This window comes from Stenotrophomonas sp. G106K1 (assembly GCF_037969685.1).
Taxonomy (GTDB): domain Bacteria; phylum Pseudomonadota; class Gammaproteobacteria; order Xanthomonadales; family Xanthomonadaceae; genus Stenotrophomonas; species Stenotrophomonas lactitubi.
Window position 1 is genome coordinate 1 of sequence record NZ_JBBPFR010000019.1, and the last position, 55,579, is coordinate 55,579.

General features: G+C 65.4%; 55 protein-coding genes, 1 tRNA gene and 1 pseudogene (1 of these 57 cut by a window edge). 41 read left to right on the forward strand and 16 right to left on the reverse strand.

The window, feature by feature from the left end:
- A pseudogene (locus tag WKB25_RS15595) lies at positions 1-263 on the forward strand (type VI secretion system ATPase TssH); the annotation flags it as partial.
- Between the two features lie 85 nt (positions 264-348).
- Here the strand turns inward: WKB25_RS15595 and WKB25_RS15600 are convergent.
- The 3 genes from WKB25_RS15600 to WKB25_RS15610 form a co-directional block, all read right to left on the reverse strand.
- Entirely contained in the window at positions 349-1,149 is an 801-nt protein-coding gene (locus WKB25_RS15600) for a MipA/OmpV family protein (RefSeq protein ID WP_340571680.1), read from the reverse strand.
- A 141-nt stretch (positions 1,150-1,290) separates the two neighbouring features.
- Positions 1,291-2,580, reverse strand: coding sequence for an ATP-binding protein (locus tag WKB25_RS15605; RefSeq protein ID WP_340571681.1), 1,290 nt, complete (start codon positions 2,578-2,580; stop codon positions 1,291-1,293).
- Positions 2,577-3,311 (reverse strand): response regulator transcription factor, encoded by a 735-nt coding sequence (locus WKB25_RS15610; RefSeq protein WP_340571682.1) that lies wholly within the window; start codon positions 3,309-3,311, stop codon positions 2,577-2,579. Before WKB25_RS15610 ends, WKB25_RS15605 begins: the two co-directional genes overlap by 4 nt.
- Positions 3,312-3,491: 180 nt before the next feature.
- Here WKB25_RS15610 and WKB25_RS15615 point away from each other — a divergent pair, with 180 nt between their 5' ends.
- Complete coding sequence (locus WKB25_RS15615) at positions 3,492-4,778, forward strand: aminotransferase class V-fold PLP-dependent enzyme (RefSeq protein WP_340571683.1); 1,287 nt, start codon at positions 3,492-3,494, stop codon at positions 4,776-4,778.
- 517 nt (positions 4,779-5,295) lie between these two features.
- Here WKB25_RS15615 and ybaL read toward each other — a convergent pair.
- Positions 5,296-6,996: a YbaL family putative K(+) efflux transporter gene (gene ybaL, locus WKB25_RS15620; protein WP_340571684.1), complete on the reverse strand. Its 1,701-nt coding sequence runs from the start codon at positions 6,994-6,996 to the stop codon at positions 5,296-5,298.
- A 194-nt stretch (positions 6,997-7,190) separates the two neighbouring features.
- Positions 7,191-9,578, reverse strand: a complete 2,388-nt coding sequence (locus WKB25_RS15625; protein WP_340571685.1) for a TonB-dependent receptor — start codon at positions 9,576-9,578, stop codon at positions 7,191-7,193.
- A gap of 333 nt (positions 9,579-9,911) precedes the next feature.
- Between WKB25_RS15625 and WKB25_RS15630 the strand changes: the two genes are divergently transcribed.
- Positions 9,912-11,777, forward strand: a complete 1,866-nt coding sequence (locus WKB25_RS15630; protein ID WP_340571686.1) for an ABC-F family ATP-binding cassette domain-containing protein — start codon at positions 9,912-9,914, stop codon at positions 11,775-11,777.
- 91 nt (positions 11,778-11,868) lie between these two features.
- On the opposite strand, the gene ampR is transcribed toward WKB25_RS15630, so the two are convergent.
- Entirely contained in the window at positions 11,869-12,732 is an 864-nt protein-coding gene (ampR, locus tag WKB25_RS15635; protein ID WP_340571687.1) for a LysR family transcriptional regulator AmpR, read from the reverse strand.
- A 175-nt stretch (positions 12,733-12,907) separates the two neighbouring features.
- Here ampR and blaL2 point away from each other — a divergent pair, with 175 nt between their 5' ends.
- The 3 genes from blaL2 (at position 12,908) to WKB25_RS15650 (ending at position 15,849) form a co-directional block, all read left to right on the forward strand.
- Complete coding sequence (blaL2, locus tag WKB25_RS15640; protein ID WP_340571688.1) at positions 12,908-13,819, forward strand: L2 family extended-spectrum class A beta-lactamase; 912 nt, start codon at positions 12,908-12,910, stop codon at positions 13,817-13,819.
- A 117-nt stretch (positions 13,820-13,936) separates the two neighbouring features.
- Entirely contained in the window at positions 13,937-15,151 is a 1,215-nt protein-coding gene (locus WKB25_RS15645; protein ID WP_340571689.1) for a cation:proton antiporter, read from the forward strand.
- A gap of 56 nt (positions 15,152-15,207) precedes the next feature.
- Entirely contained in the window at positions 15,208-15,849 is a 642-nt protein-coding gene (locus WKB25_RS15650; protein WP_340571690.1) for a hypothetical protein, read from the forward strand.
- Between the two features lie 99 nt (positions 15,850-15,948).
- On the opposite strand, the gene WKB25_RS15655 is transcribed toward WKB25_RS15650, so the two are convergent.
- Positions 15,949-16,689: a DUF3011 domain-containing protein gene (locus tag WKB25_RS15655; protein ID WP_340571691.1), complete on the reverse strand. Its 741-nt coding sequence runs from the start codon at positions 16,687-16,689 to the stop codon at positions 15,949-15,951.
- Between the two features lie 159 nt (positions 16,690-16,848).
- Between WKB25_RS15655 and aspS the strand changes: the two genes are divergently transcribed.
- From aspS to queC, 18 genes are all read left to right on the forward strand, one after another.
- Complete coding sequence (aspS, locus tag WKB25_RS15660) at positions 16,849-18,600, forward strand: aspartate--tRNA ligase (protein ID WP_340571692.1); 1,752 nt, start codon at positions 16,849-16,851, stop codon at positions 18,598-18,600.
- 16 nt (positions 18,601-18,616) lie between these two features.
- The gene (locus WKB25_RS15665; protein ID WP_340571693.1) at positions 18,617-18,961 is read left to right on the forward strand and encodes a DNA primase; all 345 of its coding nucleotides are present in this window, start codon (positions 18,617-18,619) and stop codon (positions 18,959-18,961) included.
- A gap of 32 nt (positions 18,962-18,993) precedes the next feature.
- Positions 18,994-19,515, forward strand: coding sequence for a GNAT family N-acetyltransferase (locus tag WKB25_RS15670; protein ID WP_340571694.1), 522 nt, complete (start codon positions 18,994-18,996; stop codon positions 19,513-19,515).
- 77 nt (positions 19,516-19,592) lie between these two features.
- Positions 19,593-20,225: an alpha/beta fold hydrolase gene (locus tag WKB25_RS15675; protein WP_025874679.1), complete on the forward strand. Its 633-nt coding sequence runs from the start codon at positions 19,593-19,595 to the stop codon at positions 20,223-20,225.
- A gap of 200 nt (positions 20,226-20,425) precedes the next feature.
- Positions 20,426-21,157, forward strand: a complete 732-nt coding sequence (locus WKB25_RS15680; RefSeq protein ID WP_089236564.1) for a YebC/PmpR family DNA-binding transcriptional regulator — start codon at positions 20,426-20,428, stop codon at positions 21,155-21,157.
- A 129-nt stretch (positions 21,158-21,286) separates the two neighbouring features.
- A complete protein-coding gene (gene ruvC / locus WKB25_RS15685) occupies positions 21,287-21,808 on the forward strand; it encodes a crossover junction endodeoxyribonuclease RuvC (RefSeq protein ID WP_089236563.1) in 522 nt (173 codons plus the stop codon).
- Between the two features lie 13 nt (positions 21,809-21,821).
- Complete coding sequence (gene ruvA / locus WKB25_RS15690; RefSeq protein WP_099818801.1) at positions 21,822-22,415, forward strand: Holliday junction branch migration protein RuvA; 594 nt, start codon at positions 21,822-21,824, stop codon at positions 22,413-22,415.
- A 52-nt stretch (positions 22,416-22,467) separates the two neighbouring features.
- On the forward strand, positions 22,468-24,387 hold the full coding sequence (locus WKB25_RS15695) for a potassium transporter Kup (RefSeq protein ID WP_099818802.1): 1,920 nt from the start codon (positions 22,468-22,470) through the stop codon (positions 24,385-24,387).
- Positions 24,388-24,812: 425 nt separating this feature from the next.
- Entirely contained in the window at positions 24,813-25,853 is a 1,041-nt protein-coding gene (gene ruvB / locus WKB25_RS15700) for a Holliday junction branch migration DNA helicase RuvB (RefSeq protein ID WP_340571696.1), read from the forward strand.
- Positions 25,843-26,292: a tol-pal system-associated acyl-CoA thioesterase gene (ybgC, locus tag WKB25_RS15705; protein ID WP_340571697.1), complete on the forward strand. Its 450-nt coding sequence runs from the start codon at positions 25,843-25,845 to the stop codon at positions 26,290-26,292. Before ruvB ends, ybgC begins: the two co-directional genes overlap by 11 nt.
- A gap of 10 nt (positions 26,293-26,302) precedes the next feature.
- The gene (tolQ, locus tag WKB25_RS15710; RefSeq protein WP_025874672.1) at positions 26,303-27,082 is read left to right on the forward strand and encodes a protein TolQ; all 780 of its coding nucleotides are present in this window, start codon (positions 26,303-26,305) and stop codon (positions 27,080-27,082) included.
- A 24-nt stretch (positions 27,083-27,106) separates the two neighbouring features.
- Positions 27,107-27,535 (forward strand): protein TolR, encoded by a 429-nt coding sequence (gene tolR, locus WKB25_RS15715; RefSeq protein ID WP_025874671.1) that lies wholly within the window; start codon positions 27,107-27,109, stop codon positions 27,533-27,535.
- Positions 27,525-28,580 carry a cell envelope integrity protein TolA gene (tolA, locus tag WKB25_RS15720; RefSeq protein ID WP_340571698.1) on the forward strand — a complete coding sequence of 352 codons (1,056 nt, stop codon included), beginning with the start codon at positions 27,525-27,527 and terminating at the stop codon, positions 28,578-28,580. The genes tolR and tolA overlap by 11 nt, the downstream gene beginning before the upstream one ends.
- Positions 28,581-28,830: 250 nt before the next feature.
- Complete coding sequence (gene tolB / locus WKB25_RS15725; RefSeq protein ID WP_127564891.1) at positions 28,831-30,150, forward strand: Tol-Pal system beta propeller repeat protein TolB; 1,320 nt, start codon at positions 28,831-28,833, stop codon at positions 30,148-30,150.
- Positions 30,151-30,214: 64 nt separating this feature from the next.
- Positions 30,215-30,733, forward strand: coding sequence for a peptidoglycan-associated lipoprotein Pal (gene pal / locus WKB25_RS15730; protein WP_025874668.1), 519 nt, complete (start codon positions 30,215-30,217; stop codon positions 30,731-30,733).
- 3 nt (positions 30,734-30,736) lie between these two features.
- The gene (gene ybgF, locus WKB25_RS15735) at positions 30,737-31,555 is read left to right on the forward strand and encodes a tol-pal system protein YbgF (RefSeq protein ID WP_340571699.1); all 819 of its coding nucleotides are present in this window, start codon (positions 30,737-30,739) and stop codon (positions 31,553-31,555) included.
- 139 nt (positions 31,556-31,694) lie between these two features.
- Positions 31,695-32,396, forward strand: coding sequence for a 7-carboxy-7-deazaguanine synthase QueE (gene queE / locus WKB25_RS15740; protein ID WP_340571700.1), 702 nt, complete (start codon positions 31,695-31,697; stop codon positions 32,394-32,396).
- Between the two features lie 77 nt (positions 32,397-32,473).
- Complete coding sequence (gene queC / locus WKB25_RS15745; RefSeq protein ID WP_100553343.1) at positions 32,474-33,139, forward strand: 7-cyano-7-deazaguanine synthase QueC; 666 nt, start codon at positions 32,474-32,476, stop codon at positions 33,137-33,139.
- Between the two features lie 203 nt (positions 33,140-33,342).
- Here queC and WKB25_RS15750 read toward each other — a convergent pair whose 3' ends face one another.
- Positions 33,343-34,302, reverse strand: coding sequence for a DUF2268 domain-containing putative Zn-dependent protease (locus WKB25_RS15750; RefSeq protein ID WP_340571701.1), 960 nt, complete (start codon positions 34,300-34,302; stop codon positions 33,343-33,345).
- Positions 34,303-34,455: 153 nt separating this feature from the next.
- Here WKB25_RS15750 and WKB25_RS15755 point away from each other — a divergent pair.
- Positions 34,456-34,531 (forward strand) — tRNA-Lys (locus WKB25_RS15755).
- Positions 34,532-34,718: 187 nt separating this feature from the next.
- Positions 34,719-35,159, forward strand: a complete 441-nt coding sequence (locus WKB25_RS15760) for a Pycsar system effector family protein (RefSeq protein ID WP_340571702.1) — start codon at positions 34,719-34,721, stop codon at positions 35,157-35,159.
- Positions 35,160-35,912: 753 nt separating this feature from the next.
- Here WKB25_RS15760 and WKB25_RS15765 read toward each other — a convergent pair.
- The 8 genes from WKB25_RS15765 to WKB25_RS15800 all read right to left on the reverse strand — a co-directional run bounded on the left by WKB25_RS15765 (position 35,913) and on the right by WKB25_RS15800 (position 42,022).
- Entirely contained in the window at positions 35,913-37,064 is a 1,152-nt protein-coding gene (locus tag WKB25_RS15765; RefSeq protein WP_340571703.1) for an integrase, read from the reverse strand.
- A complete protein-coding gene (locus WKB25_RS15770) occupies positions 37,064-37,279 on the reverse strand; it encodes a hypothetical protein (protein ID WP_340571704.1) in 216 nt (71 codons plus the stop codon). Before WKB25_RS15770 ends, WKB25_RS15765 begins: the two co-directional genes overlap by 1 nt.
- Positions 37,276-38,040, reverse strand: coding sequence for a hypothetical protein (locus tag WKB25_RS15775; RefSeq protein ID WP_340571705.1), 765 nt, complete (start codon positions 38,038-38,040; stop codon positions 37,276-37,278). Before WKB25_RS15775 ends, WKB25_RS15770 begins: the two co-directional genes overlap by 4 nt.
- Positions 38,033-38,407 carry a hypothetical protein gene (locus tag WKB25_RS15780; protein WP_340571706.1) on the reverse strand — a complete coding sequence of 125 codons (375 nt, stop codon included), beginning with the start codon at positions 38,405-38,407 and terminating at the stop codon, positions 38,033-38,035. The genes WKB25_RS15775 and WKB25_RS15780 overlap by 8 nt, the downstream gene beginning before the upstream one ends.
- A complete protein-coding gene (locus WKB25_RS15785; protein ID WP_340571707.1) occupies positions 38,400-38,696 on the reverse strand; it encodes a hypothetical protein in 297 nt (98 codons plus the stop codon). The genes WKB25_RS15780 and WKB25_RS15785 overlap by 8 nt, the downstream gene beginning before the upstream one ends.
- Before the next feature lie 7 nt (positions 38,697-38,703).
- Positions 38,704-39,993 (reverse strand): hypothetical protein, encoded by a 1,290-nt coding sequence (locus WKB25_RS15790; RefSeq protein ID WP_340571708.1) that lies wholly within the window; start codon positions 39,991-39,993, stop codon positions 38,704-38,706.
- Between the two features lie 254 nt (positions 39,994-40,247).
- The gene (locus WKB25_RS15795) at positions 40,248-40,658 is read right to left on the reverse strand and encodes a hypothetical protein (protein WP_340571709.1); all 411 of its coding nucleotides are present in this window, start codon (positions 40,656-40,658) and stop codon (positions 40,248-40,250) included.
- The gene (locus WKB25_RS15800) at positions 40,655-42,022 is read right to left on the reverse strand and encodes a reverse transcriptase domain-containing protein (RefSeq protein ID WP_340571710.1); all 1,368 of its coding nucleotides are present in this window, start codon (positions 42,020-42,022) and stop codon (positions 40,655-40,657) included. Before WKB25_RS15800 ends, WKB25_RS15795 begins: the two co-directional genes overlap by 4 nt.
- 37 nt (positions 42,023-42,059) lie before the next feature.
- On the opposite strand from WKB25_RS15800, the gene WKB25_RS15805 reads away from it, so the two are divergent.
- The 15 genes from WKB25_RS15805 to WKB25_RS15875 all read left to right on the forward strand — a co-directional run.
- Complete coding sequence (locus WKB25_RS15805; RefSeq protein ID WP_340571711.1) at positions 42,060-42,512, forward strand: hypothetical protein; 453 nt, start codon at positions 42,060-42,062, stop codon at positions 42,510-42,512.
- 404 nt (positions 42,513-42,916) lie between these two features.
- A complete protein-coding gene (locus WKB25_RS15810; RefSeq protein ID WP_340571712.1) occupies positions 42,917-45,331 on the forward strand; it encodes a DUF5906 domain-containing protein in 2,415 nt (804 codons plus the stop codon).
- A 342-nt stretch (positions 45,332-45,673) separates the two neighbouring features.
- Entirely contained in the window at positions 45,674-46,327 is a 654-nt protein-coding gene (locus WKB25_RS15815) for a hypothetical protein (protein WP_340571713.1), read from the forward strand.
- Positions 46,324-48,240, forward strand: a complete 1,917-nt coding sequence (locus WKB25_RS15820; protein WP_340571714.1) for a phage terminase large subunit family protein — start codon at positions 46,324-46,326, stop codon at positions 48,238-48,240. The genes WKB25_RS15815 and WKB25_RS15820 overlap by 4 nt, the downstream gene beginning before the upstream one ends.
- Positions 48,240-48,572, forward strand: coding sequence for a helix-turn-helix domain-containing protein (locus tag WKB25_RS15825; protein WP_340571716.1), 333 nt, complete (start codon positions 48,240-48,242; stop codon positions 48,570-48,572). The genes WKB25_RS15820 and WKB25_RS15825 overlap by 1 nt, the downstream gene beginning before the upstream one ends.
- 92 nt (positions 48,573-48,664) lie before the next feature.
- Entirely contained in the window at positions 48,665-48,883 is a 219-nt protein-coding gene (locus tag WKB25_RS15830; RefSeq protein WP_340571717.1) for a DUF6148 family protein, read from the forward strand.
- Positions 48,883-50,415, forward strand: coding sequence for a phage portal protein (locus WKB25_RS15835; protein WP_340571718.1), 1,533 nt, complete (start codon positions 48,883-48,885; stop codon positions 50,413-50,415). The genes WKB25_RS15830 and WKB25_RS15835 overlap by 1 nt, the downstream gene beginning before the upstream one ends.
- 1 nt (position 50,416) lies before the next feature.
- On the forward strand, positions 50,417-52,642 hold the full coding sequence (locus WKB25_RS15840) for a ClpP-like prohead protease/major capsid protein fusion protein (RefSeq protein ID WP_340571719.1): 2,226 nt from the start codon (positions 50,417-50,419) through the stop codon (positions 52,640-52,642).
- A 68-nt stretch (positions 52,643-52,710) separates the two neighbouring features.
- Positions 52,711-53,064, forward strand: a complete 354-nt coding sequence (locus WKB25_RS15845) for a capsid cement protein (RefSeq protein ID WP_340571720.1) — start codon at positions 52,711-52,713, stop codon at positions 53,062-53,064.
- 79 nt (positions 53,065-53,143) lie between these two features.
- The gene (locus tag WKB25_RS15850) at positions 53,144-53,575 is read left to right on the forward strand and encodes a structural protein P5 (protein ID WP_340571721.1); all 432 of its coding nucleotides are present in this window, start codon (positions 53,144-53,146) and stop codon (positions 53,573-53,575) included.
- Positions 53,575-53,916, forward strand: coding sequence for a hypothetical protein (locus tag WKB25_RS15855; protein ID WP_340571722.1), 342 nt, complete (start codon positions 53,575-53,577; stop codon positions 53,914-53,916). The genes WKB25_RS15850 and WKB25_RS15855 overlap by 1 nt, the downstream gene beginning before the upstream one ends.
- Positions 53,913-54,404, forward strand: coding sequence for an endopeptidase (locus tag WKB25_RS15860; RefSeq protein WP_340571723.1), 492 nt, complete (start codon positions 53,913-53,915; stop codon positions 54,402-54,404). The genes WKB25_RS15855 and WKB25_RS15860 overlap by 4 nt, the downstream gene beginning before the upstream one ends.
- Positions 54,401-54,736: a hypothetical protein gene (locus tag WKB25_RS15865; RefSeq protein ID WP_340571725.1), complete on the forward strand. Its 336-nt coding sequence runs from the start codon at positions 54,401-54,403 to the stop codon at positions 54,734-54,736. Before WKB25_RS15860 ends, WKB25_RS15865 begins: the two co-directional genes overlap by 4 nt.
- Positions 54,729-55,211, forward strand: a complete 483-nt coding sequence (locus tag WKB25_RS15870; protein WP_049423654.1) for a hypothetical protein — start codon at positions 54,729-54,731, stop codon at positions 55,209-55,211. Before WKB25_RS15865 ends, WKB25_RS15870 begins: the two co-directional genes overlap by 8 nt.
- A 13-nt stretch (positions 55,212-55,224) precedes the next feature.
- A protein-coding gene (locus WKB25_RS15875) for a hypothetical protein (RefSeq protein ID WP_340571726.1) crosses the window boundary here: on the forward strand, positions 55,225-55,579 show its beginning. It continues 446 nt past the right edge of the window; 355 of the gene's 801 nt are visible here — the first part of the coding sequence; its start codon is at positions 55,225-55,227; its stop codon lies off the right edge, out of view.

Genomic DNA, 55,579 nt, shown 5'->3' on the forward strand with positions numbered 1-55,579 from the left:
AGCAGATCGCGCGCATCCAGATGCGCGGCCTGGAAAAGCGCCTGGCCGAGCGTGGCCTGAAGCTGGTGGTGTCCGATGCGGCGTTCGATCTGCTCGGCAACGTCGGCTTCGATCCGGTGTACGGTGCGCGTCCGCTGAAGCGTGCGATCCAGGCACAGCTGGAGAACCCGTTGGCGCAGAAGATCCTGTCCGGTGCGTTCGCCAATGGCGATACCATCGAAGTGGGCAACGACGGTGGGCATCTGGTGTTCGCCAAGGCCTGAGCCTGAGCCGAACGGGGCGCTGCACGATTGCAGCGCCCCGTTTCGGTTGTAGCGACCGGCCGCATCCGGCGCTTGCCGGCAAGTCTCAGAACCGGTGCGTATACCCGGTCATCAACCCGAACTGGTTGGCCTTCTGCACGATCGGGCTGTCTGCCGCATCGCCCAGCAGGCGGGTGCCTTCCACGGCGATGTACCAGTTGCCGTTGCGACCGGCGTGATGGCTCCATTTCATGCCCAGGCCTGCGCTGACCAGACCGGCCTTGGGCTTGTGCTGGGCGAAACCGGTGCGAGCGGCCTGGTCAGGGCTGACGCCATACCAGGTCTGCATGTAGCCGCGGTTGCCGTAGTCGGTGGAGACGCTGCCGCTGACCACGCCACCGGCCAGATCGAACAACGGCATCTCCAGGTTCAGGTGGATCTGCTGGGTGGCAAGGCCGTTGTCGCCCTTGTCATCGTCCTTCAGCGTGTACTGCCAGGAACCACTCAGCACCGCCTCACCCAGCGTATAGCCAGCCGCCAGGCCGACCAGGGGCCGGGTATCGATATCGCCCATGCCACGCAGGAAGTCCGAGCCGCCGAGGATCGAGTTCTTCTCGCGGCGGCTGCCGCTGCCACCGACGTAGGCACGCACGCGGGTGTGTTCGCCGATTGCCGTACCCCAACCCGCACCGCTGGTACCCAGAAACCAGCCGCCCGGCGAGGTCACGTCGAAGGACAGAGTGGGGGCGGCCTGGAATTCCTCGCTGCCGCTGTAACGCGGGGCGACACCGCCACCGGCAGCAAGCTCGAAGGTCCACTGGTCATCCTTGGCATGCGCTGCGGACGTTGCGAACAAGGGCAACAGGGCCAGGCCGAGCAGGGGGGGGAAACGGCGAAGGTGGGACATGGCAACTCTCTGCATTGGGAGGAAGTGCAGCGCGCGCATCCGGCGCGTGCTGCTGGGTCGCCAGCGTGGCGGGACGCCGGCGACCAATCCGTCCGCAGTTGTGCGGGAGTTGTAAGCAACTGTAAGCGCGGCCTGCGCCGTTCAGCTGGCAGCCATTGGCCAGTGCATTTCCAGGCGCGCGCCACCGAGGGTCGCGCGTGCCACGCGAAGTTCGCCGTGGTGACGAACCGCGATGCGCCCGGCGATGGCCAGGCCCAGGCCGAAGCCGCCGGTATCGCGGCTGCGGCTGTCATCCAGACGGGTGAACGGGCGCAGCACCTTCTCGCGATCACCTTCGGCGATGCCGGGGCCATCGTCATCCACGCGCAGACAAGCCTTGCCGGCCACGCTGACCAGTGACACCTCCACACGGGTGCGTGCATAACGCATCGCGTTGCCGACCAGGTTGCTCAGGGCCAGCTGCAGCAGGCGCGGCTCGGCGTCAACGCGTGGCAGCGCACTGGGCCACACCTGCAGCACCAGGCCCGCGCGCTCGGCATCGCGCCGTGCATCTTCCATGCAGGCCTGCAGCCAGTCGTTGGCCTCGATTCGCTGCATGGGCTCAGCGTCGTTGGGATGCTCCAGCCGCTCATAGGCCAGCAGTTCGCTGACCAACCGGTTGAGCTCGGCCAGATCGCCATGCAGGCCGGCAGCGAGGTGTGCCCGCCGCGCCGGATCGTTGCTGTCCTGCATCAGGTCCAGGCCGAAGGCCAGGCGTGCGATTGGCGTGCGCAGCTCGTGGGAAATGGCATGGGTCAGATCGCGCTGCCGTTGCACCAGTTCGGCCACGCGCGCTGCCATGCGGTTGGAATGCTCGACGATGACCCGGATCTGCGAACGCGGCGATACCTGCGCACGCGCCTGCAGGTCGCCGGCACCGATGCGGTCTGCATGACCCCGCAGCGCCTCCAGGTCGCGCCACAGCAGGCGTACCCACGCATAGAGGCAGGCGCCCACCAGCAGCAGGATGCACAGGTACGCGGCGGCGGTCATGTACAGGGTCATCTGCACTTCGCCGGGAAGGCGCAGCTGCAGCCAGCGTCCGTCAGCCCCCTCGATGGGCAGCAGCACCTGCTGGTAGCGCTCACGGACGATGAAGCCGTCCCCGCGCAGGGCACTGCGCTCTTCGTCATCGAGCACGGGCGGTGCATCCAGCAGTGACAGCGCAATGCCGTAATGCGGCTGCCACTGCAGCAGACGCTGCTGTTGCTGCTGGCGGTCCAGGCCGGCCAGTCCGCTGCGCAGCGCATACACCTGTCCGCGCACCTGTTCGACGAAGACACGTTCCTGCAGGGGTGTGTAGATGCGGTCCAGCAGATGGTTGAGGCTGAACACCGACACCAGCAGGCAGCCGCCGGTGACGAACCACAACCACAGGAACAGACGCTTCACGCCGACCAGGCCGACGGATTGAACTGGTAACCGCGGCCCCAGACGGTCTTGATCCGGCGAGGTTCGCGCGCGTCGTCGCCCAGCTTGCGGCGCAGCTTGCCGATGCAGACATCCACGCTGCGGTCCAGGCCATCGAAGCCGATGCCGCGCGCCGCCTGCAGAATCTGGTCGCGCGAGAGGATCTGCCCGGGCTGGCTGGCCAGCAGCCAGAGGATCTCGAATTCGGTGGTGCCCAGTTCCACCGGCTGCCCATGCAGGTGAACCTCGCGCTGCACGCGATCGATCAGCAGTTCGCCATGCATCAGCCGGCACGGCACGCCTGCAGGGCCGCTGCCATGGCGACGGCGCAGCAGCGCACGCAGGCGCGCCAGCAGCAGGCGCGGCTCGATCGGCTTGTGCACATAGTCATCGGCGCCGGACTCCAGGCCCAGTACCTCTTCGATATCGTCCTCGCACGCCGTCAGCATCAGGATCGGCACGTCGGAAAAACTGCGGATCTGCCGGCACACGTCGATGCCACCGAGGCCAGGCAGCATCAGGTCCAGCACCACCAGTTCCGGCGCGTGCTGGCGGCAGGCCGCGCTGGCCAGGTCGCCACGCGGCACGTGCTGCACGGCAAATCCATGTTCGCTCAGGTAGTCGCTGACCAGCTCGGCCAGGCGGCGGTCGTCCTCGACCAGCAGCACCTGGGTCGGGTTGCCGGCGGCGGGAGTCCACGGGGAGGGCTGCATCGGTAGGGCGTCCTTGTCCGGGGCGAAGGGCCCGGCGGCGAAGCCTAGCAATGGCCCATGACGTCTGCCTGAATCCCGGGCAACCTGATAACCGCCGGTACTGGCGTCATCGCCAGGGGCTCTCAATGGCGGTCGATGGCTGGCCTATGGTGGGCGTTTCCCCGGATGGAGCCTGGCGCAATGAGCGATCCGCAGTGGCAACTGGAAACCCTGGCCGTGCACGGCGGCTACCGCCCCGACCCGACCACCCGCGCGGTGGCGGTGCCGATCTACCAGACCGTGGCCTACGCTTTCGATGACACCCAGCACGGGGCGGACCTGTTCGACCTGAAGGTGCCGGGCAACATCTATACGCGCATCATGAATCCCACCACCGACGTGCTGGAGCAGCGCGTTGCGGCGCTGGAAGGGGGCATTGGCGCGTTGGCACTGGCCTCCGGGCAGGCCGCGATCACCTATGCGATCCAGACCATTGCCGAGGCCGGCGACAACATTGTCGCTGCCAGCGCGCTGTATGGCGGCAGCCTCAACCTGCTGGCCCACACGCTGCCGCAGTACGGCATCCAGACGCGTTTTGCCGATCCGGCTGACCCATCTGCGTTCGCAGCCCTGATCGACGAGCGCACCAAGGCGGTGTTCGTTGAATCGATCGGCAACCCGCGCGGCAACGTCACCGACATCGCCGCCATTGCCGAGGTCGCGCATGCGGCGGGCGTGCCGCTGATCGTCGACAACACCGTGGCCACGCCGTTCCTGCTGCGCCCGTTCGAACATGGCGCCGACATCGTGGTGCACTCGCTGACCAAGTACCTCGGTGGCCACGGCACCAGTCTGGGCGGGGCGATCGTCGATTCCGGCCGCTTCGACTGGACGGCACAGCCGCAACGCTTCGCCCGCTTGAACCAGCCCGATCCGAGCTATCACGGCGTGGTCTATACCGAAGCGCTCGGCGCGGCGGCTTACATCGGTCGTGCGCGGGTGGTGCCATTGCGCAATACCGGTGCCGCGTTGTCACCGTTCAATGCCTTCCTCATCCTGCAGGGCATCGAGACCCTGGCCCTGCGCATGGAGCGGATCAACGCCAATGCGCTGGCAGTGGCGCAGTACCTGCGCGCGCATCCGAAGGTGGCCTGGGTGCGCTATGCCGGGCTGGCTGACGATCCCGAACACTCGGCGGCGCAGCGCTATCTGGGCGGCCACGGCTCCGGCGTGCTGACCTTCGGCCTGCCGGGCGGTCGCGTTGCCGGCGCACGCTTCCTCGATGCACTCAAGCTGTTCACCCGGCTGGTGAACCTGGGCGATGCGAAGTCGCTGGCCACCCATCCGGCGTCGACCACCCATCGCCAGCTGGATGCAGCCGAGCTCGCCAGGGCCGGGGTCAGCGAGGACACCGTGCGCCTGTCGATCGGCATAGAGCACATCGGCGACCTGCGCGCTGACCTGGAGCAGGCGTTGGCTGACGCCTGATAGCTGGCGGCTTGGTCGTCATCGCCATAGGCGATCACCACCGCTGCAGGAACGCGCTACGGTAGAGACGCTCTCCAAGGGCGTGGCGATATCATCCCCGGCCGATGCGGGTCGGCCGGGGATTTTTTTTGGCGCAGCCAACCCCGGTAGATCCACGCCATGCGTGGATGAATCTCAATCGAAATCGAATTCTTCGACGATTGAACGAAGAACATCCACGCCTGGCGTGGATCGACGTGTCGACCAAGGTCGACACCCACCAAGAGCAGGCCATGCGATCCCGGCAGATCGCGGAGATCTGTCGAAGGCGGGGTGGGTCCGGTTGCGGGGGCGTGAGCGCCATGGATGGCGCGACCGAGCCTCCATGGACGGATTCACGGCGTCCCCTGCAACCGGCCCCACCCCGCCAACCCACAGGAAGCCAGCTTTTGCTGTTGCCGTTGCCGTTGCGGTTGCCGGCCAGCGGCCGGCACTACCGCGGGTGCAGGGTGCAGGGCGCAGCCCTGCCGCACACCCCTCACACCACCGGAATGCTGTGCTGCCCAAGACTGCGGTACGGCGGGGTCGCCATCACCATTTCCGCCAGCGAGTAAGCCAGCTCGCGCTCGGCCATCACCGTGCCGTCAGCACCGTGTTCAAGCAGATGCTTCACTTCGGCATCGCTGTGCGCGCGCGCCAGCAGGGTCAGGTCAGGGTTGATCGCTCGCAGCTTGGCCAGCGTCTCACCGGCTTCCAGCGGCTGCGGGATCGCCAGCACCGCGATCTTGGCGCGCTCGGGATGGGCCTCGGCCAGTACCTTGTCCGAAGCGGCGCTGCCGCGGATGCCGGGCAGGCCCGCCGCATGTGCTTCGGCCACGTGTTCCTTGTTGTCGTCGATGATCATCACCGGCACGCCACGGTCGCGCAGCACCTGTGCCAGCGCGCTGCCAACGCGGCCGTAGCCGATGACGATGGCATGGTCGTGCAGGTCCAGCGACGGCCCCGGTGGCAGCTCGGTCTCCACCGCCGTGGGCGTGGTTTCCTGGTGCTTCAGCAGCCAGCGGTCGAGCAGACCGAACACCAGCGGATTGAGCATGATCGAGATCAGCGCGCCGGCCAGCACCAGCGCCTGGCCGGTGGGCGGCAGGATCTTCAGGGTCACGCCGAGGCCGGCGATGATGAAGGCGAACTCGCCGATCTGCGCCAGGCTGGCCGAGATCGTCAATGCGGTGCCGGTGGGATGGCCGAACGCGCGCACGATGAAGAACGCCGCCGCCGATTTGCCGAACATGATGATGCCGGCAGTAGCCAGCACCTGCCAGGGGTGTTCGATCAGGATGCTGGGATTGAACAGCATGCCCACCGAGACGAAGAACAGCACCGCGAAGGCGTCTCGCAGCGGCAGCGAATCGCTGGCCGCCTTGTGGCTGAGTTCGGATTCATTGAGCAGCATGCCGGCGAAGAACGCGCCCAGCGCGAAGGACACACCAAACAGCATCGCCGAACCGAATGCCACGCCCAGCGCGATCGCCAGCACCGACAGGGTGAACAGTTCGCGCGAGCCGGTACCGGCGATGCGCTCCAGGATCCACGGAATGACCCGGCGGCCGACCACCAGCATCACCGCCACGAACAGGCCCAGCTGCACGAACGTCCAGCCGATGCTGGCCAGCACACTACCGATGGTGTGGTGTTCATTGGCCGCGTCGGGCCCGAACACGCCGGCCATCACCGGCATCATCACCAGTGCCAGCACGCAGGCCAGGTCTTCGACGATCAGCCAGCCGACTGCGATCTTGCCGCGCTGGGTTTCCAGCAGGCGGCGCTCTTCCATCGCGCGCAGCAGCACTACGGTACTGGCCGTGGCCAGCGCGAAACCAAACACCACGCCGTGGATCAGCGGCCAGCCCATCAGCGCCGCCAGGCCCCAACCGAGCAGGGTCGCGACCAGGATCTGGCCGATGGCACCAGGAATGGCGATGGCCTTGACCGCCATCAGGTCCTTCAGCGAGAAGTGCAGGCCGACGCCGAACATCAGCAGCATCACGCCCAGTTCGGCCAGCTGGTTGGCCAATGCCTGGTCGGCGACGAAGCCCGGGGTGAACGGACCGACGCAGATGCCAGCAACCAGGTAACCGACCAGAGGAGACAAGCGTAGCTTGTTGGCCAGCGCGCCGAAGATGAAGGCGAGCCCGAGACCAACGGCAACGATGTTGATCAGGTCGTTGTCATGGTGCATCGGCTCTCGCAGGAAACAGGGGGGTACCCCGATTTTCACCGATACGGCCAGATACGGCAAACCCGCAGGCCATGATCCGTGGCCCGCGGGTTTGCCCGCGCGTTGTTACCGGCCAGCGGCCGGCCCTACCGAAGGTGTTGCGGTTGCCGTTGTCTCGGCGGGCGCCGGGCCGCAGGTCCGGCACCTGCATCCGCTTACCAGTTGTACTTGATCCGCCCGTACACATACGCGCCATTGAAGCCGAACGGCGAGTAGTTGCTGTACGGCAGCATGCCGAAGGTCGAGTTCTGCAGATCCTCGGTGCGGTCCGGGTACTCGTCCAGCAGGTTGTCGGCACCCACCGTCAGCGTCCAGTTGGCACTCGGCTTGTAGCTGGCCGAAGCGTCCAGCACCCACTTGTCGCCGTAGGTCTGGTCACGCGCGGCCGTGGCCGAGTTGCGCACCGTGAACTTGCCGTAGCGGGTCGCGGCCAGGCCCAGTTCCCAGTGATCCGAACGCCAGGTGCCACTCAGGATCGTCTTGTCGCGCGGATAGCTGTCTTCGATGCGGCCGATCTCATCGCGGCCGATCAGCGACTGGGTCAGGCCCAGCGTGCCGAACACCGCCGGGGTGCCACCAACGCGCTGCACTTCGGTGTCGTTGTAGCTGTAGGCCGCGGTCAGTTCCAGGCTGCTGGCGCTGAACGGCACGGTGTAGCTGGACACGAAGTCGACGCCACGGGTGCGGGTGTCCAGGCCGTTGGTGAAGTACGAGAACGCGGTCACCTGCGGCAGGCCCAGCCCGGCCAGCAGCGCACTGGAGGCGGCGTTGGTGGTGATGCTGGACGACAACGCGATGCGGTCATCGATGTCGATCTGGTACGCGTCGACAGTGATGTACAGGCGGTCGACCGGTTGCAGCACCAGGCCCAGGCTGTAAGAGGTGGAGGTCTCTGCCTTCAGCGGCGACGCGCCCAGCGCCTGCGCAGCCGGGCTGGTGGTCGGGAAGGTGCCGCGTTCAACGAACACGCCGTTGAGGAACTGGCTGGTGACCGCCTGGTAACCCTGCTGGGCCAGCGACGGTGCGCGGAAGCCGCTGGAGGCGGTGGCGCGCAGCGCGACCTTGTCGGTGAACGCGTAGCGCGCCGACAGCTTGCCGGAGAAGCGGTCGCCGAAGTCCGAGTAGTCCTCGTAGCGGCCGGTGATGCCGGCGGAGAACTTCTCGGTCAGGTCCGCTTCCAGGCCCGCATAGACCGCGTAGTTGTGGCGGTCGGTGTGCACTTCGTTGGTCGGGGTGAAGCCGGCGAAGCCCTGCGCGCCGGTGCCGGTGTAGGAGTTCAGTTCACCCGGGTTCTGGTCCCACTTCTCACGACGGTACTCACCGCCGAAGGACAGTGTGACCGGATAGGCCAGGCCCCAGTCCAGCGACTTGGTCAGGTCGGCGTTGAAGATGTCCTGCTGATACTTCAGCGTGCCGTCGTAGAACGAACGCGGGCTGGTCGCGCCCAAGCTGTAGTTGATGCTGTTGCGGGTGTGGAAATCCAGGGTGTTCTCGCCGTGGTTCAGGCTCAGGTCCCAGGTCCAGCCGTTGTCGGTGTTGCCTTTGACGCCGGCCACCAGCGAGCGGTCCTTGGAGTACTGGTTGATCTGCGGCACGTAGCCGTCCGGGTAGGTCTGCGCCAGCAGCGCGCTCTGCCCACTGTGGTTGCGCGAACGGTAGAACGCGAACGAGGTGATGTCGCGGTTGCTGAGCAGCGCGCTCGCATAGCCGGTCACGTGGTCGCTGAAATCAAAGCTGGCGTTGACCGAGGCAGCGGTGGCGTCGACCTTCGGGTCACCGACGATGAAGGTGGTCTGGCCGATGCTGGGGAAATTGCCGGTGTTGGGCGTGGTGCCGCGGTACGGGCCGGCGCGGTCGCTCTCGTCCTGCTGGCTGATCTGGCCGGCCACGTGCACGCGGCCACGGCCGTTGCCGAATTCCACGCCGGTATCGCCGGACAGCTGGTACTTGTTGCCGTCACCGGCCGAGTACTGGCCGTAGTCGACGGCCAGGCTGCCGCCACTGCCGCTGCCCTTCAGCACGATGTTGATGACGCCGGCGATGGCATCCGAACCGTACTGTGCGGAGGCGCCGTCACGCAGCACCTCGACGCGCTCGATGGCGGCGATCGGAATCGCGTTGATGTCCACCGCCGACGAACCACGGCCGATGCTGCCGTTGACGTTGATCATCGCCGAGGTGTGGCGGCGCTTGCCGTTGACCAGCACCAGCACCTGGTCCGGCGACAGGCCGCGCAGCTGTGCCGGGCGCACCCCGCTGGTGCCGTCGGTCAGTGCCGGGCGCGGGAAGTTCAGCGACGGCAGCGCGCGCGACAGCGCGGTGGCCAGCTCACCGGTACCGGTGGACTGCAGGATCTCGGGGGTGATGATGTCGATCGGCGACTGCGATTCGGCGACCGTGCGGTCGGCCACGCGGGTGCCGGTGACAATCACCGTATCCAGCGTGTTGGGGGCGGTGCCGGCCTGCTGGGCGGCGGCAACGAACGGAGAGCCACCGAGTGCGACAGCGACGGCGGCGGCGATCAGGCTGGTCTTGCGGGTCATCGGGAGTGGGCTCCGGTTGGCGGGATGGCACCGGAATCGACATCACGGGGGTGAGCGGACGACGGTTGTTGCGGTGCGCAATACAGGAATTAACGGGATATTCAGTGCCTGTCAAATGCCGGTCATCAGAAAAAACGTTGCAGCAGCAACCATTTAGCTGCGACAGGCAGTGACGGGGGAGGGGCCCGGGAGGCGCGCGGACAGGACGTGGGAGAGAGGAACGTCGCCCGCCGCGCATCCCGGGGCGCGTCAAGTATTCGTTAACGTTAGAATTGCGTCGCAGGAACAGTGCTTACCAGCACATTCCATTCGGTTATATGGACGCCTCCCCCCATGATTTCGCTTCGTAATTTCGCCTTGCGCCGCGGCGAGCGGCTGCTGTTGTCCAATGTCGACCTGACTCTGCATGCCGGTTACCGGGTAGGCGTGGTCGGCCGCAACGGTGCTGGCAAGTCCAGCCTGTTCGCGGCGGTGAAGGGCGAGCTGGAGGCCGACAAGGGTGACGTCGACCTGCCCGGCAAGATCCGCATCGCCAGCGTCGCCCAGGAAACCCCGTCACTGCCGGACCCGGCGCTGAGCTTCGTGCTGGGCGGCGACATCGAGGTGGCAGCGGTGCTGGCCGCCGAGGCCGACGCCACCGCCCGCGAGGACTGGGAAGCGGTGGCCGAGGCGCATACGCGCATGGCCGAGCTGAATGCCTACGACGCCGAAGCGCGTGCCGGCAAGCTGCTGCACGGCCTGGGTTTCCCGGCCGAAACGCATCACCGCGCGGTGTCCTCGTTCTCCGGAGGCTGGCGCGTGCGCCTGAACCTGGCCCGCGCGCTGATGATGCCCAGCGACCTGCTGCTGCTCGACGAACCGACCAACCACCTGGATCTGGACGCGGTTTACTGGCTGGAACAGTGGCTGCTGAAGTACCCGGGCACCCTGCTGCTGATCTCGCATGACCGCGAGTTCCTCGACAACGTGGCCACCCACACCCTGCACCTGCACGGTGGCGGCGCGAAGCTTTACCCGGGCGGCTACACCGACTTCGAGCGCCAGCGCGCCGAACAGCTGCGCCAGCAGCAGATCGCGCACGAGAAGGAACAGGCCGAGCGCGCCCATCTGCAGAGCTTCATCGACCGCTTCAAGGCCCAGGCCAGCAAGGCCGCGCAGGCACAGAGCCGGATGAAGCGCCTGGCCAAGCTGGCCGGTACCGAGGCGGTGCGCGCCGAGCGCGAGTTCCGCATCGAGTTCGCACCGCCGGCCAAGCTGCCGTTCTCGCTGATCCGCCTGAACCACGTCGAGGCCGGCTACGGCAGCGATTCGGTGATCCTGCACAACGTGGGCTTCGGCCTGGAAGCGGGGCAGCGCATCGGCCTGCTGGGCCCCAATGGCGCTGGTAAGACCACCCTGGTGAAGACCCTGGTGGGCGAGCTGGCACCGATCGGCGGCGAACGCGCCGCGCACCCGGACCTGCGCATCGGCTACTTCGCCCAGCACACGGTCGAGTCGCTGCATGAAGGCCAGTCGCCGATGGAACACTTCCGCGACCTGGCCCCGGATGCACCGAACCAGTCATTCCGCGACTTCCTCGGCAAGTGGAATTTTCCGGGCGACCGTGCCTTTGAACCGGTGGATGGATTCTCCGGTGGCGAGCGCGCACGCCTGGCGCTGGCGTTGATCGCCTGGCAGCAGCCGAACGTGCTGCTGCTGGACGAACCGACCAACCACCTTGACCTGGAAATGCGCGAAGCGCTGGCTGAAGCACTGGCCGATTTCGACGGCGCGATCGTGATGGTTTCGCATGATCGCCATCTGATCGGCCTGGTCTGCGACACCTTCTGGCGCGTGGCCGATGGTGTGGTCGAACCGTTCGACGGTGACCTCGACGCGTATGCCGCCTGGCTGCGCACGCGTCCGCAGGCGCAGGGCACCAAGGTACGCATGGAGCAGGAGGAGGAACCGGTGGTGGTCAAGACCGCACCGGTCGCGCAGATGGTGCAGAAGAAGCCGGTCAACCCGCACAAGCTGGCCAGTGCCGAAGCCAAGGTCGCTGAGCTGGAAAGTGTGCTGGCCGAACTGGACCGGCAGCTTGCCGACTCGAGCAACTACGCCGATGCCACGCGCATGGCCGTGCTCGGTCGCGACCGCGAAGCCACCGCTGCGCAGCTGGAAAAGGCCGAAGCGGCCTGGATGGAACTGCTGGAATCCTGATTCCATCGGTAGCGCCGGGCCATGCCCGGCGGCTTTTCCCATCCGCTGCGCTCGCCGGGCATGGCCCGGCGCTACCGGCGGCGCACGTGTTTCATCCCTGCGCCTGCAGCCATTCGCGGAACCGCTTGGCCGGCTCCCGTTCGGCACGCGAGCGCAGCCGGGTCAGCCAGTAGCGACCCAGCTCCAGCGTGGTGGCAAACGGCTGCAGCAGCCGGCCCTCGGCCAGGTCCGCCTCGAACATGCGCAGCGGCAGCAAGGCCACGCCTGCGCCACCGGCGGCAGCCACGGCCAGCGTCAACGACGAATCGAACACCGGTCCGCGTGCTTCCACGCCGTTGGCTCCGGCCATCTGCAGCCACCGTGGCCATTCGTCGCTGCGGTACGAACGCAGCAGCGGCAAGTTCGCCAAGTCGCGCGGATGCTTCAGCCGCCGCGCCAGTGCCGGTGCACACAAGGGTGCGAACGGCGCATCCAGGATCGCCGTGCAGGTCTGCCCCTGCCAGTCGCCATCACCGAAACGGATCGCCAGGTCCAGACCTTCTCCGGCCAGGTCGATGCGGTTGTTGTGGGTCTGCAGCCGCAGCTCGATATCCGGGTGCGCGGCGTCGAACGCGGCCAGCCGTGGCAGCAGCCAGCCGGTGGCGAAGGTACCGACCACGCCGATCGTCAGCACTTCCCGTGCGGGGCCGCCGGTGTAGCGGGCGATGCTGGCTGAAATGCGTTCGAAGGATTCATTCAGCACCGGGTACAGCGCCGCTCCTTCCTCGGTCAACGCCACGCCGCGCGGCAGGCGATGGAACAGGCGGACGCCCAGACGGTCTTCCAGCCCGCGTATCTGGTGGCTCAGCGCGGCCTGGCTGACACAGAGTTCCAGAGCAGCCCGGGTGAAGTTCTGGTGCCGGGCAGCGGCTTCGAAGGCGCGCAGCGCATTCAGCGGCAGAGTGGGGTGGAGCATGCGTGAGCCGTGAGCGGGAATGATGGCTGATCGTATCTGGTTGATGTGTGGCTTTGAAATGGCGGCAAACTGCGTGCGTTAGGCATAAAGTAATTTTATGTCTCCTCATGAAAATTCGCGCTGGTAGCCAGCATTGATGGGCTCCGATAATCGGAATTCGCCCAGGAGAATCCGAATGCTCGCTCGTCGCCGATTCCTGCAGTTCAGTGGAGCTGCCGCCGCTTCCGCGCTTGCGGCACCGCTGCTCGCCCGTGCCGCCACAACAACCATGGCTGCTGCGCCAACCTCTGCCGCCATCGCCTCCGCCAGCGATTTCGCCGCGCTGGAAAAGGCGTGCAGCGGTCGACTCGGCGTGACCCTGCTCGACATCGGCAGTGGCCGTCGCCTCGGCCATCGCCAGGACGAGCGTTTCCCGCTCTGCAGCACCTTCAAGAGCGTGCTGGCCGCCACGGTGCTCAAACAGGCCGAGCGCGATCCGGCACTGCTGGACCGGCGCCTGCCGGTGCAGGCGCAGGACATCCTCGAGCACGCGCCGGTCACCCGCCGCCACGTCGGCAAGGACCTGACCATGCGTGACCTGTGCCGGGCCACGCTGATCACCAGCGACAACACCGCCGCCAATCTGTTGTTCGCAGCGATCGGTGGGCCGCCGGCCGTGACCGCGTTCCTGCGCGCCACCGGCGACACGATCACCCGCAGCGATCGCCTGGAGCCGGAACTGAACAGCTTCGCCTTCGACGATCCACGCGACACCACCACCCCGGCGGCCATCGCTGCGACGCTGCAGCGGCTGGTGCTGGGCGATGCACTCAAGCCGGCCTCACGCCAGCAGCTGGCCGACTGGCTGATCGACAACGAAACCGGCGATGCCTGCCTTCGTGCAGGCCTGGGCAAACGCTGGCGGGTGGGCGACAAGACCGGCAGCAATGGTGAAGACGCCCGCAACGACATCGCCGTGTTGTGGCCAGTGCAGGGTGGTTCGCCGTGGATCGTGACGGCCTATCTGCAGGCGGGCGCGATCAGCTTCGAGCAGCGCGCGGCGGTGCTTGCGCAGGTTGGGCGCATCGCCGATGGGCTGATCGCCTGACCGCAGCGGCTGCGCACGGAGTCTGCGCAACAGAGGCTGCTTTTCAGCAATGTTCTACTTGTCCCGTCGCGCGCAGGCGTGCATCCTGCGCGCCTTCGATCCGCATGGAAGTCGCCGATGAGTCATGAACTGGTCTACCTGCTGCTGATCTTCGCGCTGCTGGTGATCCCGCGCGCGCTGCAGCGGTTCAGCCTGCCCGCGCCCTTGACCTGCCTGCTGTTCGGCATCATCGGCATGCTCTGGCTGGGCGACCAGGTGCACGACGCGGTCATCGGACTGCTGGCCACGCTGGGCATCTCTTCGCTGTTCCTGTTCGCCGGCCTGGAGGTTGACCTGCAAGCCCTGCGGCGTGGCATGTGGCCGCTGCTGGCGCATCTGCTCATCCGCAGTGCGACCCTGTTCGGCGTCGGCTGGCTGGCCTGGCGTTACGCCGGTCTGCCATGGCAGGCGGCAGGGCTGCTGGCGCTGGCGCTGCTGACCCCGTCCACCGGCTTCATCATGGATTCGCTGTCTCGGCTGGGGCTGAGCGAGGACGAACGGTTCTGGGTCACCAGCAAGGCCATCGCCGGTGAACTGCTGGCCCTGGCGGCGTTGTTCATCGTGCTGCAGGCGGGGGATCCGGCGCACATGGCGCTGTCCAGCACGGCGCTGCTGGCGATGATGATCGGCCTGCCGCTTGTGTTCATCGCGCTCGGCCGCTGGGTTGCGCCGCATGCGCCGGGCTCGGAATTCTCGCTGCTGGTGATGGTCGGCATGGTGGCGGCGTACATCACCTACCTGCTGGGCGTGTACTACCTGGTCGGCGCCTTCATCGCCGGCCTGGTCGCGCGCCTGCTGCACCAGCGCATGCCGCTGCTGGCCTCGCACGAAAACCTGCATGCGCTGCGTCTGTTCGCCTCGTTCTTCGTGCCGTTCTATTTCTTCAACGCCGGCACCAAGGTACCCAGCGAAGCACTGAGCTGGGAAGCGCTGGGGCTGGGCATCGTCATCACCCTGGTGGTGCTGCCGCTGCGCATCGCGGTGGTCTGGCTGCAGCGCCGCGTGATGTTCGGCGAAAGCTTCCGCAGCAGCCTGCGTGTGTCGCTGGCGCTGGCACCAACGTTGATCTTCACCCTGGTGCTGGCCGCGATCATGCGCGATCGCTTCCAGATTCCGGCGGTGCTGTTCGGCGCGTTGCTACTGTACGCCGCATTGACCACGCTGCTGCCCTCGCTGGTGTTCCGCACGCCGTTCGATGTCGATCCGGTCGAGCAGGAGCCGGCAGGGCAGGGCGAAGATGCGCCGGTGGCAGCGACGGAAGTGGTTGCCGCTACCCCAGCAGCCGAGCGCTGAGGCAGATCCAGGGAGTGCGGTTTGCGCGCATCGGCCATGGCCGTTAGGGTTGGGGCATGAAACCGATCGCCGCTGTTGCTTCCGCCCTCGCCCTGCTCGGCCTCGCCGCCTGCTCGCAGCCATCGCATACGGTCAACCACGATCTGGCGACCGCACCGGCCGACGCCTTCATGGCCGCCATCGCAGCCCATTGCGGCCAGGCCTACGAGGGCACGGTGGTGGAAGACACGCCGGCGCCCACCGGCAAGGATCCCTTTGCCGGGCAGAAGCTGGTGATGCATGTGCGTGGCTGTGCCGACCCGGGGCATGAGCTGCGCATCCCGTTCCACGTGGGCGATGACCATTCGCGCACCTGGGTATTGACCCGCACCGAGCACGGCGTGCGCCTGAAGCACGATCACCGCCACGCCGATGGCAGCCCCGATGCGATCACCCTGTACGGGGGCGACAGCACGCCGCCGGGTACCGCCGAACGCCAGCAGTTCCCCGCCGATGGCGAATCGGTGGCGATGTTCCGTCGTGCCGACATGCTGGCTTCAACCCACAACACCTGGGCGATGGAGATCGAGCCGGACCAGCGCTTCGTCTATGAGCTGACCCGTCCGGAGGGCCGGCGATTCCGGGTCCAGTTCGACCTCAGCAAGCCGGTCGCACTGCCGCCCGCCCCCTGGGGGGATCAGGCTTCGCCGGCACGCTGATTCCGGGGTCGGCTCCCTCCTGTGGAGGGCTCCGACCCCAGCATTGCACGCACCCAAGGGGCCGAGCGCTGGCCGTCGGCCAGGGATCCGACCCTGCCCTCAACGCGTGCCGAAGCGCGCCCGGCAGCCATTGCTGACCCACACGTTGCCGCGCGAGTAGCCCCAGGTCCGGCCTTCCTGGCAGGCACTTCCGGACAGCTGCTGCTGCAGCACCGGCCGGCCCTGGCGTTCATCCCAGTTGCAGCTCTGCTGGCGGTTGTTGTTGCTGCTGCAGGTCACGGTGTAATTGCTGTTGCCGCCACCCCAGCCGCCGCCATTGCCGCCGCCCCAGCCACCGCGGGCCTCGGCGAACTCGGCGCGGCAGCCGCGATTGACCCAGATGGCGCCGTTGCGCACGCCCCAGTTCTGGCCTTCCACGCATTGGGTGCCGGATATCTGCCGGACCACGCGCGCGTTGCGCCAGCCGACCGGGCAGCTGCGTTCGCGGTTGTCCTGGCTTTCGCAGCGCACGGTGCCGCCGTTGCCGTTGCCACCACCCCAGCCGCCGCCGTTGCCGCCACCCCAGCCACCTCGTCCCTGGGTGAATTCGGCGCGGCAGCCGTTGTTGACCCAGATGCTGCCATTGCGGGTGCCCCAGGTGCGGCCTTCCACGCAGGCCGAGCCGGACAGCTGGCGAACCAGACGGGCGTCGCGCCAGCCGGTGTTGCAGATGCGTTCGCGGTTGTTCTGGCTCTCGCAACGGACCACCCCATCCTGCGCAGCGGCAGGGGCGAAGGGCAGGGCGAGCGCGGTAAAGGTACCCAGGATCACGGCCAGGCTGGCCAGGGACTGCGGTTTCATGGCGACATCCCCATACGGGAGTAGGTGCGCGACTATAAGGACCGGGGCGATCAAGCCCGCGTGACCGTCCGCATTTGCCCCGGCCGGGGCCTCGGCCGCAGAATAAGAGGCTTTCCGGCCCCATCAGGCGCCGGCGTTCTCCAGCGGAGCTTTCCCCCCATGCGTACCCACTTCTGCGGCCTGGTCGATGAGACCCTGATTGGCCAGACTGTCACCCTCGCCGGCTGGACCGACGTGGCCCGTAACCAGGGCGGCGTCTGCTTCATCGATCTCCGCGATCATGAAGGCATCGTGCAGGTGACGGTGGAGCTCGACAACGCCGAAGTGTTTGCCGTGGCCGCCAGCCTGGGCTATGAGGACGTGCTGCAGGTGGAAGGCGTTGTGCGCGCCCGCCACTCGGTCAACGACAAGCTGCGCACCGGCAAGGTGGAAGTGATCGCCACCGCCATCACAGTGCTGAACAAGGCCGCGCCGCTGCCGTTCCACGCGCACGAGAACCCGGGCGAAGAAACCCGCCTGAAGTACCGCTACCTGGACCTGCGCCGTCCGGAAATGCAGCGCATGCAGCGCACCCGCATCAAGCTGGTGCAGGCCCTGCGCCGCCACCTGGACGAAAAGGGCTTCCAGGACATCGAAACCCCGATCCTGACCAAGGCCACCCCGGAAGGCGCGCGCGACTTCCTGGTGCCGGCGCGCATGCACCCGGGCGAGTTCTACGCCCTGCCGCAGAGCCCGCAGCTGTTCAAGCAGATCCTGATGGTGGCCGGCTTCGACCGCTACTACCAGATCGCGCGCTGCTTCCGCGACGAGGCCCTGCGTGCCGACCGCCAGCTGGAATTCACCCAGCTGGACATGGAGTTCGCCTTCGTCCGCGAGCGCGACGTGCAGGACTTCGTCGAAGACATGATCCGCGGCATCTTCAAGGAAGTGGTCGACGTCGAGCTGGACGCCAGCTTCCCGCGCATGACCTGGGCCGAGGCGATGCGTCGCTACGGTTCGGACAAGCCGGACCTGCGCATCGCGCTGGAACTGGTGGACGTGGCCGAGCTGGTCAAGACCAGCGAGTTCCCGGTGTTCACCGCTGCTGCCAACGATGCCGATGGCCGCGTCGCCGCGCTGCGCATCCCGGGTGGTGCCAGCCTGTCGCGCAAGCAGATCGATGAGTACGCTGCGCACGCCGCCAAGTACGGCGCGAAGGGCCTGGCCTACATCAAGGTGGGCGAGAACGGTGAAATCAGCTCGCCGATCCAGAAATTCTTCAGCGAAGAAGGCTTCGCTGCGCTGGTAGCCCACGTCGGCGCCGGCAACGGCGACATCGTGTTCTTCGGCGCTGGCGGCTACAACAAGGTGTCCGACTTCATGGGCGCGCTGCGCCTGAAGGCCGGCAAGGACTTCAACCTGGTCGCTGACGGTTGGGCGCCGCTGTGGGTCACCGACTTCCCGATGTTCGAGTGGGACGAGGAAGCGCAGCGCTACGTCGCCCTGCATCACCCCTTCACCGCGCCGGCCGTGGACGACATCGCTGATCTGCGCGCGCACGCCAAGACTGCCGTTTCGCGCGGCTACGACATGGTGCTCAACGGCAATGAAATCGGCGGCGGCTCGATCCGTATCCACCGCCCCGACATGCAGAGCGCGGTGTTCGAGCTGCTCGGCATCGGTGCCGAAGAGGCCCGTGCCAAGTTCGGCTTCCTGCTCGACGCGCTGAACTACGGCGCGCCGCCGCACGGTGGCATCGCCTTCGGCATCGACCGCATCGCCGCGCTGATGGCCGGCACCGAGTCGATCCGCGACGTCATTCCGTTCCCGAAGACCACCGGTGCACAGGATCTGATGACCGACGCGCCGTCGCCGATCGTCGACGAGCAGCTGGCCGAAGTGCACATCCAGGTTCGCCCCAAGAAAAACTGATCAGGAGATCCAGGCAATGACCGAGTTTGCGTTTTCGCTGGAGTGGGAAAAGCTGGGCAATGAAGGCTCCGAGGCCAACCTGGTCACCGAACGCGCACGTGTCTTCGGTGGTTGGCTGGTCCGCGTCGGTACCAACCCGTCGGCCATGGCCCTGACCTTCGTCGCCGACGGCGAAGGTCGCTGGGACGGTGAAGACTTCGGCGTCGAGGATTACGAAGACGACGAAGAGGAAGAGTACGACGAGGACGAGGAAGGCGAAGAAGAAGAGGAAGAAGGCGAGGAAGAAGAGGACGACGAGGAATACGAAGAAGAGGAAGAGGAAGAGGAAGAAGACGGCAAGGAACCGGCGGAGCGGGCTTGACCCGAACCGTTGTCCTGACGTCAACTCGACCCATGTATTCGATCCGCCGCGCCACTGTGGACGACGCGCCGACCCTGTCGGCGCTGGCCGCGCGCACGTTCACCGAAACCTTCGGCCATCTGTATCCGCCGCAGGACCTGCAGGACTTCATCGACGAGGCCTACACGGTCGAGCGCCAGCGCACGATCCTGGCCCACCCCGACTACGCGGTGTGGCTGCTGGAGCTGGACGGGGAGGCGGTCGGCCATGCTGCCGCCGGCCCCTGTGGGTTGCCGCACCCGGACGTGAAGCCCGGTGACGGCGAACTCAAGCGCCTGTACCTGGTCAAGACGCAGCAGAGCTGCGGCTGGGGCAGCCGCCTGCTGGAAACCGCGCTGACCTGGCTGGAACGCGACGGCCCGCGCACGCTGTGGCTGGGCGTCTGGTCGGAAAACTTCGGCGCGCAGCGCTTCTACGCCCGGTATGGTTTCGAAAAGGCCGGCGAGTACCTGTTCCCGGTGGGCGATACCAACGATCTTGAGTTCATCCTGCGCCGTCTGCCACATCCGGCCTGAAGCCATTCACCACCGCTTGCCCCTGGCTTCTGTTCAATCACCGTAGTTCCGCCCCGCTGACCGCCAGGCTGTTGCACATGACTCCCCCCGTTCTGTTGTTGCATGGCATCTGGAATGCCCGTGCCTGGGTCGGGCCGCTGGCCTGGCGCCTGCGCGCGCGTGGCTTCCAGGTCCATACCTTTGGCTACTCGTCCGTATTCGGCGGCCCCGATGTGGCCGTCCCGCAGTTGCTGGAGCGGCTGGCAGACGCAGGCCCGCTGTCGCTGGTCGGGCACAGCCTGGGCGGCCTGCTGGCGCTGGAAGCCCTGCGCCGGCAGCCGCAGCTGCCCGTGCAGCGCGTGGTCTGCCTGGGCTCGCCGCTGCGGGGCAGTGGCACTGCGCGCTCGCTGTCCGAACATGGCTGGGGCCTGGCCCTGGGCCGCAGCAGCGAACTGCTGCTGGACGGGCTGCCGGACTGGCAGGGCAAGGCCGCAGTCGGCCTGATCGCCGGCTCGGTGCCGCATGGGCTGGGCAGCCTGCTCGGGGCGCTGGATGACGATTCCGACGGCACCGTGGCGCTGGCCGAGACCCGCCTGCCGGGCCTGGCCGACCACTGCGTGGTGCGCACCAGCCACAGCGGCCTGGTGGTGTCGCCCGATGCCGCGCGACAGACCGCGCATTTCCTCCGCCATGGCCAGTTCGACCATGGCCGGGACGCCGCTGCAGCGTAAGTTGGTGGGGGCGAGCCATCCTGGCTTGGTGGGTGCGAACCGTTGGTTCGCACGCTCTTGACCGGGCCATGCCCGGCGGCAGTAGATCCACGCCATGCGTGGATGGGCTTTCCGCGTAGTCCTGCGGCCTCGACACGGTGGCACGGCCCGATCAGGTAGAATTCGCGGCCTTATCCATCAACGCACGTACGGAAAGACCCATGGGTAGAGGCCCCTCCATCGAGAACCGCAAAAACGCGTCTGACGCGAAGCGCGGCAAGATTTTCACCAAGATCATCCGTGAGATCGGCGTCGCCGCGCGCGGCGGTGGAGGCGACCCCAACAACAACCCGCGCCTGCGTGTGGCCGTGGACAAGGCGTTGACCGCGAACATGTCCAAGGACGTGATCGAGCGGGCCATCAAGAAGGCCACCGGTGAACTGGAAGGCGTCGAGTACGAAGAGATCCGCTACGAGGGCTACGCGCCCGGTGGCGTGGCCGTCATCGTCGATTGCCTGACCGACAACCGCGTGCGCACCGTGGCCGATGTCCGCCATGCGTTCAGCAAGTGCGGCGGCAACATGGGCACCGAAGGCTCGGTCAGCTTCATGTTCAAGCGCGTGGGCGTGCTGCATTACGCTGCCGGCGCCGATGAGGACGCCATCTCCGAAGCGGCCATCGAGGCCGGTGCGGATGACATCGTGGTCTATCCGGAGGATGGCGCGATCGACGTGCTCACCGCCGCGGACAGCTTCCACGCGGTCAAGGATGCGATGCAGGCGGCCGGCCGCACGCCGGACCATGCCGAGCTGACCTTCCGCGCCGACAACGACATCAAGGTCGAGGGCGACACCGTCCTGCAGGTCAAGAAGCTGCTGGACATGCTGGAGGACCTCGACGACGTACAGGACGTTTACTCCAACGCCGATCTCGGCGCGGACGCCTACGCCTGAACGTACGCTCCACCGGTCGCCTTTGGCGGCCGGTGAGCGGACAATGCGGACCATGATGACCCCAGACGTTTCCAGCCATCACCGCCGCATGCGTCCTGTCCGGATCAGCGGCGTCTGCGTGTGTGCCGCATGACCCGTATTCTCGGCATCGACCCGGGTTCACAACGGACCGGGGTCGGCATCATCGATGTCGACGCCAGCGGCCGGGTCAGCCACGTGCATCACCAGCCGCTGGTGCTGCTCGGGGCCGACGACTTCCCGCAGCGCATGAAGCTGCTGGTGCTGGGCTTGGCCGAGCTGTGCCACGAGTACCAGCCGCAGGAAGTGGCCATCGAAAAGGTGTTCATGGCACGCAACCCCGATTCGGCGCTGAAGCTGGGCCAGGCCCGTGGCGCGGCGATTTCGGCGGTGGTGCTGCGTGACCTGCCCGTGCACGAATACGCTGCCAGCGAGATCAAGCTGGCGGTGGTCGGTCGCGGCGGTGCCGAAAAGCAACAGGTTCAACACATGGTCGGGCTCATGCTCAACCTGAAAACCAAGCTGCAGGCCGACGCGGCCGACGCGTTGGCCGTGGCCATCACCCATGCCCACGTAAGGGCAACGGCCAACCGCCTGGGGCTGACTGCCCGCCAGGCGTGGGGGCGCAAATGAGGAGCTGCACGCAATGATCGGTCGACTGCGCGGAATCGTCGCCTACAAGGCGCCGCCGTGGCTGGTGGTGGACGTCAACGGGGTGGGCTACGAGCTGGAGGCGCCGATGAGCACCTTCTACGACCTGCCCGAGCTGGGCCGTGAGGTCACCCTGTACACCCACTATTCGCAGAAGGAAGACAGCGTCTCGCTGTACGGCTTCCTGCGCGAAGGCGAGCGCCGCCTGTTCCGCGACGTGCAGCGGGTCAGCGGCATCGGCGCGAAGATCGCGCTGGCCGTGCTGTCCGGCGTCACCGTCGAAGAATTCGCGCGCATGGTGCAGGCCGGTGACATCACCGCGCTGACCCGCATCCCCGGCATCGGCAAGAAGACCGCCGAGCGCATGGTGCTCGAGCTGCGTGACCGCGCGGCGCAGTTCGGCGCCGGTGGCGCACTGCCGACCGGCAGTGGCCCGGCCCCGGCTGATCCGCTGTCCGATGCCACCGTGGCGCTGCAGCAGCTGGGCTACAAGCCGACCGAGGCGGCGCGGATGGCGCGCGAGGCCTTCAACGAGGGCGACGAAGTGGCCATGGTCATCCGCAAGGCCCTGCAGTCGGCGCTGCGCTGAGCCGCGCCGTTTCCTTTCCTCCCATTACACCCTGAGCTTCGCCAGGAGCCCCATGTCCAGCAGTCAAACCCCGCACACCGCCGCCCATGGCGGCCATGGTCACGCTCCCCCCGCCGGGGGGCTGGCGCTGATCATCGGTGCGATCGGCGTGGTCTTCGGCGATATCGGTACCAGCCCGCTGTACACCCTGAAGGAGGCGTTCTCGCCGCACTACGGGCTCAGCAGCGACCACGACACCGTGCTGGGCGTGCTGTCATTGGCGTTCTGGGCGCTGAACATCGTGGTCACCCTGAAGTACGTGACCATCATCATGCGCGCCGACAATGACGGCGAGGGCGGCATCATGGCGCTGATGGCGCTGACCCAGCGCACGCTGCGCAACGGGTCACGCTCGGCGTACGTGGTCGGCATTCTCGGCATCTTCGGCGCCTCGTTGTTCTTCGGCGACGGCGTGATCACCCCGGCGATATCGGTGCTGGGCGCGGTGGAAGGCCTGGAGGTGGCGGCCCCCGGGCTGCATGCCTTCATCGTGCCGATCACCGTGGTGGTGCTGCTGGCGGTGTTCGCGGTGCAGCGCTTTGGCACCGCGAAGATCGGCAAGCTGTTCGGGCCGATCACCTCGATCTGGTTCATTTCGCTGGCGGCGATCGGCATCTACAACATCGTCGACGCGCCGGAAGTGCTGAAAGCGTTCAACCCCTGGTGGGCGATCCGCTTCTTCATGAATCATGGCTGGCACAGCATCTTCATCCTCGGCGCGGTGGTGCTGGCGGTCACCGGTGGCGAGGCGCTGTATGCCGACATGGGCCACTTCGGTGCCAAGCCGATCCGCCACGCCTGGTACTTCTTCGTGCTGCCGTGCCTGGTGCTTAACTACCTGGGGCAGGGCGCGCTGGTGCTCAACCACCCCGAGGCGGTGAAGAACCCGTTCTTCGAAGCGGTACCGTCGTGGGCGCTGTACCCGATGATCATCCTGGCCACGATGGCTGCGGTGATCGCCTCGCAGTCGGTCATCACCGGCGCGTTCTCGGTCTCGCGGCAGGCCATGCAGCTGGGTTACATCCCGCGCATGCGCATCAAGCACACCTCGCACGACACCATCGGCCAGATCTACATCCCCGGCATCAACTGGGGCATCGCGGTGATGGTGATCGGCCTGGTGCTGGCCTTCCGCAGCTCGTCCAACCTGGCCGTGGCCTACGGCATCTCGGTGTCGGCCACCATGCTGATCGATACCCTGCTGCTGGCCCTGGTCGCCCGTTCGCTGTGGCCGAAGGCACGCAACTGGATCCTGCCGCTGTGCGTGGTGTTCTTCGTCATCGACCTGGGCTTTGTCATCGCCAACGGCGCCAAGTTGCTGCAGGGTGCCTGGTTCCCGGTGGTGCTGGGCATCTTCCTGTTCACCATGATGCGCACCTGGCGCCGTGGCCGCGAACTGCTGCGCGATGAGATCCGCAAGGACGGCATCCGCATCGACACCTTCCTGCCGGGCCTGATGCTGGCGCCGCCGGTCCGCGTACCCGGCACCGCGGTGTTCCTCACCGCCGACCCGACCGTGGCCCCGCATGCGCTGATGCACAACCTCAAGCACAACAAGGTGCTGCACGAGCGCAATGTGTTCCTGCACGTGGAAACCCTGCCCATTCCGTATGCGATGGAAGGGCAACGACTGAAGATCGAATCGGTGGGCGATGAGTTCTATCGGGTCTACGTGCGTTTCGGCTTCATGGAGACCCCCGACGTACCGCTGGCGCTGATGCGCTCGTGCGACCACGGCGGCATCTACTTCGACCCGATGGACACCACCTTCTTCGCCAGCCGCGAAACCATCGTCGCCACCGCCAACCGTGGCATGCCGATCTGGCGCGACAAGCTGTTCGCGCTGATGCACAGGAACGCCGCACCGGCGACGGGCTTCTTCCGGATTCCGGGTAACCGCCTCGTAGAACTCGGCGCCCAGGTGGAGATCTGACCGCACGGGGTCGGATCCCTTTTCCTCAGGAAAAGGGCTCTGACCCCCTGTTCGGTTCGTGCCATACACACATCCATCCACGCATGGCGTGGATCTACTGTGTCGACCAAGGTCGACACCCACCAAGAGCGGGCCATTCCGTGTCGACCAAGGTCGACACCTACCAAGAGCAGGCCATGCGATCCCGGCAGATCGCGGCCGACTGTGGAAGGCGGGGTGGGTCCGGTTGCGGGGGCGTGAGCGCCATGGATGGCGCGACCGAGCTTACAGGGACGTACTTGCAGCGTCCCCCGCAACCGGACCCTCCCCGCCATCCCTCCGGAAAGCTGCTTCTGCTCTTGCTTCGGCTGTTGCCGTTGCTTTGGCTTCTGCGGGTGCCGGGCGCAGCCCGGCCGAACCCCGTACTTTTGCCGCATAATCAGCACATGACCGACGACCGCATCATCGGCGCCGGCGCCACCCGCGAGGATGACGCCGCCGACGCCAGCATCCGACCCAAGCGACTTGCCGATTACCTCGGCCAGGTGCCGGTGCGCGAGCAGATGGATATCTACATCCAGGCCGCCAAGGGTCGTGGCGATGCGTTGGACCACGTGCTGATCTTCGGCCCGCCCGGCCTGGGCAAGACCACCCTCAGCCATGTCATCGCCAACGAACTGGGCGTGGCCCTGCGCGTGACCTCCGGCCCGGTGATCGAGAAGGCCGGGGATCTGGCTGCGCTGCTGACCAACCTGCAGCCGCACGATGTGCTGTTCATCGACGAAATCCATCGCCTGTCGCCGGTGGTGGAAGAAGTGCTGTACCCGGCGATGGAAGATTTCCAGATCGACATCATGATCGGCGAGGGCCCTGCGGCGCGCTCGATCAAGATCGACCTGCCGCCGTTCACCCTGATTGGCGCCACCACCCGCGCCGGCCTGCTGACCGCGCCGCTGCGCGACCGCTTCGGCATCGTCCAGCGCCTGGAGTTCTACAGCGTCGAAGAACTGACCCGCATCGTGCGTCGCTCGGCCGCGATCCTGGCCATCGACTGCACCGCCGACGGGGCAGGGGAGATCGCGCGCCGCGCGCGTGGCACCCCGCGTATCGCCAACCGCCTGCTGCGCCGCGTGCGCGATTACGCCCAGGTCAAGGCTGGTGGCCACATCGACCAGACCGTGGCCCAGGCGGCGATGCAGATGCTCAAGGTCGACCCGGAAGGCTTCGACGAGCTCGACCGCCGGCTGCTGAAGACCATGGTCGACTACTTCGACGGTGGTCCGGTCGGCATCGAATCGCTCGCCGCGGCGCTGTCCGAAGAGCGCGGCACGCTGGAAGACGTAGTCGAGCCGTACCTGATCCAGCAGGGCTACCTGGTGCGCACCGCGCGTGGCCGCATGGCCACCCACAAGGCCTACCGGCACATGGGCCTGAAGCCGAAGAACCCGCCGCAGGATCTGTTCGCAGAGGTTCCCGATGTCGGTTGAACCCTCGGTTGAACCCCGATTCAGTTGGCCGACACGCATTTACTGGGAAGATACCGACGCTGGCGGAGTGGTCTACCACGCCCGCTACGTGGCCTTCATGGAACGGGCCCGGACCGAATGGATGCGTGCGCTGGGCTACGGCCAGGAGCGCATGCGGTCCGAGCACGGCATGGTCTTCGCGGTGCGCTCCATGCAGATGGATTTCATCAAGCCGGCACGGCTGGATGACCAGCTGCAGGTCAGCGCCAGCCTGGTCCAGCTGAAGAAGGCCAGCATGGTCTTCGACCAGCAGGTCCTGCGTGACGGCCAGCTGCTGCTGTCCGCGCAGGTCCGCATCGCCGCACTGGACGCGGCCAGTTTCCGCCCGCGCGGCATGGACGATGCCGTCCTTGCCGCGCTGCAACCCCACCTCCACCCCGAATCCGAACAGAACTCTTGAGGAACAACGGATGATCGCAACGCTCCTGGCCCTGCAGGCCACGGTCACCGAGGCTTTGCCGGCTGACGTCAGCAATGCCGCGACCCAGACCCTTGCCCAGGCCACCACCGGCGGCGGCATCAACTACCTCGAACTGATGGCCAAGGCCAGCCTGCCGGTGAAGATCATCGTGCTGGCGCTGCTGGTCGGCTCGTTCGTCAGCTGGGTGATCATTTTCCGCAAGGCCCGCATCTTCAAGCAGGCCACCCGCGAAGCCGACGAGTTCGAGAACCGCTTCTGGTCCGGTGCCGACCTGGGCAAGCTGTACAGCTCGGCCACCGACCGCAGCCGCAATGTCGGCGGCCTGGAAGCGATCTTCGAAGCCGGTTTCCGCGAGTACACCCGCCTGCGCGACAAGCGCCGGCTGGATGGCCGTGCCCAGCTGGAAGGTGCCCAGCGCGCGATGCGCACCACCTATACCCGCGAAGTCGACCAGCTCGAACGCAACCTGGAACTGCTGGCCAACATCGGTTCGACCGCCCCGTACGTGGGCCTGGTCGGTACCGTGTTCGGCATCATGGTGACCATGCACGACATGATCAGCAGCGGTGCCCAGGCCGGTATCGCCGCCGTCGCCCCGGGCATCTCCGAAGCGCTGTTCGCCACCGCCATTGGCCTGTTCGTGGCCATTCCGGCGGTGTGGGCCTACAACCGCTTCACCACCCGCGTGGAGCGCATGTCGGTGCGTTTCGAGACCTTCGCCGACGAGTTCAGCTCGATCCTGCAGCGCCAGAGCGCTGGCGACGAGTAAGCGCCAGACCCGGGAGTCCAAGCCATGTCCGCTGCCATCGGTCGCCGCAAGCGCCGCAAGCTGAAATCGGAAATCAACGTCGTTCCCTATATCGACGTCATGCTGGTGCTGTTGATCATCTTCATGGTCACCGCGCCACTGCTCACCCTGAGCTTTGATGTCGACCTGCCCAATTCCAATGCCAAGGCACTGGAAAGCAAGCAGGACCCGGTGATCGTCTCGGTGCGCCAGGACGGCCAGCTCAGCCTGAAGCTGCCCGACGCCAAGGAGCCCACCGCCGTCACCGCCGAGGAACTGCAGGGTCACCTGTCCGGCATCGCCGCGCAGGACAAGGGAGTGCGCGTGATCGTCGCCGCCGACCGTGCCGTGGCCTATGAAAAGGTCATCGCGGCGATGGACGTGATCAAGCGCGCCAACGTCGACAAGGTAGGCCTGGCCACCGATGCACGCTGACGCCCTGCCGCCACCGCACAAGCAGGAACCTGGCTGGGGCCAGCCGCTGGTGCTGGCCGTGCTGGTGCACCTGCTGGTCGCGCTGATCTTCATCGGCGCCTGGCTGTGGTCGCCGCAGCGCAATACCGATGCCGCCGCAGGCGATCCCTCGGTCGAGGCCAGCCTGGCGCTGTCCGCGTCCGAAGCCGCCGCCGCCCGCCAGGCCCTGCGCCAGTCGGAGAAGCTGGAAGACCTGCCGCCGCCGGTGGCCGAGCCGATCCCGGTGCCGGAAGACACCATTCCGCCGCCGCAGCCGATTGAAGAACCGCGCCCGCAGGACGCGCCAACGCCGCAGCAGCAACAGGCGCAGGAGCGCGTGGCGCAGCCTGACACCAAGGACCAGGACGCGGTCAGCGCATTGGCGATCTCGCAGGAAAAGGCCAAGCAGGAGCAGGAAGCCAAGCGCCGCCAGGAGCAGATCGACCTGACCGAGCGCAAGCGCCAGGAAGAAGCCGAGCAGAAGCTGCGCCTGGCCAAGCAGCAGGAAGCGGACGCCAAGAAGAAGCAGGCCGAGCAGGAGCGCCTGGCTGCCGACAAGGCCGAAGCCGAGAAGCAGAAGAAGATCGCCGACATCCGTGCCCGCCGCGAGCAGGCCGAGAAGGAAGCCAAGCTGGCCGAGCAGAAGCTGCGCCAGGTCGCTGCTGCGCGTAACGCGGCGGGCACGGCCTCTGCCGGTGCCAGCGGCGCCGCACAGCCTGCCGCCGGTGGTGGTGGCAGCAGTGACGACCTGTCTGCCAAGTACGCTGCGGCCATCCAGGCCAAGGTGCTGGCGCAGTGGGTGCGTCCGGACAGTGTTCCGCTGGGCCAACGCTGCCAGATCACCATCAACCAGTTGCCGGGCGGTACCGTCCGCAGCGCCACGGTCAGCGCCGGCTGCCCGTTCGACGAGGCCGGCAAGCGCTCGATCGAGGCCGCCGTGCTCAACGCCCAGCCGTTGCCATACCGTGGCTTCGAGCAGGTGTTCACCCGCACGATCAACTTCACCTTCACCGCCCAGGATCGCTGAGGCGCAGGGGCAGGGCAGCCCTGTGGGGCTGTCCCGTCATGCGATGACGTCTCTGACTCTGGATCGTACGGTGCCGTCCAAGCCATGCTTTGGGCGAGTCATCCGCACGGAAGTTGGCCGCGACGTTAACGGCATGTGAGAGAACCGGCTGGCACTGACCCGGAATTCACGTACCCTTGGTTCATGATTGCGAAGCGGTTCACTGCCGTTTTGTTATCCCTCGTTCCGGTTCCCCCTATTTGAGCGCTCCATGAAGAAGATGCCTCGCTGGCTTGCCGTGTTTGCGGCCCTGTTGCTGCCCTTTGCTGCTGTCGCGCAGCAGAAGGGGCTGGATATCGACATCATCGGCGGCAATGCCTCCGCCCTCCCGATCACCATCGTGCCGATGCCCTACCAGGGTGCGGCCGGCGCCCCGCAGACCGATGTCGCCGGCGTGGTCCGTGCCGACCTCGAACGTTCGGGCCAGTTCCGCACGCTGCCCGAAGCGCAGATCGTCGAAAAGCCGACCCGTGGCGGTGACATCCAGTTCGCCACCTGGCGCGCGCTGAAGCAGAACTACATCGTCGTCGGCCGGGTCATGGACGCCGGTGCCGGCGCCTACCGCGTGGAGTACGAACTGTTCGACGTGCCCAAGGGCGAGCGCCTGCTGGGCCTGGCCATGACCGCACGCGGCAACGCCATGCGCGACGTTGCCCACCAGATGGCCGACGCCATCTACGAGAAGATCACCGGTGTCCGTGGCGCCTTCTGGACCCGCATCGCCTACGTGACCGCCAGCGGCAAGGGCGACGCCATGCGCTATGCGCTGATGGTCGCCGATTCGGACGGCTTCAACCCGCAGACCATCGTGCGTTCGGCCGAGCCGCTGCTGTCGCCGTCGTGGAGCCCGGATGGCAACAAGCTGGCCTACGTCAGCTTCGAGCGTGGCAACTCCGCCATCTACATCCAGAACATCTCCACCGGCGCCCGTGAACTGGTCACCAGCTTCCGCGGCATCAACAGCGCCCCGGCCTTCTCGCCGGATGGCCGCAAGCTGGCCCTGACCCTGTCGCGTTCGGGCAACCCGGAAATCTACGTGATGGACCTGGGCAGCAAGCAGCTGACCCAGCTGACCAACCACTTCGCCATCGATACCGAGCCGACCTGGGCCCCGGACGGCAGTGCGGTGTACTTCACCTCCGACCGCGGCGGCCGTCCGCAGGTCTACAAGGTCGGTGCCGGTGGTGGCAGCGCCGAGCGCGTGACCTTCCAGGGCAACTACAACGCCAAGCCCTCAGTGTCCTACGACGGCAAGAAGATCGCTGTCGCCCAGGGGTCGGGCAACAGCTACAAGATCGCGCTGATGGACAGCTCGCTGGGCTCGCCCCGCTGGAGCACGCTGTCGCCGGGTTCGCTGGACGAATCGCCGAGCTTCGCGCCCAACGCGAGCATGGTGCTGTATGCCGCCCGTGAGGGTGGTCGTGGTGTGCTGTACGCCGTCTCGGCCGACGCGCGCGTGCGCCAGCGCCTGGTTCTGGCAGACGGTGATGTGCGCGAGCCGGCATGGTCCCCATACCGTACCCAGCGCTAAAAGAGTGTTAATATTTTCTCTGTATTGAACCCCTCATCGGCTTAGGAGCCACAAAGGTATCGCCATGAACAAGTCCACCCGCGTTCTGCTTGTTTCCCTGCTGTCCGTGGCCGTCCTGGCCGGTTGCTCGAAGAAGGTCAAGGAAGAAGCCCCGGCTCCGGTCGATACCGGCACTTCGACCACCACCCCGACCGGTCCGTCCACCTCCGGCCTGTACGGCCCGGGCGATCTGGACACCGATGCCTGCCTGCGTCAGCGCGTTGTCTACTTCGACCTGGACAAGGAAGACGTGAAGCCGGAATTCCAGGCCATCATGGCTTGCCACGCCAAGTACCTGCGTGACCGTCCGTCCTCGCGCATCACCCTGCAGGGCCACACCGACGAGCGCGGTTCGCGCGCGTACAACCAGGCCCTGGGCGAGCGTCGTGGCAACGGCGTCAACTCGGCACTGCAGGCCAACGGTGGCTCGGCTTCGCAGCTGACCGTCGTGTCCTACGGTGAAGAGCGTCCGGTCTGCACCGAGTCGAACGAGTCCTGCTGGTCGCAGAACCGTCGCGTCGAAATCGTCTACACCGCGCAGTAATCCATGCGCCTTGGCATCACACTGATGCTGGTCGTTGCGGCAGCCCTCGTGGCTGCCGCACCGGCGCATGCACAACGACAGAGCCTGGCCGACCGCGTCGGTTCGCTCGAGCAGCAGATGTACAACAACAGTTCCAACCAGGACCTGTTGAACCAGATCAACCAGCTGCGGCAGCAGGTCACCAGCCTGCAGGCCTCGATCGAGCAACTCCAGCACGACAACGCCCAGCTCAAGCAGACCGCACAGGACCAGTACCTGGATCTGGACAGCCGCCTGAACCGGTTGGAAGGGGGCTCTGCCGCCCCGGCCCTGCCTGCTGTTCCGGCGAGCGCACCGAAGGCTCCTGCAGCCCCGGCAAAACCCGCAGCGGCGGCCACTTCCGAGCGGCCGCCCTCCGTCCATGGTGACCCGGGCAGCCTGGCCGTCACCGGTGACGAGCGTACGTCCTACAACGTGGCTTTCGATGCGTTGAAGGCAGGCAAGTACGATGATTCGGCGCAGCTGTTCCTGAGCTTCCTGGAGCTGTACCCGAACGGCGTCTACGCCCCTAACGCGCTGTACTGGCTGGGCGAAAGCTATTACGCCACCCGCAATTTCCCGATGGCCGAGTCCCAGTTCCGCGAACTGCTCTCGCGCTATCCCACCCACGACAAGGCCGCAGGTGGCCTGCTCAAGGTCGGCCTCTCGCAGTATGGCGAGGGCAAGGTCGACCAAGCCCAGCAGACGCTGGAGACCGTCGTGGCGCAATACCCGGGCTCGGATGCCGCGCGTACCGCGCAGGACCGCCTGCAGTCGATCCGCCTCGGCAATCAGATCCGCTGATCCGCTGACCGGGCGTACAATACGCCCCCTGGCGCTGGGCTGACTCCCGGCAGCCTCCTGTAGAGCCGAGCCCATGCTCGGCTGCTTTCGTTTCCGGCGCCGAGACATCCGTCGCGCGCCCCATGAAGAATTGTTTGCCATGACCGCCGTTTCCCCGTCCGCCGCCGTCGCCACGCCCAGCGAGATCGTGCAGTCGCCCCTGCCGCGCCTGAAGATCACCGAGATCTTCACCTCGCTGCAGGGCGAAGCCGATACCGCCGGTTGGCCGACCGTGTTCGTGCGCCTGACCGGTTGCCCGCTGCGCTGCCAGTACTGCGACACCGCCTACGCCTTCCACGGCGGCACCTGGTGGGACATCGATGACATCGTCGCCGAGGTGCTTGCGCAGGGCGTGCGCCATGTATGCGTCACCGGCGGCGAGCCGTTGGCGCAGAAGCGCTGCCTGGTGCTGCTGCAGAAGCTATGTGACGCCGGCCTGGATGTGTCGCTGGAAACGTCCGGTGCGCTGGACGTCAGCGCGGTCGATCCGCGCGTATCGCGCGTGGTCGACATCAAGACCCCCGGCTCGGCCGAGGTCGCCCGCAACCGCTGGGAAAACCTGCCGCTGCTGACCACGCGTGACCAGATCAAGTTCGTGATCTGCAACCGCGAGGACTACGACTGGGCCAAGGCCATGGTCGCCGAGCACCAGCTGGTACAGCGCACGATGGTGTTCTTCTCGCCCAGCAAGGGTGAGATCACTGCCCGCCAATTGGCTGACTGGATCGTGGAAGACCGGTTGCCGGTGCGCTTCCAGATGCAGTTGCATAAGATTCTCTGGAATGACGAACCGGGCCGCTGAGCCCGTACGTTGTTCCTTGATGTAGTTCCGGCGCGGGACAGCGTGCTGGCTTTTCCCCCAAACCGGATGATTTACCCATGAAGAAGGCAGTCGTGCTTCTCTCCGGCGGCATGGATTCAGCCGCCGTCATCGCCATGGCCCAGGAACAGGGCTTCGCCGTGCATGCCCTGAGCGTGCGTTACGGCCAGCGCCATACCTCCGAGTTGGATGCTGCCGCGCGCGTGGCCAAGGCCCAGGGCGTGATCGTGCACAAGACCGTGGACGTCGACCTGCGCAGCATCGGCGGCTCGGCGCTGACCGATGACATCGACGTGCCCGAAGCGGGCGGCGAGGGCATCCCGGTGACCTACGTGCCGGCACGCAACACCATCATGCTGTCGCTGGCATTGGGCTGGGCCGAAGTGCTTGGTGCCAACGACATCTTCTGCGGCGTCAACGCCGTGGACTACTCTGGCTACCCGGATTGCCGCCCCGAGTTCATCGCCGCCTTCCAGGCCCTGGCCAACCTGGCGACCAAGTCGGGCGTGGAAGGCGCGGGTATCACCGTGCATGCGCCGCTGCAGTTCCTCAGCAAGGGCCAGATCGTCAGCGAAGGCGTGCGCCTGGGCGTGGACTTCGGCCTGACCGTGTCCTGCTACAACGCCGATGCCAACGGCGCGGCCTGTGGGCATTGCGACGCCTGCCGCCTGCGTGCGCAGGGCTTCACCGACGCCGGCGTGGCCGACCCGACGCTGTACGCCTGACCGCCTCTGGTAGTGCCGGCCGCTGGCCGGCGCCCCCCGCAGGTGCGAACTGAACCCCGGTAGCTGCGAACTCCACCCTGGTGGGTGCCAACCGCTCCCTCGGTGGGTGCGAACCTTGGTTCGCACTGGCTGACCCGCCGGGCAGGTCTGACTCTGGTGGGTGCCAACCTTGGTTGGCACTGTGCGCCGGGCATGGCCCGGCGTTACCGCTGCTGCAGCCACCCCGATGCCTCGATCAAAGCGCGCACCGCCTTCGGATCGGTGTAATCCAGCTCGATCATCCGTGCGATCGCCGCCTGATCATCCGGCTGCTGGCGCATGTACTCCTGCGCGATGCGATACCCCGCGTAGTAGCCCAGATCGCTCACCCCGAACGCATTGCGGGCGCTGTTGTACAGCCAGTTGTCCAGCTCATCGCCGTCCATCTCGGCGATGAAGCGAGCGCGGATCTCCGATTCGTGCAACGGCCCGTAGGTATACAGCGGCAGTGCCGGTCGGCGCCCGCTGATCCGCTCGGCCACGTACTCGGCAACGCCCTCGCGCACCGCGTACTGCGCGAGCGAACCGGTGGTCTCGCGTTGCTGGGTGTGCACGTACTCATGAAGGTTGTTCTGTGCGTTGTTCGCGCCCGGGTGGCTGTCGTAGAAGATCCGCAGGCGGCTGCGCAACGGCTCCGGCAGTTCGCTTACATCCACGCTTGCATCGCCCAGTGCCATTTCCGCGCCAATCAGCACCTGGTTGCCCAACGTGGTGCCACCGGTGCGCAGTACGCCCACCGCATAGGTGATGCTGGCCGGGCGCAGGGCAGGGTAGAGCGCTCGGAACGCCGCCAGATCCTGCTCCAACGTGGCGCTGGCCTGCCGTGCGTTGGCGGTCAGCGGCCGCACTGAAGACCAGAAGCGCGGCCAGGCGAGCATTGCGTCGGCGTACTCGGTGGCGGTGTAGTTGCGCACCTTCATCAGCGCATGCAGGCCAGGGCTGCCCGGCGCGATATAGCGTTGCTGCACCAGGGCCACCCGCTGCGCGGCATCGGGCTCGGCAAGCACGGCATCGTAGGTAGCCCAGAAGCGGTCGATATCGTCGGTCCGCACCTGTGTAGGCGATGCCGCAGAGGCGGCAAACGGCAGCAGCAGGACGAGCATCAGCGGCAGTGGCAGGCGCATCCATCGCTCCGGGGCAGGGTCGCAGCTGAGATGCGGCGGGCGCCGGAAAGGTTTAGACGCCCGCAGCCCGGCAACCTCGTACATCCCCGGCTTCACCCAGCCCCGCAAAGTACGGTAGAATGCCCACCCCGCCGAAAGGCCGGGGCCTTGCATGGGCCGTTAGCTCAGTCGGTAGAGCAGAAGACTTTTAATCTTTTGGTCGATGGTTCGAATCCATCACGGCCCACCATTGCAATCAATGACTTAAAGCGCCCGAGTGGCGCTTTTTTCATCGCCTCCGTAATTCCCTCCGTAAAATTCCTTGATCCGGCCGTTGCAATAGGGGCCCGGCACGGCACAATCACTGTGCCGTGATTAGGCAAAAGGGTGGGGGCGACATGGAGTCATCACAAAGAGCTTGGACGCATCTGCAAGTCGTGCTCAGTGTCTTCCCGCGTGTGGACGCAATGCTCGCGGTGCTGTTAGGCGTGGACACTGCTATGGCAGGGGTGCTTTTTTCTAAGTGGCCGCATGCGGCAGACGCGGGTCCATTGATTGTGGTCACAACCATTGCGTTCGCATTGTTTTCTGCGTTGTCGTTCATGGCCATCTACCGAGCTGCATTCCCGAACCTTGATCCGGTAGGCAAATCCACCATCTTTTTTGGGGATGTCGCGAAGTTGTCTGTGACGGAATACACGCGTCTTTTGCTTGACGTTCCCGACCGTGAGCTTGCTGCTGAGATTGCTCACCAGGTGTGGAGAAATTCTTCCATCCTGATCGTCAAGTACAGGAACCTCAGAAGAGCGTTCGGTTGGCTGCTTGCTTCTATCGTCCCTTGGTTGGTCTCGTTGCTCTCCATCTCAATTGCTGGATAAGACACAAGGAGTTCTTTTGTGGGTCTAAAGGAAGATGTTGAGGCAGAGGTGAACGGCGTCCTCTCCACCATTTGGGACTCGCGGAACTCCAGAGACGTTCCGGCGGCTGAGGACGTTGCATTGGGATCTGGCGCCGTGAAGATTGACGCGGCGATGCTATATGCGGATCTTGCTGAGTCAACAAGAATCGCAATGACTCTCCCCGCATGGATGGCCGCCGAGATCGCAAAGGCGTTCTTGGCTACAAGTTGCCGAATCATTCGCTACCACGGCGGACACATCCGCAGCTTTGATGGGGATCGTGTGATGGGCGTCTTCGTCGGAGACGATAGGTGCGTGAGGGCGGTGAAGGCTTCGTTAAGGATCAATTGGGCAGTCCACTATGTTCTGAGGCCCAAGTTCGCGAGGTATGCATCGTTGTCTGCGAATGACATAACGCTTCGTCACGGCGTCGGGATAGATACCGGCAACATCTTTGTAGCAAGAACGGGGATCCGACGGAACAATGATCTAGTTTGGGTAGGGCGAGCCCCCAACGTGGCTGCGAAATTGGCATCGCTCCGGGAGCCCAGTTTTAGCACCTATGTCACCACGGACGTTTACCTTCAGCTCGACGAGAGTACCTGGTATCACTACCCGCCCGATGGCAGTGCAAAGCAGATAATGTGGGAGCAGCGGAACTGGCCCAAGCACCCGGTAGGGATGTCAGACCCTATTTACAGGTCCAGTTGGTCGTGGGCCCCGTAGCGCAGCCTAATCAGTTGAGCCGGACGGCTTTACCCTCGGTACGCTCTTGTCATAGACCTTCATCATGGCGTCCGTGACTCCCAGTGCATCCTGGCGCTCGCCACGGTTGCCGACGGTGTCGGTGCCGCCTTTCCGTTTCAGGTCGTGCAGGCTAAAGCGCTCGGCGGCGGTGATGACTCCGGCGCTTATTGCCAGCTGGATGAAGCGCTGCCAGGTGCTGTCCAGGCTGGTTTTCTGCAATGGCTCGCCGTGCTCGGCAAGGAACAGGTAGCGAAGGTCGGCGCGCAGCTGGACCGGTAGGTCATGGCGCTTGATGATGGCTTCCCGACGCACGATCGCCGCGTCCCACGCACTCCGAAGCCGCGGGGTCCACTGCACCAGATTGTCACGGCTGCGCTTCCGGCGATTGGTGTGCAGGCCCTCTGGATTTCCTTGGGCTTCGGTAAGTGTGAGCGTCTCGATTCCGCGCAGGCGGCACAGATAGCCGAGCTCCATGATCATCCAGAGATACGGCGGTACGGAGCCTTCGGTTCTGGCTACTCGCGCCGCGCGCTCACGTGCGAAGTTCAATAGCTTGACGTAGGCATCGTCAGTGGGCAGGCGCTGCCGCTTTCGCTCCTTTGCCTGCTCCAGGCCTTGGGCGGGGTTGTGGCTCACGATGCCCCGGTTCAACGCCCAGCGGAAGACTAGGCGCGAGTAGCGGAGCACCTTGTTTGCCTTCGTGGGCGTGCCGGCCGACTCGATCCGATCGACCAGGCGCTGGAAGTTGTGGTTGCGCAATTTGGCCACTTGGAGCTTGCCGAAAGGAACGCCAAGATTGGTTGGATAGTCCACCAGCACGTTGCGCGAGGCTTCGTAGTCGGCCTGAGTGCCGGCAGCGAGACCTTTGAACTTCGGGCTGTCGTGATACTGAGTGCATACCCACTCAACGGTGCCTGTGTTCTCCCCGGTTTCCATAATGCTGTGGAGCTCGGACAGTTTGGCTTCCGGACCTGCGACAGTCCGGCGCGCCTTGGTTGGGCCATCAATGCCTGTTGCGGTTTGAAGGATGTACCAGCGACCGCGCCCTGTTGCGTCCCAGTACACGCCCTTGGGAATCTTCGCCTGGTCGATATGCGGCGGAATGGAAGGATTGTGTTTGCGTGGTCGGGGAGCCATCAGATCACGTCGTTCCCATATGCATCGTTGGACGGCTGCTGCAGGCCGAGCGCAGCGTTCATAGCGGCTTCGGTGGTCCAGATGCCGCCCTTGCCGTCGTACTTGTAGCGAATACCGCACTGCCGAGCCCACGCCTCAACTGTGGAAAGTCGCGGGCGCTCTCCAGGCCTGCAGAGCTCTTGAAGGTCTTGGAACTGAAGAACCTCTCCGATCATGCGAACAGATCCATTTGAGACGGCGAGGGCGGCGGGCCAAGCGCGGCGACAGAGGGACGGCGCTCGCTCGCTGGCAACGCCGGCGGCGGTGCGGCCCGGCCACGGCGCGACTTTGCCGCAGGCGATGCACGGTGCACCAGCTGCAGGTAGTCGCCGTCGCCGCGCATCTGCCAGGGGCGCCCCTTGATCGGGCAAACGTCGTGGTAGCCCGCGTCGTAGTGACCGGCGGGCGGCCCTTCGCGATACCTGAGCTGCACCTGGTAGTGCGATCGACCGGCGAACTTTGCCGGTTCGAGATGTGGACCCGTCACGCTCTTGACGGTGAACAACGGAACGCATCGACTCCAGTTTGTGCCGTCTCCTGGCTGATCGGGTTGGCCGTAATCAGCCCTGGGCTCTTCCTTGTACCAGGCCCAGACTTTGTCGCCGACCTGGAACGGCCACAGTTCCTCAGTACCAGCGTGAGTGCGGGCAGGAAGCGGCGGAAACATGTCGCGGATTGAGTACCAGTACCCGCGACCGTTCATATCGCTCAGCTGGGTCATAGGGAAGAGTGCTACGACGATGACGCCGCCGCGCATCAGGTAAAACGCACGCCCGCATGGCGAGGGACCTCCCTCGATGCTGGCTAGGATTGCTTGGCGCGACCATCCCTTGACCAGCCTCCGCGACACGATGCCGTCGGCGATCTTGAACGCCAGGTCTTGGTCGATGACGCCTTTGCCTTCCCGTGGTGCAGCGATGAGCAGCTGGTCAGCCATGGGCGGCCTCATCATTCACGCTGCCCCAGATGGAGTCAGCGATAGCCGTACCATGCAGGCCGGCGCTCAATGCGTGCATCTCCCTTCGGTGAGCTTCGAACGCTCGCTTGCAGTCCGCCTCAAGCGATTCATAGGCAGAGAGACGAGTCCGATAGACGTCCAGAACGCCGGGCAGTTCTTTCATGAAAGCCCGTGCCGCCTGAATCTCGCTCTCATAGTAGCCATCGGTGCCGCCGCGCTTTCGTGACCATCGCTGCCCATCGGGGAGGGTGACCATCTCCTTTCCCAGCCGACACCCCGGGACCTCGGTGATCTTGCCGCCGCGCATGCACCACACGGATACGGTCGAAGAAGTGGACTTAGCCATTGCACACCGCCTGGCTGTCGACCTTCGGCGCCTTCAGCGTCCGGCCGTCAGTCTCCCGTCCTTCCCAGTCCAGGGTAAAGTCGAGGAACGCGGTCCTCCACCAGCGGCGGAACGTGCTGCGCAAGCAATAGGTGTGATGACCGCCAAAGTCGCGGTAGTAGATACGCGCATGCCGACCCCACTTCTTCACGTCATCGACCTTCACGATTCGGCGTTCGGTGGTCCCGGTGTTGCCGTAGTTCGCCCAGTGATCGCCGATCCGCACGTCGAAGACCTCGTCTTCTTTCATACGTCGCTTAGCCACGATCAGCCCTCCGCATCACCCGGCGGCCCTCGTCGTGCCACTGGACGTACTGTTCAACCCATTCCTCGCTTGGCTGAGACACAGGCTCGGGGGCAGTCTTGATGTGCAGCAGCGCCTCGCTGTCGTCACGCCCTAGGTCCACGGCCTGCGCGGGCTGGTACGCCTCGGCCGCCTCGATGGCGTTTTGCCACGGGCAGTTGGCGCTGCTGTGCTCGCCGATATCCACGCCTGTGATGCGCGCGATGTGGTCGGCCAGCTCGTCGGCCACTTCGTGGTAACGGTCGCGCTGGTCAATGGCCTCGCCGAGTGCTCGATCCAAGCCATCCAGATAAACCTGAGCGGGCTGCTGCGCGGGTGGGGCTGCGTAGCGATAGATGGAATGGTGGGTGAAGCACGCAGCCAATGTGCGAAGCGCGGATCGGTCGGCAGAGGGGAACAGCTCTAGCACCCGTGCTATCGCGGATGCTACGGATAGCTCGCCGTCCACCATGTCGCCTTGGATGCGCCCCGCCTCCTGCCCCACCGTCTGGCGGGCGGCGATAGCTTCGCCACGCTGGTGCAGCATCATGCAGAAGTTGGCCACGTCGCGCGGGTCGCCTTTCTCGACATGCTCGCGGAGCATGCGCGACAGGTCGTCGGCGCTGCACTGCGCGGGATCTTCCCAACCGCCGCGACCCTTGGCGCGGGCTTCGGCCATCTTCGCCTTCATGGCTGCGGCGAAGGCGTCCACGGCCAGGTCGTCTGGGTGCTGCTCCCCCACCGGCTGGCGGGCGGCGAGGGCGGCCAACCATTCGTCCAGCGCGATCAGAGCCTGTTCTGCCCGAACCTCGTTCGGCACGTACTCCATGTGCCCATCGCGGTAATCGCCGATGCAGGTGTAGTGGCCTGACGCCTTGGCAGCCTCTTCCTCGGCCCACCCCTTTTCGTTCCAAGCAACCCATATGGTTGGGTTGCTGGCGTACCAAGCCAGAACCTCGCGGACGATACCCGGGAGTGCCAGCGCATCCTGACCACCCGGGGAGGGCTGGGCGGCGAGGGCGCGGCGGTTCCAGTTGGAGATGAAGTTCTCCTTGTAGCCAAACTCAACGGGGCCGCTGTGCTGGCAGACCGTGCACGCCACGCAGGACCCACCCTCGTTGTCTCCGGATCCCGGACCGAAGTCGATGCGTTCAGCACGTTCGCCGCAGAACGGGCAGGGCAGCAGCCCATCCCCCAACTGCACGCATCCGCCGTGCTTCACGGTCGCCTGGGTGGCGGGGATTGTGTTCTTCTCGCTGGTCATCAGCGTTCGTCCTTTGGAAGTTGAATGCACCCGCCTGGGCGCACTGTTGAAAGCGTGGGTGGCGACGGAGCCGGTTTGCCGGCCCGCCGCTCAAGTTCCTCGGCCTTACGCACGTAGTAGGCGTGTCGCTCCAGGCGCACCGAGTCGGGGAACTGGAAGGCCCGCAGCGCCTCTTCGGCTTAGATTCGCCAGGCGCGTGCTTCGCGCCCGGGGTCGTCATCGAAAATGTCCAGCTGCGCGGACTTCGCCATGGATCAGGCCTTGTCGACCGCGCGGTGGCGGCTGTAGCCAGCGCCCTCGATGGGAATGCCGCGCCATGTGAGTTCGGCTGCGATGATCGGATCCGGCTTGGCCTCTCGCCACGTCTCCTTCGATCCGGCTTTGCGACGCTCCTTCCATGCGGCCTTCGCTTGGTCGCGGTGCGGCTTCTGCATCCGCGCGAGGATTCGCCGGACGCAGGAACGCAGGTCACTTGCCTGCAGAACGATGCGTGCCGGAGGGGTGTGCTTCACCAGCTCGTACCCGTCGACGTAGGCAGCGATCTGCTCGCGTACCTGCTCAACCTTGGGTTGCTCACCGCTGGGCTTCTTCGGGAACTCGTGTTCAGTGGCGAAATCGACAACGACGGGAGGGGTCAGGGTGGTGGTGATCTTGTCGGTGGTCATGCCTGTTGCTCCTTGTGCTGGTGCCACGTGATCGAATGGACCCGCCGTTCTGCCTTGTGGCTGAATCGGCGGGGACGGGCCGCAGTTCGCAGCCAGGGGAATCGGGTGTGCAGGCGATGAGCCAGGCGATGGCTACTGGCGTGCCGCAGGTGGCCGGCAAAGCTCGCGAAACGGTTGGCCAAGCAGCGGAAATCGGAAGGCGCACCGCGCAATAAATCGCCTTGGACGTGCCTTCCTTCCCACTCGGCTAGGGCCGTATGCAGATGCCCGACCACGCGTCGCCGAGCCAGCGTGTGCGTCGGGTAGATCACGTAGCCGAGAAAGTCCAGGCCGTCAGTCAGACGGCAGAGCTTCTGCTCGGCCTTGAGCCGCAGGCCCAGCTGGTCCTGCAGGAACGCCTCGATCTGATTGCGCCATGCGGCCAGCTGTTCGCGGTCGTGATGGAACAGCACGAAGTCATCCACGTAGCGCAGGTAGCGCTTGGCCTTGAGCACGTGCTTTGCAAACTGGTCCAGCGCGTCCAGGTAGACGTTGGCGAAGAACTGGCTGGACAAGTTGCCGATCGGCAGGCCACGTCCGGGCGGGGCGTTGGCAAGGCGCTTGTGCGGCGGCACCTGGGCCTGCTCGGCGGCCGTGGCGCGATACTGGACGCCGGCATGCAGCGGGGAGCGCCGCAGGAGGGCATGGGTGGCCTGTTGAACGACCTTCGGCGCGCTCTGGCGCTGCAGCCGAGCCCGCAGCATCCGCCACAGGGTGGGGCGGTGGATGCTGTTGAAGAAGTTGGCCACGTCCAGCTGCAGATACCAGCCGCCACCTTGGCCGCTGTGCACTTGGCGCACGAACTGCTGGGCGCGCCGGACAGCCGCATGGCTGCCGCGGCCTTTGCGGTTGGCGTAGTTGTCGTGGATGAATGTCGGTTCCCACAGGGCTTCCAGCTGCGGCACGAGCCAGTGATGCACCACGCGGTCGGCGAAGTCCGGTGCGTGGATCTCTCGCGCCTTGGGCCGGGTGGCCACGAAGCATGTGGACGGACGGGGTGCCCAGCTGCCGGCCAGCAGTTCGCGCTGCAGCTGCAGCAGGCCATCGGCCCAGCGGTGGTCGAAGCGCAACTGGTTGAAACTCGGAACCTTCTGGCGGCGCGCACGCCGCCATGCCTGGTGCAACTCCTGCAGGCTAACCTCTCCCTGAAACTCACCGGCACGACGCACGGCCAACGCGAACCCGTTGTTGTTGCGGTGGTTGTTGTTGACGTTGCCGTTGTTGAAATTGACGTTCCACGCGGACGCCGAGGACCAGGCGGCCGCCTCCCCATACACTTGCGACCAGGCCGCGCAGCCCGGGTGCGGATAGCGCGGCTTCGTCATGAGTTGGCCCCCACAAGGGCGGTACGGGTATCTCGCGATGACTGCTGCGGACGTGCGCCAGGTCAAGTTGAGGACCGGCGAGGGCGCTGATTTGATCCGGGCGATGGAGAACAACGCTCAGATCCTGCGGCGCTACATGGACGGCACGGTCAAGGCTCTGCCTGCTGACTTGGAAGACGCGTGGGTGCTGAGCCTACCAATGCCCTATCGATCCGACTGCGAGCGTGATCTGGCGCGCAGGCGCGGCATGCTCGCTGTTCCCATCCCCGGTTCGGCCGGATATGAGCTGGCTAGCGTGGCAAAGCTGGTCGGCGAGTACGGCAACCTCCTTCAAGCCCTTGCGCCTGCTCTGGCAGATGGCCGATTCGGTCCTGACGACCTGCCCCACAAGCGGCAGGTAGATGCGGCAGGCGATGACGTGATCGCGGCTGTCATTGGACTGCGGCGTGAACTGGATCGAGCTGTACACAGTAGGGCGCAGGAAGAGTGAGGTGGCCATCTACCGGGCGCCCCGGGCACCACGGTGTAGGCGGATCGCCGGCCCGCTCGGCTTGCGCGCGATTGCAGAGGCGGAACGCCTGCTTTACGGGGATGAGCCTGGACTCACTGGTGACGACGCGATCGCAGAGCTTGAGCGCATCCGGCTCGAACAAGCACGACATGACAACCGGCAGCACTGCCTGCCTTTGGGGAATCCCGATGCATCAACGAACCAGCGTCCTGACCCCGTCCCCCCGGGTAGGTCATCAAGGGCTGCATGTCAGTCACGCGACTGAATCGACCTCAGCAATGCGAGGGGTTCTCGTTTCCGGGTTTGGGTCCTCCCTGGATCTGACGGACGCGGGTAATCGGACGCGCAATTCCTGTGTAGATAGCGGCTCAGGAAGTTACTGAATGTCTGTGAATTACGATGATGTGCTGGGCCAGCTTCAGGCCGCCGGCCTGTTGGTCACTGACCTGACCACCGACGGGCGCATGGTGCGCTGCCGGGTTGAGGGTTCGCGGGAGCGGCGTGGCTGGTATGTCCTGCACGAGCTCAATACGGCCACAGGCGAGGTGCTGGTAGTTGGCACCTATGGCGTGTGGCACGGCAACGAGAACGGCGCGACAAAGGTCGAGCTGCGAAAGCGGGAAAAGTCCTTCACTGAAGAGCAGCGCGAGGCGTTGCGACGCCGCCTGAGCGAGGATCGCCGACGCGCTGAACTCGCCCGCCAAACCCAAGCCAAGCGCGCAGCGGATCGCGCGTCGGTGGCCTGGTCAAAAGCACTCCCAGTTGGCGACGCCGACTACCTGGCTGCCAAGGGCGTGCAGGGGTTTGGACTACGCTTTGGCAAGACCGGGGTTGCACTGGTGCCTCTGCTGGACGTGAACAGCCAAGTGCATGGGCTGCAGGTGTTGCGCAGCTCAAAGCAGGCCGCTGCAACAGGTAAGCCCGCCAAAGAGTACTGGCCGGCCGGCATGGTCAAGAAGGGCCACTTCCACCTGATTGGCGGCACGCCTCAGTGGATTCTCCTGGTGGCTGAGGGCTATGCCACTGCAGCAACGCTACACATGGCGACTGGCTACCCTGTTGCCGTGGCCTTCGATGCGGGCAACCTGCTGCCTGTGGCTGCGGCCCTGGCGAAGCGCTACCGCGGCATCAAGGTGCTGGCCTGTGCTGACGATGACGTTCTGCAGAAATGCAGGCATTGCCGTACGCGCCTTATTCTGGCCGATCACCCGCAGTTCTGTCCGTCGTGCGCGCAACCGCATGGCGCGTCCAACGCCGGTTTGCTCGGCGCCGAAGCGGCAGCACTTGAGGTCGGCGGCGCGGTGTTGCTGCCGGTCTTCGCGGATGAACCTGACCGCAGACAGCGATTCCTGGAGACAGGTCGCAAGATCAGCGACTTCAACGATCTCCACGTGCTCGAAGGGCTACACGCGGCGCGCGGGCAGGTCGAGGCCCGCCTCACGGAGCTGTCCTGGCGAGTACCCGCCGAGAAACGCGCGGCTTTCACCAGCGGCACCGGGGGCGCGGGGTCTGAGCGGCTGGCGCCCATCCACTCGCTGGACGAACTGTTGGAGCGCTTCGCTCTGGTCTACGGGCAGGGCGGCACGGTCTTTGACCACAAGGAGCACATGTTGGTCGCGCTCGGCGACATGCGCGACGCCTGTGCGCGGAAGGAGCTGCACCGTGCATGGATGGAGCATTCCAACCGATCCATCGTTCGCGTGCGCGAGGTTGATTTTGACCCATCTGGAGAGAAGCCAGGCGTGACCTGCAACTTGTTTGCGGGATGGCCCACGGTGCCCAAGGAGGGGAACTGCGACAGGCTGCTGCAGCTGCTCTGGCACATGTGCGGCAACGAAGCCAACCAGAAAGCGCTCTATGACTGGGTGGTCAAGTGGCTGGCCTATCCCCTGCAGCACCCTGGCGCCAAGATGAAATCGACCATCGTCATCCATGGTCCGCAGGGCACCGGTAAGAACCTGTTCTTCGATGAGTACATGAAGCTCTACGGGGACTATGGCCGCGTTTTGGACCAGGCGGCGCTGGAAGACAAGTTCAACGACTGGGCGAGCCGCAAGCTGTTCTTGCTGGCCGATGAGGTCGTGGCGCGCACCGAGGTGTATCACCTCAAGAACAAGCTCAAGGCGCTGATCACGGGCGATCGCATCCGCATCAACCCGAAGAACATCCAGGCGTATGAGGAAGACAATCACGCCAACCTGGTGTTCCTGTCCAACGAGGCCATGCCTGTGGTTTTGGAAGAGGATGACCGCCGGCATGCTGTGATCTGGACGCCTGACAAGCTAAGTGGCGAGTTTTACACCGAGGTGCTGAAGGACATTCGCAACGGGGCGACAGCGGCGCTGCACCACTACCTGCTGCAGGTTGATCTGGCCGGTTTCACGAACGGAACCAATCCGCCCATGACGCAGGCGAAGGAGGAGTTGATCGGCCTGAGTCAGGACAGCCCGCAGCGCTTCTTGGATGAGCTCTATGGTGCCGACATCCCTGGCCTGCGGCCGATGCCTGCGCTCTCAAAGGAATGGTACGAGGTCTACAAACACTGGTGCGCCCGAGAGGGCCTGCCACGACCCGCGCCGTCACCAAAGTTCATAAACGCCCTGGTGCGCAAGCGCGGCATCGTGCATCCGGACCGGGCGCGCAAGCGATATCAGATCGAGCAGACCACCAACGGCCCACATGGGTTCCTGATGCTGGGTGACTGCAATACACCCGCAGACAAGTCCGAGGCCATCTGGCTGGGTGAGCAGGTCCTCCGGTTCCGAAACATGTACTCCGATTACAAGGGGCGTGCGTGATGCCGTTGGCCTCGATTGTGCGGGATGTGCGGGCCGTGCGGTCATTTGTGCGGCATCGAAATGAGTGCCAAACCATTGCGGCACAAGGCTTGTGCGGGACGTGCGGGCATCGGCCTACATGGGCGGGCGCGTGCGTGCATGGAGTTGGAATTGATACCGCTTCTCCGATGCCGCGCGCACGTAAGGGTGCCCGCACATCCCGCACACCCCGCACAGGCCTACTGCCGCAATCGATACATGAATTCAGGCGCCCGCACAGCCCGCCGCACGTCCCGCACACGCTCGCGCGCGCGATTTTCATCGCTTCAACGGTCTTCAAAGGAAATGGGGTAGGGGGCAGCAATGACTGAGACGGATGTGACGATCACGGGAAAAGAGCTGGCTGAGGTGATTGGCTGCAGGCCGTCCTACGTGGTTGAACTGAGGAAGAAGGGAAGGGTGGTCGTTGGCGAAGGTGGCAAGGGATTCCTGAAAGCCGCCTCCCTGGCGCTCTACGCTCAAACTGCCGATCCCGCCTACGCTGGCGTTGCTCAGCGACACGCAGAGGCACGCGGCTCTGCGCTTGCGGGGGAGGGCGTTGCCGGCGTCGATCAGGAGGCAGACGACGACACGGATGCCGACAGTGACGATGAGGACGAAGACGCGCCGCGGCTTGGCCGCACTGGTCGACCGATGACGCCTGATTCGGCGCGCAAGGCCAAGGCGCTGGCAGACAAAGCTGAGACCGACGCGCAGATGGCGCACATCACGTTACAGAAAGAGCTCGGCTTGCTGCTGCCCCGCGCCGATGTGGAGGCATTCCTGGCCGAACATGCAACGACCTTTCGGGGAGCCATGGAGCGTCTCGCCGATGTCATGGCCCCGCAGCTGGCAGCAACGGCGGATGAGGCGGAGTGCCGGCGTCTGGTGTGGGATGAGGTGAGCCACGCGCTGGAGGAGCTCAGCCAGGGCTTCCGAACCTTGGCTGCCAAGGCCGCTGAGGGTGCATCGTCATGATGGCGGCGCAGGGAATGGCATCGGTGCTGGCGCGCTCGCTGCAACCCCGGCGACCGCTGAGTGTCTCGCAATGGTGCGATGAAAACATGCGGCTCTCCAGCAAAAGCGGCAGCAAACCGGGTCGGTGGGTGACCGACCGCAATCCGCCGCTGCGCGAGCCCATGGACAACATGTCTGCTCGCAGCCCGGTGCATGACCAGGTCTGCATGTTCCCCATCCAGTTCGGCAAGAGTCAGTTGGCGACGAACGCCATGGCCTACTGGATGGACTATGCACCCGGGCCGATGATGTATGCGCTGCCTGGCGAAGTGTCCATGAACAAGTGGATTGCCCAGAAGCTCAACCCGATGATCGAGGTCTGCGCCGCGGTGAAGAAGGCGCTGACCAGCACCGCCAGCCGCGACAGTGCTAACCAGCGCACCTTCAAGGACTTCGCCGGTGGCCAGCTCTTTGTGGAGCATATGGGCAGTCCGCAGCGTTTGAAGTCTTCGACCGTGAAGTACCTGCAGGTGGATGAGATCGATGAGGCGCCGCAGCAGCTGTCCACCGGCGACGACCCGGTGAAGATGCTCGATGGCCGCACTTCCTCGTTCCCGACAACCTATAAGCGGCAGTACATCAGTACGCCGGGCATCGCGGGTTTGAGCCGCATCGCAAAGCTGTATGAGAAGAGCGACCAGCGCCGGTTCCATGTGCCTTGCCCTCATTGTGGGCACTACCAGGCGCTGCAGTGGAGCGGCCTGGTGTGGTCGCCCGACAAGAGCCGGGCGTGGTACGCCTGCTGTGACTGCGGGGTCGCGATCGAAGAGCATTTCAAGACAGAGATGATTGCGAGGGGGCGCTGGGTGGCGGCGAACCCGGATTCCCCCATTCGCGGCTACACCATCAACTGTCTCTACTACCAGTTCGGGCTGGGCCCGCGCTGGCTGGATCTGGCGAAGGAATGGTTGGAAGCCCAGGGCGACCCTGCCTCGCTCAAGACCTTCGTCAACGATCGCTTGGCCGAGACGTGGGAAGACCCGTCGATGCGGGCCGTAAAGCACAACGTCATCAAGGATCGGGCGGAGCCTTATGCACTACGTCTGGCGCCTCGGGGTGTGTTGGCGATCACCGTGGGTGTCGACACGCAGGACAATCGCCTCGCGGTTCACATCGTGGGCTGGGGGCGCGGAATGACCGCCTGGACATTGGACTACGTGGAATTGCAGGGCGATCCGGCCGAAGAGGCGGTATGGGTAGCTCTGACCGATCTGCTCAACCGTGCCATTGAGCGCGAAGATGGCGCGTTGCTTCGTCCATTGGCGGTGGCTATCGATGCCGGTGGTCACCGCACCGAGGCGGTAAAAAACTACGTTCGGCAGCGCCGTATCACACGGCCGATGTGCATCTTTGGAGCGGTGCCCAACAACGCTCCGGTGCTATCCAAGGGCAAGCTGGTTGATGTGACGTGGAACGGACGGACGGACAAGCGGGGCATCACTATCCACCATGTCGGTACGGTTGCAGCGAAGTTCTATCTCTACAGCCGTCTCTCGGCCGATGCTGAGCGGGCTGTCGAGTCACGCCTGGTGCACTTTAGCGACCAGCTTCCGGATGAGTACTTCCCTGGTCTGGTGTCTGAGGTTCACAACCCAGTGAAGAATCGCTTTGAGAAGCGGGTGGCGCGCAATGAGCCGCTCGACACCTGGGTTTACGCCTACGCAGCAACCCATCATCCGGAAGTGCGGCTGCATCGCTATGCCCGATCCGACTGGGATGTCATGGAGGCCCGGACGTTGCTGACGGTCAGCAGTTCGGATTCCCGTGAAACAGAAGCCGTGCCAGCTCCTGCACAGGTTGCAAGTGTTTCGCGTGGAACTCCTCAGGCCAAGCCGCGTAGCAGCGGGTTGGCCCGCGATGGGTGGGCGCTCTGATGGCGAAGCGTACCGAGTCAGCAGAAGAACTGCGAGAGAGGATCTTGGCCGCCATGCAGGCCGACATCGGAATCAGCGAACGCATGGCGCTGCCATTTGTCGAATCGGTGATGCAGTGTTTTGCCGGTGAGCGCCCGTACTTCCCTGCGGAGTCGAAGGCCTATCCGGTCGAGGAGATAAAGCGTGCACTCGAGAGTGGGATTCCCGTGAAACAAGTGATGTCGACGTTTGATATCTCGCGTGCGACGCTGCATCGACTGTTCCCCGGAGGGGTGCGAAAGGCCGCCAAAGACGGCTTGTCTCAGCGTTTGCCAAAGATTGAGGCAAATTAGTTTTACTGCCCATAGTTTTCAGTGCTTTAGCGCGTGGTGTGTCTCAGCTTTTGCCTAGAGTTGAGACAGCTGCGAGCCTAGCCTATGTAGTCATGAAGACTGCTCAGGAAATGCTGGATTTCTACATCGACGCGGAGGTCGCCGTGCTTTCGGGCCAGACCGTTCGCCTCGGGGATCGCCAGCTTTCGCGCGCAGATCTTGCCGAGATCCGCAACGGTCGGAAGGAATGGCAAGGCGCAGTGCTGCGGGCCGAGGCAGGCGCCGGGCGGCGCGCACGCTGGGCCAATGCCGATTTCGGCGGAGTGACCTGATGTCTTCGGCGCAGATCGCCAAGGCACGCCTGAACGCAGCGCTCGGTGCCGACCGCGCCATCCACATCGCGCGCGCACAGATGGTGCCAGTCCTGGCGCGCGCCCATGAAGTCACTCGGCCCTCGCGCAATCGCAAACTCGCGCGGGATTGGGGCAGCGGCAACACCATCGCCGGTATGGATGCTCGCCAACTCCGCGATCAGGCGCGCCATCTTGAGCGCGACCTGGATCTGGCCGATAACGCATTGAACGTGCTGGTGCAGAACACGGTCGGGTCTGGCATTGATGTGCTGTCTGCGCCGCGCCTTCCCGGGCAGCCGATCAACCGTGAACTTGCTCTGCAGCTAGATGACCTGTGGGATGCGTGGTGGGATGCGCCCGAAGCCACCCGGTCGCATGACTACGGCATGTGTCAGCAGCTGCTGGCGCGGAGCTGGTTCCGCGATGGTGACGCGTTCTACCAGGATCTGATCGGGTCTGTGCCGTACTTTGAGCACGGAACCCCGGTTCCGTACAGCTTCGAAATGCTGGAGGCCGACCTGGTCCCTCTGGATTTCAACGACCCCGCCCGCAACATTCTGCAGGGTGTAGAGCGAAATGCGTGGGGGCGGCCCGTCGCGTTCCACGTCTACAAAAACCATCCGGGAGACCCGATGGGTAGCCGGTTGGAGACCAAGCGCGTCTCGGCCGAGTTCATGCACTGCATCGCCTTGGTGAAACGCCTGCATCAGGTGCGCGGCCTGAGCGTGTTTGCCAGCGCCATGTCGCGCTTCGAAGACGTGAAGGACTACGAAGAATCCGAGCGCATCGCAGCCAAGGTGGCGGCGTCGATGACGTTCCAGATCAAGAAAGGTAGCGGCGAGCAGTACGGCGCCGACCTCGGCGGCCAGGCGATCTTGCAGGACGGTGTGCCCGTTCGCGAGCTGCGCCTGGCACCGGGCGCAATCTTCGATGATCTGCTGCCGGGCGAGTCGATTGAGAGCCTTGGGACGGATCGCCCGAACCCCAACGCTGCAACGTGGCGCAAGGAGCAGCTGCGCGCTGCTGCCGGCGGCATCGGCGTCAGCTACTCCAGCCTCTCGCTTGATTACAACGGGACCTATTCGGCACAGCGGCAGGAGCTGGTTGAGAAGTGGGGCAGCTACCTGATGCTGGCCGAGCGCTTCATTGCGTTGTGCGTGCGCCCGCAGCGCATGCGCTTTGTCGAGGCTTGCGTGCTGTCCGGCCGTGTGCGCCTGCCGCGTGGTTGGACGCTTCGCGACCTGGCCGCATCCACCTACGTCCGCCCGGTGATGCCGTGGATCGATCCGTTGAAGGAGGCCTATGCCCGCGGCGAAGCCGAAGACCGGGGGTGGGTGTCGCCGCAACAGAACACCCTGCAGTACGGCAACAACCCGGCTGAGGTACTGCGCCAGCGCCAGGACTGGCAGGACCAGACCCAATCCCTTGCGCCATTGGCGCCCAACACGAGTGCAGAAGCCCGTGCCCAGGTCGTGGGCCAGCTGACGCGCGATCTTTCCAGGAGCGAATGACATGCGTGCATGCCTGTTGGCCAGCGCAATCAAACACACCATCCGCGCCGACGCGGCGCAGGATGCCGACCTCGGCCCCGCGCTGTACCAGGTTCGGGCGGAGGCCGACAGCGCTGATGTGATGATCTACGGCGCTATCGGCGGCTATCTGTTCGAAGAATCCGTTTCCGCCGCTGACCTGGTGGAGCGCATCGGCCAGATCACTGCGAGCACGATCCACGTGCGACTGAACAGCGTTGGCGGTGTCGTAGCCGATGGCATGGCCATTCACAACGCACTGCAGGCTCACCCGGCGCGCAAGATCATCACGGTTGAGGGCCAAGCGGCGTCCATCGCCTCACTGATCCTGCAGGCTGGCGATGAGCGGCGCGTCTACGCCAGTTCGCTGGTGATGGTTCACGCACCCCGCACGGTCGCTGCAGGCAGTGCTACCGCGTTCCGCCAGAACGCCGAGGCATTGGACGCACATGCCGCAGCGATGCTGGAAGCCTATGCCGCCCGTTCCGGTCGCCGCGAGGAGATGGAGCGCCTGCTCACCGACGATGCGGACCACTGGTTCTCTGGTCCGCAGGCGGTTGACGCCGGGTTGGCCGACCTGGTGGTCGATGTCGACCCTGGTGCAACTGCCATGTGGTCGTCGGCATCGGCCGTGGCCATCAGCGGCTATCTGCAGTCGATCGAAGGTGCTGGCGCGCCAGTGTCGGCCCAGTTGCGTCGGCACATCGTCGCCAACCTCTCCCCGCAAGTATTCACCTCGCTCCCCGAGGTCAGCCAGTCGGCCGTGATCGGCCATATCGAGGATCCAACCATGAAGAAGCAGTACCGCACCATCCTCGCGAACGCCGGTCGCCAGAGCCCGGCATCCGCTACCGCCGCCGTGCCCGCTACCCCAGTCGCCGCTGCGGCTCCTGCGCCCGCACCGAGCTCGGGTGATCCGGTCCAGGCCGCTTTCGGTGCGCTGCGCGAGCGAAACACGCAGATCCAGGCAATCGCGTTGCCCCACATGGGCAACCCGCAGGTTCGCGAGTATGTGGACAGCGTGATGGCTCAGGTGGACTCCACCGTCACCGCCGATGCGGTCGGTCGCCAGATCCTCGCACTGCTGGGCAGCAACTCCGCGCCGCTGAATGGCGGTGCAGCAATCACCGCCGGCACCGATCAGCGTGATCTGACCCATGCGGCTATGTCCAACGCCATCCAAGCTCGCGCCGGCTTGGCGCAGGCAACTGATGGCAATCCCTTCCGTGGCATGTCCATGACCGAGATCGCCCGCGCCTGCGTGCAGCAGGCCGGCGTCGACACCCGTGGCATGGAGCGGCTGGAAGTGGTGGGCATGGCCTTCACCCACAGTAGTTCGGATTTTCCGCAGCTGCTGGGCGACGCTTCGCGCCGGGCCCTGCTGCAGGGCTATCAGGAAGTGGAGGAGACCTTCGACCAGTACACCCGCGCGGTCAATGTGTCCGACTTCAAGCCGACCAACCTGGTAGGCCTTGGCGCCTTCTCCGATCTGGATATCGTCCCCGAAGGTGGCGAGTACAAGCAAGGCACGTTCTCCGAGCAGTCGCAGGCCATGAAGATCGTGACTTACGGCAAGCTCTTCACCATCACTCGCCAGGCCATCATCAACGACGACCTGGGCGTGTTCGGTGACGTGCCGCGCAAGATGGGCCAGGCTGCGCGCCGCACCCTCGCCAAGGCCGTGTTCGACCTGATCAACAGCAACCCGGTGCTGGCCGACAACAAGCGCCTGTTCCACGCCGACCACAACAACCTGCTGCCGGCTGCGCTGATCAGCACCGCCAGTGTCAGTGCGATGCAAGCCGCGATGCGTCTGCAGAAGGATGCCGACGGCAACCTGATCCAGGTGCCGATGCGTGGCCTGTTGACGCCGGTGGCCCTGAGCGGCCTTGCCAAGACGGTTCGCACCGCGCAGTACGCGGTGGGGGCGGGCGTGGGCAGCAACGATCCCAACATCGTGCGCGAGACCTTCGAAGTATGGGATGACGGCCGCCTGGACGCCAAGGATGCGAAGGCCTGGTACGGCATCTCCAATCCGGCCTACGTGGACGGCATCGTGGTGGGCTACCTGGACGGCAACCAGACACCGTACCTGGAACAGCATCAGGGCTTCACCGTGGATGGCGTGGCCTGGAAGGTCCGCCTGGATGCCGCGCCGGCCATTGCCGACTACCGCGGCATCTACAAGAACCCGGGCAACCCCGCCTAAGTCCGCCCCTCAGGAGTGGAGGCTTCGGCCGCCGCTCCGTGAACCCTTCACGCATCCGGAGAATATTCATGAAAAACGCACATCAGGACGGCCGCGTGCTCGATGTGACCCTCGTCGCCGATACCAAGAGTGGCGAACTGGTGGTCGAGGGCAAGCTGGTCGGTGTCGCAGTCACGGACGGTAAGGCTGGCGAGATCATTGCCGCCCACGTCGAGGGCGTGTTCGCAGTTCCGAAGCTGCCAGCGGCCGTCTTCGCCGTCGGTACGCAGGTCAACTGGGACCCGGACAACAAGCAGGCCATCGTCGCCTCTGCTGGTGCCGGTCAGGTCGCGGGTATCGGCTTTGCGGTGTATGCAGCTGCCGCCGGCGCGCCGACGGTGTTCGTCCGCCTGACGCCGGGTGTAGCTGCAGCCGGCGCGTAACCGTACAGGCCGGCACCGCCCACATTCGCCGGGATGGCGTGGGCGGTGCCGGTTCTTCTTGAGGGTCAAGGGGGAACTCATGAGCACCACGAACGCACCGCGCGGCGTACGCAACAACAATCCGGGCAACATCGACCGTACTTCGGTCATCTGGCAGGGCGAAGATCGCTCGGTTGGCGCGCTCGCTCGCGAGGGTCGCTTCTGCGTATTCCTGACCCCGCAGGCCGGCTTCCGCGCGTTGGCGAAGACTCTGCTCACCTATCAGCGCAAGCACGGCCTGCGCACGGTGAAGGAGATCATCGGCCGGTGGGCGCCTCCGATCGAGAACAACACAGGTGCCTATGTCCAGCAGGTTGCGACGGCGGTCGGCGTTTCGCCTTCCGAGGTCATCCGCTTGGACAACCCGGTCACGCTGGGCCGGCTCGCAACCGCCATCGCCAGGCACGAAAACGGCGGCCTGTACTGGAGCGCTGACGTGATCGCTGCCGGTGTCGCTGAGGCGCTGCGCTGATGGTCGGTGGCGGCGTCACCGCACAAGCGCCCTGGTGGGCGGCCGGAAGCGTCGTCGCGCTTTGGTTGTTCCGTGAAGCGTGGACGGCTTTGCTGGCGAGGCGTAAGGACCGCACCGAAACCGACGCCAATGTCGATCTGCTCAATGGGCTCATCCAGCGCGTCAAGTCGCTGGAAGAGTCGCAGGCCGCAACGACTTTGAAGCTGACAGAGGAGATCAAGCTTCGCATGACCGCACAGGAAGAAGCCCACAGACTGCGCCTTCGCATCATGTCGCTGGAGGCGGCAATGCGCGGGGTTGGCGCTGTGATCCCTCCCGAAGACCCGGTGGTATCCGCATGATCCGTACCCTCGTCGTCGCCATTCTGCTGCTGCTGGGCGTCGTCGTCTGGCAGCGCGCCTCGGTGTCCAACGCCCACCGTGCGGCCGACCAGGCCGCGTCGAGCCGGGACGCCATGGAGCGCGAGCGTGACGCAGCCCGCGCTGAGGCCGATGCCGCGACCGAAACCCTGAAGGCCGAGCGGGGCAGCGCCGCCGCCGCGAACACCCTCGCCTCCAAGTACGAAAAGGAAAAGGACGATGCACAGAAAGCATCTGATCGCCTCATCGCTGATCTGCGCGCTGGCAACCAGCGCCTGCACCAGCGTTGGCAAGCGTCCGTCGCCACCGCAGAGCTGTCCGCAGCCGCCGCTGCCGCCAGCCAGCCTGATGGTCGAGCCGACGACCGAATCGAAAGTGCGGGCCGAGCTATTGGCGCCGCCGCCCAGTGCGACGCCCAGGTGAGGGCACTGCAGGCGTACGCGCTGCTGTGCGCGGGAGGTGCCCGGTGAGCGAGGTCGATTTCCTCCGTGATCTGGATGGCACCTTGCACGCCGCCTTCGCGCTGGCGGGCATGGCGTCGCGAGGTCGGTACACGGCCAAGGATGGTCCGGCCACCGAGGGAGTGCGTGCCTACGTGGAGCGTGACGTTGAGACCATCGGTGAACTGCGCCAGTTCAGGGCGGGGCGTGTGGAGATCGCGTACCTGCGTTCGGATGTAGCGCCTGACCAGGGCGATCGCTTCGAGGTGGTTTCGAGCGCGTTCGGTATTGAGGTCTTCGTTAACAGCAAGAAGATCAGTGATGACGGCTCGCAGAGCCGTTGGCTGGTGACCCGTGGCTGACCTAGCAGAGCCGCTGTCGTGGCAGCTGGTGGAGTTCCTGGCTGCTCGCGTCCGGCTGATCTCGCGCAGCAGTGGCTTCCGCACCGACATCGGTGCGGGCGCCGTGATCATCGATGAAACCGAGATCAGCGAGGACAGCACCGAGCCGGCAACGATCATCTCTGTCCGCCAGCTTTCGCGCAGTGGCGGCGGTGTGGCCCAGTCCAGCTCCGATGCGGCCATCACCATCGAGTTCGAAGTTCCGCGTGGCAGCGATGAAGCGAATCCCAGGCTGCTCGTTCATCGCGCGCGCCACGACCTGATCCGCGCCCTGACGTTCAAAGAGAAGTCGCTGCCGCTGGGGGTGACCAGCTTCGAGCTGCTGGAAACCCAGCTGGCGACCCTGGAGGACGATGCCGGACATACCGCCGTAGTCGCTCAGATCACCGCGCGGGCTGGTCTGACCGAGACCTTTGAGCCCGTGTCCAACCCGTAAAGGAACCAGAACCATGGCACAGCCAAAAGTCCGTAAATTCGCAGGTGACCTGCGCTTCTGGGAGCACGGCGCCGAGGGCGTTCGCGTCCCCGTCATTCCCGAGCCCGCCGACAAGTTCGGCAACCAGCCCCTGGAGCAGTCCTCGCTGACCTTCAGCTACGAAGCCGGCGACTCGGTGGAGATCAAGAGCAAGCGCCGCGATGCTCGCTATCAGCAGATCATCCACAAGGATTCGAATCCGGGCGTCACCAACGTCTCGATCACCGCACTGGAAGTGCCGCCTGCCTTCTTGGCTCGCATGCTGTACGGAACCCTGGTCAACACCACTGTGGCAGCCGGCTCGGCCACCGCGGTGTCGGTCACCGTTG

What these genes read in the sequence shown, in the direction of transcription:
- WKB25_RS15830 (WP_340571717.1), top strand. Translation starts at nt 48,665, where the DNA reads ATGAAGACTGCTCAGGAAATGCTGGATTTCTACATCGACGCGGAGGTC.
- WKB25_RS15860 (WP_340571723.1), top strand. Translation starts at nt 53,913, where the DNA reads ATGATCCGTACCCTCGTCGTCGCCATTCTGCTGCTGCTGGGCGTCGTC.
- WKB25_RS15680 (WP_089236564.1), top strand. Translation starts at nt 20,426, where the DNA reads ATGGGTAGAGGCCCCTCCATCGAGAACCGCAAAAACGCGTCTGACGCG.
- ruvC (WP_089236563.1), top strand. Translation starts at nt 21,287, where the DNA reads ATGACCCGTATTCTCGGCATCGACCCGGGTTCACAACGGACCGGGGTC.
- tolB (WP_127564891.1), top strand. Translation starts at nt 28,831, where the DNA reads ATGAAGAAGATGCCTCGCTGGCTTGCCGTGTTTGCGGCCCTGTTGCTG.
- tolA (WP_340571698.1), top strand. Translation starts at nt 27,525, where the DNA reads ATGCACGCTGACGCCCTGCCGCCACCGCACAAGCAGGAACCTGGCTGG.
- WKB25_RS15855 (WP_340571722.1), top strand. Translation starts at nt 53,575, where the DNA reads ATGGTCGGTGGCGGCGTCACCGCACAAGCGCCCTGGTGGGCGGCCGGA.
- WKB25_RS15810 (WP_340571712.1), top strand. Translation starts at nt 42,917, where the DNA reads ATGTCTGTGAATTACGATGATGTGCTGGGCCAGCTTCAGGCCGCCGGC.
- ybaL (WP_340571684.1), bottom strand. Translation starts at nt 6,996, where the DNA reads ATGCACCATGACAACGACCTGATCAACATCGTTGCCGTTGGTCTCGGG.
- queE (WP_340571700.1), top strand. Translation starts at nt 31,695, where the DNA reads ATGACCGCCGTTTCCCCGTCCGCCGCCGTCGCCACGCCCAGCGAGATC.
- aspS (WP_340571692.1), top strand. Translation starts at nt 16,849, where the DNA reads ATGCGTACCCACTTCTGCGGCCTGGTCGATGAGACCCTGATTGGCCAG.
- WKB25_RS15765 (WP_340571703.1), bottom strand. Translation starts at nt 37,064, where the DNA reads ATGGCTCCCCGACCACGCAAACACAATCCTTCCATTCCGCCGCATATC.
- tolQ (WP_025874672.1), top strand. Translation starts at nt 26,303, where the DNA reads ATGATCGCAACGCTCCTGGCCCTGCAGGCCACGGTCACCGAGGCTTTG.
- WKB25_RS15820 (WP_340571714.1), top strand. Translation starts at nt 46,324, where the DNA reads ATGATGGCGGCGCAGGGAATGGCATCGGTGCTGGCGCGCTCGCTGCAA.
- WKB25_RS15800 (WP_340571710.1), bottom strand. Translation starts at nt 42,022, where the DNA reads ATGACGAAGCCGCGCTATCCGCACCCGGGCTGCGCGGCCTGGTCGCAA.
- WKB25_RS15840 (WP_340571719.1), top strand. Translation starts at nt 50,417, where the DNA reads ATGCGTGCATGCCTGTTGGCCAGCGCAATCAAACACACCATCCGCGCC.
- WKB25_RS15775 (WP_340571705.1), bottom strand. Translation starts at nt 38,040, where the DNA reads ATGGCTGACCAGCTGCTCATCGCTGCACCACGGGAAGGCAAAGGCGTC.
- WKB25_RS15655 (WP_340571691.1), bottom strand. Translation starts at nt 16,689, where the DNA reads ATGAAACCGCAGTCCCTGGCCAGCCTGGCCGTGATCCTGGGTACCTTT.
- WKB25_RS15780 (WP_340571706.1), bottom strand. Translation starts at nt 38,407, where the DNA reads ATGGCTAAGTCCACTTCTTCGACCGTATCCGTGTGGTGCATGCGCGGC.
- ybgC (WP_340571697.1), top strand. Translation starts at nt 25,843, where the DNA reads ATGTCGGTTGAACCCTCGGTTGAACCCCGATTCAGTTGGCCGACACGC.
- ruvA (WP_099818801.1), top strand. Translation starts at nt 21,822, where the DNA reads ATGATCGGTCGACTGCGCGGAATCGTCGCCTACAAGGCGCCGCCGTGG.
- blaL2 (WP_340571688.1), top strand. Translation starts at nt 12,908, where the DNA reads ATGCTCGCTCGTCGCCGATTCCTGCAGTTCAGTGGAGCTGCCGCCGCT.
- WKB25_RS15630 (WP_340571686.1), top strand. Translation starts at nt 9,912, where the DNA reads ATGATTTCGCTTCGTAATTTCGCCTTGCGCCGCGGCGAGCGGCTGCTG.
- tolR (WP_025874671.1), top strand. Translation starts at nt 27,107, where the DNA reads ATGTCCGCTGCCATCGGTCGCCGCAAGCGCCGCAAGCTGAAATCGGAA.
- WKB25_RS15615 (WP_340571683.1), top strand. Translation starts at nt 3,492, where the DNA reads ATGAGCGATCCGCAGTGGCAACTGGAAACCCTGGCCGTGCACGGCGGC.
- WKB25_RS15795 (WP_340571709.1), bottom strand. Translation starts at nt 40,658, where the DNA reads ATGACCACCGACAAGATCACCACCACCCTGACCCCTCCCGTCGTTGTC.
- queC (WP_100553343.1), top strand. Translation starts at nt 32,474, where the DNA reads ATGAAGAAGGCAGTCGTGCTTCTCTCCGGCGGCATGGATTCAGCCGCC.
- WKB25_RS15675 (WP_025874679.1), top strand. Translation starts at nt 19,593, where the DNA reads ATGACTCCCCCCGTTCTGTTGTTGCATGGCATCTGGAATGCCCGTGCC.
- WKB25_RS15825 (WP_340571716.1), top strand. Translation starts at nt 48,240, where the DNA reads ATGGCGAAGCGTACCGAGTCAGCAGAAGAACTGCGAGAGAGGATCTTG.
- WKB25_RS15805 (WP_340571711.1), top strand. Translation starts at nt 42,060, where the DNA reads ATGACTGCTGCGGACGTGCGCCAGGTCAAGTTGAGGACCGGCGAGGGC.
- WKB25_RS15610 (WP_340571682.1), bottom strand. Translation starts at nt 3,311, where the DNA reads ATGCAGCCCTCCCCGTGGACTCCCGCCGCCGGCAACCCGACCCAGGTG.
- WKB25_RS15665 (WP_340571693.1), top strand. Translation starts at nt 18,617, where the DNA reads ATGACCGAGTTTGCGTTTTCGCTGGAGTGGGAAAAGCTGGGCAATGAA.
- WKB25_RS15650 (WP_340571690.1), top strand. Translation starts at nt 15,208, where the DNA reads ATGAAACCGATCGCCGCTGTTGCTTCCGCCCTCGCCCTGCTCGGCCTC.
- ybgF (WP_340571699.1), top strand. Translation starts at nt 30,737, where the DNA reads ATGCGCCTTGGCATCACACTGATGCTGGTCGTTGCGGCAGCCCTCGTG.
- WKB25_RS15790 (WP_340571708.1), bottom strand. Translation starts at nt 39,993, where the DNA reads ATGACCAGCGAGAAGAACACAATCCCCGCCACCCAGGCGACCGTGAAG.
- WKB25_RS15645 (WP_340571689.1), top strand. Translation starts at nt 13,937, where the DNA reads ATGAGTCATGAACTGGTCTACCTGCTGCTGATCTTCGCGCTGCTGGTG.
- WKB25_RS15670 (WP_340571694.1), top strand. Translation starts at nt 18,994, where the DNA reads ATGTATTCGATCCGCCGCGCCACTGTGGACGACGCGCCGACCCTGTCG.
- WKB25_RS15750 (WP_340571701.1), bottom strand. Translation starts at nt 34,302, where the DNA reads ATGCGCCTGCCACTGCCGCTGATGCTCGTCCTGCTGCTGCCGTTTGCC.
- pal (WP_025874668.1), top strand. Translation starts at nt 30,215, where the DNA reads ATGAACAAGTCCACCCGCGTTCTGCTTGTTTCCCTGCTGTCCGTGGCC.
- WKB25_RS15835 (WP_340571718.1), top strand. Translation starts at nt 48,883, where the DNA reads ATGTCTTCGGCGCAGATCGCCAAGGCACGCCTGAACGCAGCGCTCGGT.
- WKB25_RS15695 (WP_099818802.1), top strand. Translation starts at nt 22,468, where the DNA reads ATGTCCAGCAGTCAAACCCCGCACACCGCCGCCCATGGCGGCCATGGT.
- ruvB (WP_340571696.1), top strand. Translation starts at nt 24,813, where the DNA reads ATGACCGACGACCGCATCATCGGCGCCGGCGCCACCCGCGAGGATGAC.
- WKB25_RS15845 (WP_340571720.1), top strand. Translation starts at nt 52,711, where the DNA reads ATGAAAAACGCACATCAGGACGGCCGCGTGCTCGATGTGACCCTCGTC.
- WKB25_RS15625 (WP_340571685.1), bottom strand. Translation starts at nt 9,578, where the DNA reads ATGACCCGCAAGACCAGCCTGATCGCCGCCGCCGTCGCTGTCGCACTC.
- WKB25_RS15815 (WP_340571713.1), top strand. Translation starts at nt 45,674, where the DNA reads ATGACTGAGACGGATGTGACGATCACGGGAAAAGAGCTGGCTGAGGTG.
- WKB25_RS15785 (WP_340571707.1), bottom strand. Translation starts at nt 38,696, where the DNA reads ATGAAAGAAGACGAGGTCTTCGACGTGCGGATCGGCGATCACTGGGCG.
- WKB25_RS15600 (WP_340571680.1), bottom strand. Translation starts at nt 1,149, where the DNA reads ATGTCCCACCTTCGCCGTTTCCCCCCCCTGCTCGGCCTGGCCCTGTTG.
- WKB25_RS15850 (WP_340571721.1), top strand. Translation starts at nt 53,144, where the DNA reads ATGAGCACCACGAACGCACCGCGCGGCGTACGCAACAACAATCCGGGC.
- ampR (WP_340571687.1), bottom strand. Translation starts at nt 12,732, where the DNA reads ATGCTCCACCCCACTCTGCCGCTGAATGCGCTGCGCGCCTTCGAAGCC.
- WKB25_RS15770 (WP_340571704.1), bottom strand. Translation starts at nt 37,279, where the DNA reads ATGATCGGAGAGGTTCTTCAGTTCCAAGACCTTCAAGAGCTCTGCAGG.